The organism is Nocardia vermiculata NBRC 100427 (assembly GCF_001613265.1).
GTDB lineage: Bacteria > Actinomycetota > Actinomycetes > Mycobacteriales > Mycobacteriaceae > Nocardia > Nocardia vermiculata.
In genome coordinates this window covers 57,672-115,342 of the sequence record NZ_BDCA01000003.1, presented here as the reverse complement: position 1 = coordinate 115,342, position 57,671 = coordinate 57,672, and the positions used below count along the sequence as shown (strand labels likewise).

The 57,671-nt window shown below is 66.3% G+C and carries 45 protein-coding genes and 1 pseudogene (2 of these 46 cut by a window edge); 19 read left to right on the top strand and 27 right to left on the bottom strand.

Features of this window, described 5'->3' with window-relative positions:
• Positions 1–914, top strand: partial view of an arabinosyltransferase domain-containing protein gene (locus NV2_RS06345; RefSeq protein ID WP_067870540.1) — the 3' portion only. The gene continues 2,458 nt to the left of window position 1, outside the view; 914 of the gene's 3,372 nt are visible here — the last part of the coding sequence; its start codon lies beyond the left edge, outside the window; its stop codon occupies positions 912–914.
• Between the two features lie 97 nt (positions 915–1,011).
• Here the strand turns inward: NV2_RS06345 and NV2_RS06340 are convergent, their stop codons facing one another.
• The 19 genes from NV2_RS06340 to NV2_RS06250 all read right to left on the bottom strand — a co-directional run bounded on the left by NV2_RS06340 (position 1,012) and on the right by NV2_RS06250 (position 30,069).
• Positions 1,012–1,227, bottom strand: a complete 216-nt coding sequence (locus tag NV2_RS06340; protein WP_245662477.1) for a DUF5988 family protein — start codon at positions 1,225–1,227, stop codon at positions 1,012–1,014.
• A 156-nt stretch (positions 1,228–1,383) separates the two neighbouring features.
• Positions 1,384–2,928, bottom strand: coding sequence for an acyl-CoA carboxylase subunit beta (locus NV2_RS06335; protein WP_067870536.1), 1,545 nt, complete (start codon positions 2,926–2,928; stop codon positions 1,384–1,386).
• Entirely contained in the window at positions 2,925–8,543 is a 5,619-nt protein-coding gene (gene pks13, locus NV2_RS06330; RefSeq protein ID WP_084474016.1) for a polyketide synthase Pks13, read from the bottom strand. The genes NV2_RS06335 and pks13 overlap by 4 nt, the downstream gene beginning before the upstream one ends.
• 253 nt (positions 8,544–8,796) lie before the next feature.
• Entirely contained in the window at positions 8,797–10,719 is a 1,923-nt protein-coding gene (fadD32, locus tag NV2_RS06325) for a long-chain-fatty-acid--AMP ligase FadD32 (RefSeq protein ID WP_210749029.1), read from the bottom strand.
• Between the two features lie 245 nt (positions 10,720–10,964).
• The gene (locus NV2_RS06320) at positions 10,965–11,957 is read right to left on the bottom strand and encodes an LLM class F420-dependent oxidoreductase (RefSeq protein ID WP_067870688.1); all 993 of its coding nucleotides are present in this window, start codon (positions 11,955–11,957) and stop codon (positions 10,965–10,967) included.
• A 235-nt stretch (positions 11,958–12,192) separates the two neighbouring features.
• A complete protein-coding gene (locus tag NV2_RS06315; RefSeq protein WP_067870532.1) occupies positions 12,193–13,185 on the bottom strand; it encodes a cutinase family protein in 993 nt (330 codons plus the stop codon).
• A complete protein-coding gene (locus NV2_RS06310; RefSeq protein WP_084474012.1) occupies positions 13,185–13,733 on the bottom strand; it encodes a DUF732 domain-containing protein in 549 nt (182 codons plus the stop codon). The genes NV2_RS06315 and NV2_RS06310 overlap by 1 nt, the downstream gene beginning before the upstream one ends.
• A gap of 142 nt (positions 13,734–13,875) precedes the next feature.
• Positions 13,876–15,684: an alpha/beta hydrolase-fold protein gene (locus tag NV2_RS06305; RefSeq protein WP_067870530.1), complete on the bottom strand. Its 1,809-nt coding sequence runs from the start codon at positions 15,682–15,684 to the stop codon at positions 13,876–13,878.
• A gap of 278 nt (positions 15,685–15,962) precedes the next feature.
• Positions 15,963–17,015, bottom strand: coding sequence for an alpha/beta hydrolase (locus NV2_RS06300; protein WP_084474008.1), 1,053 nt, complete (start codon positions 17,013–17,015; stop codon positions 15,963–15,965).
• A gap of 324 nt (positions 17,016–17,339) precedes the next feature.
• Positions 17,340–18,434 carry an alpha/beta hydrolase gene (locus tag NV2_RS06295; RefSeq protein ID WP_067870528.1) on the bottom strand — a complete coding sequence of 365 codons (1,095 nt, stop codon included), beginning with the start codon at positions 18,432–18,434 and terminating at the stop codon, positions 17,340–17,342.
• Positions 18,435–18,806: 372 nt separating this feature from the next.
• Entirely contained in the window at positions 18,807–19,805 is a 999-nt protein-coding gene (locus tag NV2_RS06290) for an alpha/beta hydrolase (protein WP_067870685.1), read from the bottom strand.
• A 292-nt stretch (positions 19,806–20,097) separates the two neighbouring features.
• A complete protein-coding gene (locus tag NV2_RS06285; RefSeq protein WP_245662476.1) occupies positions 20,098–22,080 on the bottom strand; it encodes an arabinofuranosyltransferase AftB family protein in 1,983 nt (660 codons plus the stop codon).
• 4 nt (positions 22,081–22,084) lie between these two features.
• Positions 22,085–23,032 carry a decaprenyl-phosphate phosphoribosyltransferase gene (locus NV2_RS06280; RefSeq protein ID WP_067870524.1) on the bottom strand — a complete coding sequence of 316 codons (948 nt, stop codon included), beginning with the start codon at positions 23,030–23,032 and terminating at the stop codon, positions 22,085–22,087.
• A gap of 1 nt (position 23,033) precedes the next feature.
• Positions 23,034–23,636, bottom strand: coding sequence for a phosphatase PAP2 family protein (locus NV2_RS06275; protein ID WP_084474004.1), 603 nt, complete (start codon positions 23,634–23,636; stop codon positions 23,034–23,036).
• A complete protein-coding gene (locus NV2_RS06270) occupies positions 23,633–25,564 on the bottom strand; it encodes a glycosyltransferase (RefSeq protein WP_067870522.1) in 1,932 nt (643 codons plus the stop codon). Before NV2_RS06270 ends, NV2_RS06275 begins: the two co-directional genes overlap by 4 nt.
• 51 nt (positions 25,565–25,615) lie before the next feature.
• A complete protein-coding gene (gene glf / locus NV2_RS06265) occupies positions 25,616–26,812 on the bottom strand; it encodes a UDP-galactopyranose mutase (protein ID WP_067870519.1) in 1,197 nt (398 codons plus the stop codon).
• 114 nt (positions 26,813–26,926) lie between these two features.
• On the bottom strand, positions 26,927–27,451 hold the full coding sequence (locus tag NV2_RS06260; protein ID WP_067870518.1) for a hypothetical protein: 525 nt from the start codon (positions 27,449–27,451) through the stop codon (positions 26,927–26,929).
• An 8-nt stretch (positions 27,452–27,459) separates the two neighbouring features.
• Positions 27,460–28,086 (bottom strand): hypothetical protein, encoded by a 627-nt coding sequence (locus tag NV2_RS06255; protein ID WP_067870516.1) that lies wholly within the window; start codon positions 28,084–28,086, stop codon positions 27,460–27,462.
• Between the two features lie 333 nt (positions 28,087–28,419).
• On the bottom strand, positions 28,420–30,069 hold the full coding sequence (locus NV2_RS06250; RefSeq protein ID WP_245662475.1) for a SpoIID/LytB domain-containing protein: 1,650 nt from the start codon (positions 30,067–30,069) through the stop codon (positions 28,420–28,422).
• A 417-nt stretch (positions 30,070–30,486) separates the two neighbouring features.
• Between NV2_RS06250 and NV2_RS32635 the strand changes: the two genes are divergently transcribed.
• On the top strand, positions 30,487–32,913 hold the full coding sequence (locus NV2_RS32635; protein ID WP_067870514.1) for an N-acetylmuramoyl-L-alanine amidase: 2,427 nt from the start codon (positions 30,487–30,489) through the stop codon (positions 32,911–32,913).
• A gap of 310 nt (positions 32,914–33,223) precedes the next feature.
• Here NV2_RS32635 and NV2_RS06240 read toward each other — a convergent pair whose 3' ends face one another.
• Positions 33,224–34,060, bottom strand: coding sequence for a Cof-type HAD-IIB family hydrolase (locus tag NV2_RS06240; RefSeq protein WP_067870512.1), 837 nt, complete (start codon positions 34,058–34,060; stop codon positions 33,224–33,226).
• A 148-nt stretch (positions 34,061–34,208) separates the two neighbouring features.
• Between NV2_RS06240 and NV2_RS06235 the strand changes: the two genes are divergently transcribed.
• The 8 genes and pseudogenes from NV2_RS06235 to NV2_RS32630 all read left to right on the top strand — a co-directional run.
• Positions 34,209–35,189 (top strand): ABC transporter permease, encoded by a 981-nt coding sequence (locus tag NV2_RS06235; protein WP_067870510.1) that lies wholly within the window; start codon positions 34,209–34,211, stop codon positions 35,187–35,189.
• 13 nt (positions 35,190–35,202) lie between these two features.
• On the top strand, positions 35,203–36,186 hold the full coding sequence (locus NV2_RS06230) for an ABC transporter permease (RefSeq protein WP_067870508.1): 984 nt from the start codon (positions 35,203–35,205) through the stop codon (positions 36,184–36,186).
• Positions 36,183–38,060 (top strand): ABC transporter ATP-binding protein, encoded by a 1,878-nt coding sequence (locus NV2_RS06225; RefSeq protein ID WP_067870506.1) that lies wholly within the window; start codon positions 36,183–36,185, stop codon positions 38,058–38,060. The genes NV2_RS06230 and NV2_RS06225 overlap by 4 nt, the downstream gene beginning before the upstream one ends.
• Positions 38,061–38,069: 9 nt before the next feature.
• On the top strand, positions 38,070–39,746 hold the full coding sequence (locus tag NV2_RS06220) for an ABC transporter family substrate-binding protein (RefSeq protein WP_067870504.1): 1,677 nt from the start codon (positions 38,070–38,072) through the stop codon (positions 39,744–39,746).
• Positions 39,747–39,779: 33 nt separating this feature from the next.
• Entirely contained in the window at positions 39,780–41,450 is a 1,671-nt protein-coding gene (locus tag NV2_RS06215) for an ABC transporter family substrate-binding protein (RefSeq protein WP_067870502.1), read from the top strand.
• The gene (locus tag NV2_RS06210; RefSeq protein WP_245662474.1) at positions 41,447–42,103 is read left to right on the top strand and encodes a hypothetical protein; all 657 of its coding nucleotides are present in this window, start codon (positions 41,447–41,449) and stop codon (positions 42,101–42,103) included. Before NV2_RS06215 ends, NV2_RS06210 begins: the two co-directional genes overlap by 4 nt.
• A gap of 92 nt (positions 42,104–42,195) precedes the next feature.
• Positions 42,196–42,753: a dihydrofolate reductase family protein gene (locus NV2_RS06205; RefSeq protein WP_067870500.1), complete on the top strand. Its 558-nt coding sequence runs from the start codon at positions 42,196–42,198 to the stop codon at positions 42,751–42,753.
• A pseudogene (locus NV2_RS32630) lies at positions 42,750–42,875 on the top strand (hypothetical protein); the annotation flags it as partial. The gene NV2_RS06205 and the pseudogene NV2_RS32630, both read left to right, overlap by 4 nt.
• Before the next feature lie 19 nt (positions 42,876–42,894).
• On the opposite strand, the gene NV2_RS06200 reads toward NV2_RS32630, so the two are convergent.
• A complete protein-coding gene (locus tag NV2_RS06200) occupies positions 42,895–43,347 on the bottom strand; it encodes a nuclear transport factor 2 family protein (RefSeq protein WP_245662473.1) in 453 nt (150 codons plus the stop codon).
• A 92-nt stretch (positions 43,348–43,439) separates the two neighbouring features.
• On the opposite strand from NV2_RS06200, the gene NV2_RS06195 reads away from it, so the two are divergent.
• Positions 43,440–43,919: a MarR family winged helix-turn-helix transcriptional regulator gene (locus NV2_RS06195; protein WP_067870498.1), complete on the top strand. Its 480-nt coding sequence runs from the start codon at positions 43,440–43,442 to the stop codon at positions 43,917–43,919.
• Positions 43,920–44,172: 253 nt separating this feature from the next.
• On the opposite strand, the gene NV2_RS06190 is transcribed toward NV2_RS06195, so the two are convergent.
• On the bottom strand, positions 44,173–44,931 hold the full coding sequence (locus NV2_RS06190) for a lysophospholipid acyltransferase family protein (RefSeq protein ID WP_067870681.1): 759 nt from the start codon (positions 44,929–44,931) through the stop codon (positions 44,173–44,175).
• A gap of 37 nt (positions 44,932–44,968) precedes the next feature.
• The gene (locus NV2_RS06185; RefSeq protein ID WP_067870496.1) at positions 44,969–45,766 is read right to left on the bottom strand and encodes a lysophospholipid acyltransferase family protein; all 798 of its coding nucleotides are present in this window, start codon (positions 45,764–45,766) and stop codon (positions 44,969–44,971) included.
• Between the two features lie 129 nt (positions 45,767–45,895).
• Here NV2_RS06185 and NV2_RS06180 point away from each other — a divergent pair, with 129 nt between their 5' ends.
• Both NV2_RS06180 and NV2_RS06175 read left to right on the top strand, forming a co-directional pair.
• Complete coding sequence (locus tag NV2_RS06180) at positions 45,896–46,783, top strand: hypothetical protein (RefSeq protein ID WP_067870494.1); 888 nt, start codon at positions 45,896–45,898, stop codon at positions 46,781–46,783.
• Between the two features lie 90 nt (positions 46,784–46,873).
• A complete protein-coding gene (locus NV2_RS06175) occupies positions 46,874–48,430 on the top strand; it encodes an MBL fold metallo-hydrolase (RefSeq protein WP_067870493.1) in 1,557 nt (518 codons plus the stop codon).
• A gap of 30 nt (positions 48,431–48,460) precedes the next feature.
• Here NV2_RS06175 and NV2_RS06170 read toward each other — a convergent pair whose 3' ends face one another.
• On the bottom strand, positions 48,461–49,282 hold the full coding sequence (locus NV2_RS06170) for an SDR family NAD(P)-dependent oxidoreductase (protein WP_067870491.1): 822 nt from the start codon (positions 49,280–49,282) through the stop codon (positions 48,461–48,463).
• Between the two features lie 120 nt (positions 49,283–49,402).
• On the opposite strand from NV2_RS06170, the gene NV2_RS06165 reads away from it, so the two are divergent.
• Positions 49,403–50,008, top strand: a complete 606-nt coding sequence (locus NV2_RS06165; protein WP_067870489.1) for a TetR/AcrR family transcriptional regulator — start codon at positions 49,403–49,405, stop codon at positions 50,006–50,008.
• A gap of 5 nt (positions 50,009–50,013) precedes the next feature.
• Here the strand turns inward: NV2_RS06165 and NV2_RS06160 are convergent, their stop codons facing one another.
• The 3 genes from NV2_RS06160 to serS are packed head-to-tail and all read right to left on the bottom strand — an operon-like array spanning position 50,014 to position 54,216.
• Positions 50,014–50,994 (bottom strand): DMT family transporter, encoded by a 981-nt coding sequence (locus NV2_RS06160; protein WP_245662472.1) that lies wholly within the window; start codon positions 50,992–50,994, stop codon positions 50,014–50,016.
• Positions 50,995–51,024: 30 nt separating this feature from the next.
• Positions 51,025–52,893, bottom strand: a complete 1,869-nt coding sequence (locus tag NV2_RS06155; RefSeq protein WP_245662471.1) for a putative bifunctional diguanylate cyclase/phosphodiesterase — start codon at positions 52,891–52,893, stop codon at positions 51,025–51,027.
• A gap of 60 nt (positions 52,894–52,953) precedes the next feature.
• Positions 52,954–54,216 carry a serine--tRNA ligase gene (gene serS / locus NV2_RS06150; protein ID WP_067870484.1) on the bottom strand — a complete coding sequence of 421 codons (1,263 nt, stop codon included), beginning with the start codon at positions 54,214–54,216 and terminating at the stop codon, positions 52,954–52,956.
• A 124-nt stretch (positions 54,217–54,340) separates the two neighbouring features.
• Here serS and NV2_RS06145 point away from each other — a divergent pair, with 124 nt between their 5' ends.
• The 5 genes from NV2_RS06145 to NV2_RS06125 all read left to right on the top strand — a co-directional run.
• Positions 54,341–55,588, top strand: a complete 1,248-nt coding sequence (locus tag NV2_RS06145; protein ID WP_067870483.1) for a septum formation family protein — start codon at positions 54,341–54,343, stop codon at positions 55,586–55,588.
• 3 nt (positions 55,589–55,591) lie between these two features.
• Positions 55,592–55,945 carry a metallopeptidase family protein gene (locus NV2_RS06140; protein ID WP_067870482.1) on the top strand — a complete coding sequence of 118 codons (354 nt, stop codon included), beginning with the start codon at positions 55,592–55,594 and terminating at the stop codon, positions 55,943–55,945.
• 200 nt (positions 55,946–56,145) lie between these two features.
• Complete coding sequence (locus NV2_RS06135) at positions 56,146–56,457, top strand: PE family protein (RefSeq protein ID WP_067870481.1); 312 nt, start codon at positions 56,146–56,148, stop codon at positions 56,455–56,457.
• A 40-nt stretch (positions 56,458–56,497) separates the two neighbouring features.
• Positions 56,498–57,670 carry a PPE domain-containing protein gene (locus tag NV2_RS06130; RefSeq protein ID WP_067870480.1) on the top strand — a complete coding sequence of 391 codons (1,173 nt, stop codon included), beginning with the start codon at positions 56,498–56,500 and terminating at the stop codon, positions 57,668–57,670.
• Positions 57,667–57,671 carry the beginning of an ESX secretion-associated protein EspG gene (locus NV2_RS06125; RefSeq protein ID WP_067870479.1) on the top strand. The gene runs 829 nt beyond the window's last position, so only the first 5 of its 834 coding nucleotides appear in the window; its start codon is at positions 57,667–57,669; its stop codon lies off the right edge, out of view. The genes NV2_RS06130 and NV2_RS06125 overlap by 4 nt, the downstream gene beginning before the upstream one ends.

The window sequence follows — 57,671 nt, the reverse complement described above, 5'->3', positions numbered from 1 at the left end:
CGGGCACCGGAAACACCTCCAACCAGTCGGTCGGCGCCAACTTCGCCGAGGGGCAGAACGCCGGCACCGGAGGCGGCACCAGCGATCGGGTCGGCGTCAACGGCTCGACGGTCGCACTGCCGTACAGCCTGGACCCGGCACACACCCCGATCATGGGGAGCTATCAGCAGGGGATTCAGCAGCCCGCACATCTGACGTCGAGCTGGTACGAACTGCCCGCACGCTCGGAGGATTCCCCGCTGATCGTGATCTCGGCCGCCGGGCGCATCCTGTCCTTCGACCAGACCGGTGCACTGCAGTACGGCCAAGACCTGAAGCTGGAATACGGCAAGCGGCAGCCCGACGGCTCGGTGAAGTTCCAGGGCAGCTACGTTCCGCGCGATATCGGCCCGGCACCATCGTGGCGGAACCTGCGCATCCCGCTGTCGGAGATCTCGGCGGACGCGGACGCGGTACGGATCTCGGCCAACCGCAATGTGCTCATCGGCGATCAGTGGCTGGCGTTCACCCCGCCGCGGGTGCCAAAGATGCAGACGTTGAACAACTTCCTCGGCACCGAACAGCCGGTGCTCGAGGACTGGGCGGTCGGCCTGCAGTTCCCCTGCCAGCAGCCGTTCCAGCACCGGTACGGCGTGGCCACGATGCCGAACTTCCGCATCCTGCCCGACCGGCCGCTGGCGGTGAGCTCGACCGATACCTGGCAGGCCGAGGAATTCGGCGGCCCGCTCGGGTTCACCCAGATGCTCGCCGGCTCCGCCACGGTCCCGACCTACCTGAAGGACAACTGGGCCCGCGACTGGGGGACCCTGGAACGCTACGACCGGTACTACCCGGACGCGAAACCCGCCCAGCTGGACACCGGTACCACGGACCGATCCGGTTTCTGGAGTCCGGGACGACTACGGGTGTCCTGACCGGGAACACACGGCGGGCGGCGCACATTCGGTGCGCCGCCCGCCGTCGTCGTTTCCGCTGCGTCAGGTCGTGCTGGGAACTACCGCGACACCCGGTTCAGGCGTCGACGTGTTCGATCCATTCGTAGACGGGGAGATTTCCTTCCGCGGTGTCCTGGTAGCGGGAGGTCGATTTGAATCGGTCGTAACCACCCGGGGTCTGAACTCGCAGTTCTATGCCTGGCGGAGTGATGGGGACAATGCGTTGTGGCAGGTCGGACGGACCGCCTTCGAGTACAGCCTTCGGTGAGGTACCCATACTGAAGGCTCTCATACGAGAGACCTACCCGACGCGAATCCGCAGAAGACACGCGTTGCGCGGCGGACGAGCCCGGGTGACGCAGCCGTCGATCCGGTCACCGCGCAGGCACCCGTTCCGCGGCGGAAACGCCGGCGAAACGGGTGACGAGCGGGAGATCCGGCGCTGGAACTACAGCGGCAGCAGGTGGTGCTTGCGCGGGTTGCGCTGCAGCTTCTTGTCACGGAGCAGGGTCAGGGCCTTGCGGATCTCCAGTCGGGTCGCCGCGGGCTCGATCACCCCGTCGATATAGCCGCGCTCGGCCGCCGGCCACGGGGTGGCGGCGGTGGCATTGTAGAAGTCGATCATCTGCTTGCGGATGGCCTCGCGCTGGTCGTCCGGCGCTGCCTCCAGCTGACGACGGCCGACCAGGCCGACCGCCTGCTCGGCGCCCATAACCGCGATGCGAGCGGTGGGCCAGGCGAAGTACACATCGGCACCGAGCGCCTTGGAGCCCATCACCGCCCAGCCGCCGCCGTAGGCCTTGCGGACCACGACGGTAACCTTCGGCACCGACGCCTCCACGAAGGAGAACAGGAACCGGCCACCGCGCTTGATGACGCCGGCCTTCTCCTGTTCCAGACCGGGCATGAAGCCCGGCGTATCGACGACCAGCACCAGCGGAATTTCGAACGCATCGCACATCCGCACGAAATGCGAGGCCTTGTCCGAGGCCTTGGCGTCGAGCGCACCCGCCAGATACATCGGCTGGTTGGCGACCACACCGACCGAGCGACCGTCGACCCGCGCGAATCCGGTGATGATGTTGCGGGCCATATCCGACCCGACCTCGTGGAAGCCGCCGTCGTCGAAGATCCGCAGCAACACCTCGTGCATGTCGTAGCTGGCGTTGTCGGAGTCCGGGACGAAGGTGTCTAGTTCCCGATCCGTATCGGTGACCTCGGGTTCGAGGCCCGGGTTGACGATCGGTGGCTCTTCCTGACAACTCGACGGCAGGAAGCTCAGATATTCACGCGCCCACTCGAACGCCGCCTTCTCGTCCTTGGCGACGTGGTGGATATTGCCCCAATCGGCCTGGTTGTAGGCGCCGCCCAATTCGTCGGCGGTGACATCCTCACCGGTCGCCTCACGGGTGATCTGCGGGCCGGTGACGAACATGTGCGCGGATTCGGTGGCGATGACCACATCGGTGCAGATCGGCTGGTACACCGCACCAGCGGCGCAGTTGCCCAGGATCAGCGACACCATCGGCACCGCACCCGAGAGTGCTTCCATCGCGATCGCCATCTCGCCGTACCAGCGCAGCGAGGTCACCGCCTCCTGCACCCGCGCGCCGCCGGAATCGTTGATGCCGACCAGCGGGCAACCCATCTTGGCCGCGAAGCGCATGAGCGAGGCGACCTTCTGGCCGAACATCTCGCCGACCGTGCCGCCGTAGACGGTCTGATCGTGCGAGAACACCGCCACCGGACGGCCCTCGACCAGCCCGTGGCCGGTCACCACACCGTCACCGTAGAGCGAATTCTTGTCGGCCGGATTGCGCACCAAGGCGCCGATCTCGACGAAGGTGCCGGGATCGAGCAGCATGTTGATCCGCTCACGGGGCGAAGGAATGCCCTTCTTCGCCCGTTTCGCGGCCCCCGCCTCGCCCGCCGGCTCCTGCGACAGTTCCAGCTTCTTCCGCAGGTCGGCAAGCCTCTCAGCGGTCGTACTCACTGCTCTCCCTTCCCGGGAACATTATCTGCGTCGTTATTGGTCGCCGCGCCGCCGATCGCCGCCGTGTCGATCGCGGCCAGCTTCCGCGCGAGGTCGGCACCGATCTGCGCGACGCGCGGTTCATCGATGATCTGGAGGTGGTCACCCGGGATGTGGATGACTTCCAGGTTGGGGATGTAACCATCCCAGCCGCCGTTCGGCTGCCGATCGGCGAAACGAGGCTCCAACTCGATGATGCCGTCGTGATAGCGGTCGGCGAGATAGAGCGTCACATCGCCCTCGTAATGCGAGGGTTGGGCCTGCTGCAGATCGCGACCGTCCAGCCACGAGGTGCGCTGATGTTCCAGCACGCCACCCGGAATCTTCACGTCCGCGAATTTGAGCAGACTCATGATGATCTCGTACTGCTCCTCATCGGACGCATCCGCAAGTTCTTGCAGCATGTCGTCATCCAGCTGACCTTCGATCCCGTAGGTCTTCTGTGCGAATGCCTGGAACCGCTCGATCCGCGCTCGACGGCCCTCCGGCGAGGGATCCTCGTCTTCGACCGGTATCGCCAGGTCGACGAGGCCGACAAGGCGAACGTCATCGCCTTCCGCGCGCATGATCTGCCCGACCTGCAGAGCGAAGACCGCGCCCAGTGACCACCCGTAGAGCACGTACGGCCCTCCCGGGAAAATCTTGCGGATCTCGGAGGCGTATTCGCGGGCACGGTCTGGGATCGAGCCTTCGATCCGCTCGAAGCCGTACATCGGCGTGCCCTCGGGCAACCGCTTCAACAACGGTTCGTATACCAGCGTATTACCGCCGGACGGGTGGAAGACGAACACCGGAACCGCACGCGAACCTTCGGCGAGCGGCCGGAGCGGACGGATGAAACCGTCCACCTCGGTCGCCGAATCCTGGTGCTTGCGAACAATATCCGACAACTGCTCGATGGTCTCGCAGTCGAGCACATCCTCGACGTCGACCTCCGCACCCACGCGGTCCGACAGGCGGGCCGCGAGCTTCTGCGCGGTGTCCTCGTCGAGAATCGGCAGGGTATTGAAAATGCCGCCGGCGGACTTCCCGGTCACCATCGCCCAGGCAGCGAAGGTCAGCCGCTCGGCCGCATCCCGCGGCGGCACATCGGCTTCGGGCTCCTTGGTCGCGGCTCCCTGCGCGCCACCGACAGCGGCCGCAGCCTGCGCCGGAGTTGCCGCGGTCTGCTGTTCTCCGGTGCCGGATGCCTTGTCTGCAGTGCCCTCCGATTCGGCAGTCGAGGCCGATTCGGTAGCGGTACCGGCATTTCCGGCGCCTGCCACAGCTGCCGAAGCCGATGTATCAGCCGCGTCGGCGTCGGTGGCAGTATCCGCTGCTGCCAGCGTGGCAGCCGGCGCGTCTGCGGCAGTGGTGGACGCTGCCGCTGTGGGCGCAGCACCTGCCGCGTCAGCAGCCGGCGCCGCATTCTCGGCCGGGGCTCCCTGCGCATCCGCCTGCTGCTTGACCGCCGCGGCCGGATCCTCGCCGGCCTCCATCGCGGCCCGTGCGGCAGCGACGAAGTTGTCGTCCACGTTCAGCGAGCCGCCGTCGGCGGCCTGCTGCTCGGCCATGGCCGCCACCTCGTCGCGGTGCTCGATGGCGTAGTGCAGCACCTTGCCGACCTCGTTGAGGCTGGCATCGCGAACCGCCGAGACCTGCAGCGACGGGATATCGAATTCGTACTCGACGCGGTTCTTGATCCGCATCGCCATCAGCGAGTCCAGCCCCAGCTCCATGAGCGGGATCTCCATCGGCAGATCCTCCACGGCGTACCCCATGGATTCTGCGGCGATGGTGGCCAGGCGCTCCTCGATGGTCTGGGAGCTACTCGGGTCCCAGCGTTCGCCGAAGGTTTCGGCAACCGCGAGATCGGCGGCACCCCCGTCGGTTTCGGCGGCGGGTGCGGCCTGGGCCACCGGTGCGGCGGCGGCCGGCAGCGGCGCGCCGGAGGTGACGACCGCGTCGAACAGCAGCCGGAACGCGTTGCCTTCCCGGGCATGCACCTGAATCGAGGCACCGCCCGGATGCGGGGTCAGTGTGGTGGTCAAGGTGCCGGCGGTCGGCACGGCGGCATGGGCGATCGTGGCGCCCGGCGTCACATCCGAAAGCACCTGTGCTGCTGCGGTATGCACCAGTGCCGCCAGGTCGGTGACCGCGGTGGCGGCCACCTCCCAGGCATGGCGGCCGTCGGGCAGCGCGACATGCGCACCGGGTGCGCGGCCGCTGCCGGAACCGGTCGAGATGCTGACCTTGGGCCAGTATTCCTTGCGCAGGAAGGCGGTTCGCGGAATGTCGGCGTAGGCACCGGCGGGCAGCAGCGAGGGCAGATCCACCGAGTGGCCCTGCACGTAGAGCTGCGCCAGCGCGGAGATGACGCCCCCGGCCTCGTCTTCCTTGCGCTTGAGGGTCGGGATGAGCGCCGCATTGTGCACACCCGCGGCGAAGGTCGTGCCCATCACCTGCATCAGCGCGACCGAGTTCGGTGCCAGTTCCAGATAGGTGGTGATACCGGCGTTGACCGCCTGGCCGATCGCATTGGTGAAATACACCGAGTGCCGCATATTGGTCACCCAGTAGTCCTCGTCGTGCACCGGGTCGTGACCCGCGCGGTATACCCCGCCCTTGTGCACGGTGGAGTACAGGTCCGCGGTCAACCTGGTGGGTTCGAGTCCGGCCAGTTCGGCGGCCAGCTCACCGAGCAGCGGATCCATCTGCGAAGTGTGCCCGGCGCCGCGGGTCTGCAGCACGCGGGCGAATTTGCCCTCGGCCTCGGCCCGCGCCACGATCGCGTGCACCTGGTCCGGCGGACCGCCGATGACGGTGTTGGTCGGGGCGGCGTACACCGCGACCTCGAGATCCGGGTAGTCGACGAGGACCTTTTCGATATCTTCGGCGCTGTATTCGACGAGAGCCATATTGCGCACCTCGTCGTCGCTGATCATCTGCTCGCCCTCGCCCATCAGACGCGAGCGTGCGCAGATCACCCGTACGGCATCCTCGAGCGGCAGACCGCCGGAGATGTAGGCACCGACCGCCTCGCCCTGCGAATGACCCACGACCGCCTGCGGATTCGCGCCGTGCGCCCGCAGCACAGCCGCCAGGCCGAGCTGAATGGTGAACACCCCCACCTGCGAGGTGCCCACATCCCAGTCCTGGGCGTCGTCGAGGATCATCTCCTTGACCGAGTAGCCGGCCTCGTCGACGACCAGTTCATCGATCTCGTCCACGGTCCGGGCGAAGATCGAATTCTCCAGGTACAGCTGCTTTCCCATTTTGCGGTGATGGGATCCGAACCCGGCCAGCACCCACATCGGGCCCTGCGCGGCGGGAGCATCGGCGGTGAAAACTCCCGGCCCCGGCTTACCGGCAGCGATAGCGCGCAGCCCGGCGATCGCCTCCTCATGGGTCTGCGCGACGACCACACCGCGGGAACGCCCGTGATTGCGCTTGGCCAGCGCGCGTGCGACATCGGCGAGCGGAGTCGCCTGTCCCGCTTCCGATTCCAGCCAGTCGGCGAGATCGGTGGCGGCGCGGCGCCGGCGCGAGGGCAGATAGGCCGAGACCGGAATGACGAGCGGCACCGGCTCGGTGCGCGCCTCGGTCCACTCGGGCACCTCGACGTTTGCGGCGGGCTCGGCATCGGCAGTGCCCTCGGCCTCGATGATCGCCTCCGCGCCGGTGAGCGCATCGGTGGACTCCGCGTCCGGGTCGTCCTCGGCAAGGCCTGCTTCGGTATCGTCCGTCGATCCGTTCGAGTTCTGGTTTGCGGCACCAGCTTTCGCAAGCTCCGCGGGTACGTACTCCTGGACGACCAGGTGCGCATTGGTGCCACCGAAGCCGAAGCCGGAGATACCGATGGTGGCCTTACCGCTGTACCGCGGGAACTCGGTAGGTTCGTCGACCACCTTCAGATGGGCCTGCTCGAACGGGATGTACGGGCTGGGGCCGGCGTAGCCGATGTTCGGTGGAATAACGTTGTGCTGCAAGGCCATCACAGCCTTGGCGAGGCTCGCGGCACCCGCCCCCGACTCCAGGTGCCCGAAGTTGGTCTTGACCGAACCGAGCAGTGCGGGCCGGTCGGCGTCACGGCCGCGACCCACCACCTGGCCGAGTGCATCGGCCTCGATGGGATCACCGATCGGGGTACCGGTGCCGTGGGCTTCGATGAAGTCGACCGTCGAGGGCACGATGCCGGCATCGCGATAGGCACGGCGGAGCACGTCGGCCTGGGCATCCGGGTTCGGCGCCAGCAGGCCGTTGGAGCGGCCGTCGGAATTGACCGCGCTGCCCTTGACGACCGCCAGGACCCGGTCACCGTCCCGCTCCGCGTCGGACAACCGCTTGAGCACGAACAGGCCGGCGCCCTCACTGCGGACCATACCGTCGGCATCGGATGAAAAGGCCTTGATGTGACCGTCTTCGGAGACGGCGCCGACCGAGTCGAACCCGAGCGTGATCATCGGGGCCAGCAGCATGTTCACACCACCGGCCAAGGCCACGTCGGCATCGCCGTTGCGCAGTGCCCGCACCGCGTCGTGCACGGCGACCATCGTCGACGAGCAGGCGGTGTCGACGGCGATCGAGGGGCCGCGGAAGTCGTAGAAGTAGGAGATCCGGTTGGCGATGATCGCGGACGAACCACCGGTCAGTCCATAGGCGTCCGCCGAGGCCGGTGCATCGGCATCGGTCTTACCGAGACCGAGTGCCGACACCATCGCGAAGTCGTTGGTGGATGTCCCCACGAACACACCGACCGCTTCGCCCTTGAGCTCATTGGCCGGAATCCGCGCGTGCTCCAACGCTTCCCAGGTCAGTTCCATCATCAGCCGCTGCTGTGGGTCGACCCGTTCCACCTCGACCGGCGACATCGCGAAGAATTCGGCGTCGAACCCCTTGACCACGTCCTGATCGAGGTAGCCACCCAGGGTGTTGCCCTGCTCGATCGCCGCGGCCACCGCGGGATCGGAGGTGAATTCGGACCACCGGCCCTCGGGCAGCTCCCGAATGCCGTCACCGCGGTTGATCAGGAAATCCCAGGTCGACTCCGGGGTGTCACCAGCGCCGGGCAGCCGCGTCGACAGGCCCACGATCGCGATATCGTGCGCCTCCCCCGGCTGATATCCGGCCGTGTAGAAGGAGTCGTCGGCCAGTTCCTCCGGCTCGTCCGGTTCGCCGTTGATGATGCGCTCGGCCAGCGACGCAATGGTCGGATGCTTGTAGACGATGGTCGCGCTCAGCAGGACACCGGTGAGTTCTTCGATATCCCCGCCCAGGGCGATGGCATCACGCGAGGCCAGGCCGAATTCCTCCATCGGCCGGTCCACGGTGATCTGCTCGACCGGCTGGCCGGTGGCCTCGGCCACCCAGCGCTGCAGCCATTCCCGCAGTTCCGCTACCGACATCTCGGTGGTAGCGGCGCCGTCCTGCCCGGCAGCACGCGGTTCGGACGCATCGCCCGACTCGATCGCGGTGCCGGACTCGGTGGCGCCACCGCTCGGCGCAGCACCGGTGCGGCCCGCGCCCACGTCGGCCACATCAGCCGTGCCGGCCGTGTGATTCGTCTCGGTCGTCTGGGTGCCCTCGTTGTCAGCCATCAATTCCTCAAGCTACTGGGTACGAATGTTGCGCGGGCAGGGATCGACAGCCGATTCGCCGTCGTGTGGATAAGTTTCGGGTTGTGCACAACCCGCGATCGATCGGCGGTCCCGGTGACCGGACCACCCGCGCCGACCAGCGGCGCAGCCGTGCCGGAGCCGACCGAGCCGGCCCTGACACACAGGCCGGCGAACCGTCCGGGACGGCGAGGCGTCCGGGATCGGCGCAGCGGTTCGGCCACCGGGTGCACGACTACTCTTCGTCCGGCGCGTCGGGGAAGGCCTGCTGCTGATGTCCGCCGCGCAGCGTTCCCTCGAGATAGGCGGCACGGCATGCCCGCCGTGCCAGCTTGCCGCTCGAGGTTCGCGGAATCGAGCCCGCGGGCACCAGCAGGACATCGCGCACCGTCACGCCGTGCCGCTGCGACAGCGCACCGCGCACCGCGTCGGCGATCGGCTGCGGATCGGCCTTGTGACCGCCCGGGCCACGCTCGGCGACGACCACCAACTGCTCGGAGGCGTCGTCGGCGTCGTATTTGATGCCCGCACGGCTGTCGGCGGTGAACACCTCGGCCGGTAGCTGATTGGCCGGCACCGAGAAGGCCGCGACGAAGCCGGGGCGCAGCAGCTTGCTGGCCTCCTGCGCGGAGAACTCCAGATCCTGCGGGTAGTGATTTCGTCCGTCGACGATCACCAGATCCTTCACCCGGCCGGTGATATACAGCTCACCGTCGACGTAGACACCGAAGTCACCGGTACGCAGCCAGATCGCATCATCGGGGGTGCCCGCCGCATGCGACCCCTCGGCCTGCCTGTTGGCCAGCAGATTCTTGAAGGTCTTGCGGGTTTCCTCGTCGCGGCCCCAGTAACCGATGCCGATGTTGTTGCCGTGCAGCCAGATCTCGCCGACCTGTCCCTCGGGCAGCTCCTGCGCGCCCTCGGCGCTGTCGATGGTCTCCGGATCCACGATCGCGGCCCACTGCGACAGCGCGACGTAGCCGCAGCTCACCTGCGCGATCGCATTCGACTCGGCCTGGTCGACCTTCACCACGCGCCCGGCGTTGAGTTCGTGCCGGTCGACGTAGATGACCTTCGCCTCGTCCTCGGCGCGGGTGGCGGAAACGAACAGGGTCGCCTCGGCCATGCCGTAGCAGGGCTTGATCGCGGTCTTCGGCAGTCCGTACGGCGCGAACGCCTCGTTGAACTTCTTCATCGACGAGGTGGTCACCGGCTCACTGCCGTTGATCAGGCCGATCACATTCGACAGATCCAGGGTTTCGCCGTTCTTCGGCAGACCACGCGCGGCGGCGTGCTCGAACGCGAAGTTCGGCGCCGCGGCGAAGGTGCCGGCACCGTCGGAAACCGCGGCCAGCTCGGAGATCCAGCGCCCCGGGCGGCGCACGAAGGCACTCGGCGACATGATGGTGATGTACTTGCCGCCGATCGCCGGCAGGATCACGCACAGCAGGCCCATGTCGTGGTACAGCGGCAGCCAGGTCACACCGCGTGAATTCCAGTCCAGGTTGATGGCGTTGACCATCTGCAACAGGTTGGTGCCCACCGCGCGGTGGGTGATCTCCACACCGGCCGGGGTGCGGGTGGACCCCGAGGTGTACTGCAGGTAGGCGATATCGTCGACGGCGATTTCCGGACGCACCCAGGATTCGCCCAGGGTGTCGGGCACCGCGTCGACCGCGATGATGCGGGGACGCTGTGCGGCCGGAAGCGGCCGGAAGAACTGGCGCACGCCGGCGGCCGAGGAGCTGGCGGTGAGAATCGCGGACGGCTTGCAGTCACCCAGCACCGCGTGCAGGCGATCGGTATGGCCGGGCTCGTCCGGGTCGAACAGCGGCACCGCGATGGTGCCGGCGTAGATCGCGGCGAAGAACGAGATCACATAGTCCAGGCCCTGCGGGGCCAGAATGGCCACCCGGTCACCGGGCTTGGTGACCTGTTGCAGGCGAGCGGCCACCGCGCGCAGCCGAATGCCGAATTCCTTCCAGGTCAGATCCTGGTAGTCCCCGTCGCGCTCACGGGAGTAGTCGATGTACCGATACGCGAGGTCGTTCGCGTCGTTGCGGGTGTGCTTCTCGACGTAGTCGACCAGCGTGCGTCCCTCGGGAATCGAGATGTTCCCGGTTTCGTCCACGTAGTCGTCGAATGTCTCGTCCGTCATTCCTTCTCCTCCGAGGCACACGCAGCACGGCGACATGGCCGCTGTTACCTGTGAGGCCCCGACTCTCTTTCACCCGCGGGCGCTCTGTCGTGCGAGAGCGTGCCTGCAGCTTTTTCCAGTGGTCTGCGCGGTGACCACCTATGGGCTAGATGTACTCGAGCCAGGGACATGTTACAGAGCTGGCACCGAAGCAGTCTTCGGAGCGAGTCGAACATCCTCCCGGCCGATACGCATGGCGATACCTGCTACGACTCCTCTCGCAGCAACGGGATCACCGGTGCGAAAGCATCCATCTGGGTCGGAAACACTCCGACATATGACATCGATGTCAATCGCCGCACGTTACGGATCTGCTCGGCGATCTCGTCGAATGTGCCGATAGCCACATAGGGCGAATTCAGGATGTCTTCCACCGACAACTGCACATCGACCTCGAGGTCGGGGTGCAGACCCTTGTCAAGGGCCGCCAACGCCATCTCCGCGGTGCGCTCGCGATCGTCGGTGATCACGACCGCGGTGATGGTCCAGTTCAACTCGATATCGGCGAACCGGTCTCCGGCCGCCTCCCTGATCAGGTTCACCTTCTCGATGGTCTTGTCGAGGGTGATACCCGACAGCAGGCCCTTTCCCGTCTTGGTGGTACGCGGCACCACCGAGACGATGTCGGCATGCTTGGCCGCCAGCCGCAGCATCTTCGGCCCGCCACCACCGGTGACCAGCGGCGGGCGCGGGCCCTGCCGTGGCCGTGGCGTGCCTTTGATCCCGCGGACCTGATAGTGCTCGCCCTCGAAGTGGCATTCCTGCCCGCGCAGCAGCACGTCGAGAATCGTCAGCGCCTCGTCGAGCTTGTCCAGCCGCACACCCGGCGTTTCGTAGGGCAGGCCCGCGGCCTCGAATTCGCTTTTGATCCAGCCCGCGCCGACCCCGAGCTCGAGCCGGCCCCGGGAGAGCACGTCGATGGTCGCGGCCTCCTTGGCCAGCACCACCGGATGTCGGAAGCCATTGGCCAGCACCGAGGTTCCGATGCGGATGCGATCGGTGGCGACGGCCAGCGCGCCGAGTGCCGCGATCGGACCGACCTGGGGTCCGAGATGATCGGGAATCGCGAAGGAGTCGTAGCCGTATTCTTCGGCCCGCTGCGCGAGTGCGACGAATTTCCGCGCACCGCCCTCCTCCGGATTTCCCTCACCGGCAGCAGCGAAGCGGAACGCACGCGCCGGAACACCGAGCGCTGTCATTTCGGCACCGCTGGTCACGCTGACGGCGGCTTCTGTCATGAACCTTTGCTCCTGGCTGTGCGGGAAGTCCTGCGTCAGATACGCCTGGAACGCCAGGTTCCGGACGAATATGGCGCGATCATCGCTGCACTTTACAGCCTTCACCAAAAACTGAGTGACCCTCGGGTTTACTTTTCCGCCGAGAGCTCGGACACGCCGTCGGCACCGGCTACGACGGCCGTGTCCGAGCTGTGTTTCAGCTGTGCGGTGGGTGCGGGGCGTCGGTGATCAGACCCTCCGCCCAGTTCACGGTCCACTCGGTGGCGGTGGTGCCGTTCTCGTCCACCGTGAAGGAGTTGTACAGGCTGTGCACCGGATTGCCCATGGCCTGGACCAGCGTCATCAGGCTCGGAATGATGTTCAGCGGATTCAGTGCCTGCGGCGGCGCATCGCAGATCAGGTCTCCGGGCGCACAGATGGTGTGCGACCGGTCGGCCAAGCTGCCGAATCCCGCGCGGGGACCGGTCATCGTGATCCCCGGAACGGTCAGCCCCTTCAACGCGACTTCCGCACCCACACCCGGCGGGGACTCCCCGATTTCGGTGGGCTGGCCCGGCCCCAGGGTCCGGCGTCCGTCGGCGATCACGGTGACACCGAGCACCTTGTCGGCCTCGATCGGGCCGTCCCCGGCGCCGATCCGGGCCGCGATATCACCCGCGACGACCGCGCCCTGGGAAAAGCCCGCGATCACATAGCTGGTGAGCGGACATTCGCTCGACATCCGGGACAACTCGTCGGTGGCGCGCTGCGTCGCCTCGGACCGGCTGTTGTTGTAGGACTGCTGGCCGTCCGGCGGAATCGCGACCGGGTTGGAGAACTGTGCGACGTAGGGGACGGTGTACACGTCGACCCGGGACTCCGGGAACTGCTGCCGCACCGGATCGGTGATGTGCAGCATCAACGACGCGGGGTTGGCCGTCGGGTTGTGCGGATCGTCGTCGCTGCTCGACTCCCAGGTGCCCGGAACCGCCAGGAACTGTACATCCGGGCAGGAGGCGGGCTGGCTGGTCGGCTTACCGGGCTTCGGCGGCTGCACCGGCCCCGGCACGTTGAGCCGGCCCGCCAGCACGAACCACAGCACCAGCGCCACGATCACCGCCAGGATGACCAGCAGCAGGATCAGCAGACAACCCGGCCGCCGCCGACGGCGATTGCCGCCGGCGTATCCGGTGCGTCGTCGGGCGTTCACTAGCCGCAGTAGGTCTGGGTCGCGACGTCGATGTAGATCTGCCCCGCCTGCTCAACGGGCATCTTCGCCGGATCGAAGCCGGGGTCGGTGCCGGCCATCGCGTTCACGAACGTCGTGACCTCCTGATCCGAGGCACCGTTGGCCTTGCTCTGGCAGATGTAGTTGGCGGCGGTGATCGCGATATCCGGGCTGGACGGAGTCACGCCGCGCTTGTTCAACTCGGCGATGTAGGCCTTGTCCTTATCGGACAGCTCCCGCTGCGCGGGGGTCGGCTGGACCGGGGCGGGCTCCTCCACGGCGGGCGGCTGCGGCGCCTGTTCCTGCTCGGTGGGTTCGGGAGCCTGCTCCTCGGTACTCGGCGCGGCACTCGCGCTCGACTCGGCCGCCGCAGTCGTGCTGGACGGTTTCAGAGAGGGCGTGCTCGAGGCGGTGGAATCGTTACCGCCGCATGCGGCCAGTAAGCCTGTGGCGGCCAGCACCACCGCGATGCCGGCGACCTTGGTGCCACCGACGATGTACCGTTCTCCGACCGGACGGGTCCGAAGCATGAATCGTGTCCTCGATCTAGTTCGCTGAGGGCTAGAACTTCTACACAAGGCCTAGCGGGTCGCGCTCCAGGTTAACGGCAAGCGGAGCAGCCGTGGGTTCCGCGGCGAGAACCCTCATCGAGCTCTCGAGGAGCGCTTATTTCTATACCCCGTGTACCTCGGGGGGTTTACCGTCGCGGAGCACGATGAAGCCGGTCTGGAAGTTCTGCTGGATACCGCCGGGCACCGGGAACTCGTCACTGATCGGATAGCCGAGCCTGCCGTTCTCGAAGCCCTGCTGCCCCCAGGCATCCATGATCGGGCCGTTGCGGACCGCCCAGGCGCCCGACAGCGGGCTCCAGTAGATATTGCCGCCCTCGAAGGCGCTGAACCGGCCCAGATCCTTGGTCGGCTGTTCCTCGGCGGCGGGGAACCCGAGCGGACTGTTCTCGAAACCCAGCTCGGCGTACTTGCCGAGAATCATGCCCTGCACCCGATGCGCGCCGGTCTTGTCGCTGAAGTACATCGGGCCGCCCTGGAAGCCCTGCACCATCCCGTCGCGCTCCGGGGTCTTGTTCTCCGGGCCGGTCGGATAACCGGCGGGTCCGCCCTCGAAGCCCTGCCGGCCCCATTCGGCCAGGATGGCGCCGCGTACCACCTGGGCTCCGGTCTCCGGGCTCCAATAGATCGACCCGTTCTGGAAGCTCTGGTAACGCCCCTTGCCGTCCGGCAGCGGCTGTTCGGCGGCGGTCGGCAAGCCGAGCGGCCCGGCCGGACCGGCCGTCGCCTGGTAAGTGCCACCGATCTGCCCGGCCACCGCGTGCGCGCCGGTGCCGCTCGACCACAGCACTCGCCCGCCCTTGAAATCCTGTGCGCTGCCGTTGGTCACCGGATATTCGCCGGTGAGGCAGTCGCCGAGCCAGGTGGCGATCTGGGTGGCCGCGGCGATGGCACCGCCGGAGGAGCACGCCGGCTTACCGGCCTCGACCCCGAGCGCTGCCGCGGCCTGCGGCCAGGACTGGCGCATTTCGAAATCCCAGTACGGCCAGGAATGCGTGCCCGAGGGGCGGTAACTGGCCTGCACCGGAATCGACAGTTCGTTCAACTTGTCGACGAAATTCTGAGTGGTCAACCGAGAGAGCATCTCCAAGCCCATACCGGCGTAATTGGTGCTGATACCGGGGATGTCGGACGGGCTGTCGTGCGCGCCGGTGGCGCCGCTACCGGCGGAGACGTAGAGGCTGACCCCCTTCAGTTTCGGCGCCAGTTCGTACGGATCGTGTGCGGCCCACTGCGGACTCGTCGGCGGCCCCCACATGTTGTTGACGTCGAATCCGCCCGCGTCGCGCATCGCGAATCCGATGGCCTGCGGCATCCCGACACTGGTGGTGGTCAGGAAACCGGAATACGAGGCCGCGTACTTCACCCAGTCCGGATTGCGGCCCGCCAGGAACATCGCGGCCGTGCCGCCCATCGAAAGTCCCTCCACACCGCGCACATTCGTGGTGCGCCACTGACTCTCCAGCAGCGGCGGCAATTCCTTGGTGAGGAAGGTTTCCCACTGATAGTTCTTCCCGTTGTCCTGCTGCAGCCAATCGGAGTAGAAACTCGACTGGCCGCCGATGGGCAGCACCACGGTGACGTTCTTGTCGGCGTAGAAATCGACCGCGCCGGCATCCTTGGTCCAACCGCTCTCCTGGTCCTGCGCGCGCAGGCCGTCGAGCATGTACAGCGCCGGGAATCGAGCATCCGGGCGCGCATTCCAGTCCCGGGCCAGCAGCAACTGCACCTGCACGGGCGAACCCATCGAGGGTGACGCGATCCACAACGCCACCCGCCGATCGCTCAGCCAGTCGACTCTCTGGACACTGGCTCCCGCGGGAGCCGGAACGGCGGCCGGTTCGGCGAACACGGGCGCCGCGGCGATACCGGGGCCGACGGGCGCTGACAGCACCGCGATGGCGGTGAACACGGCGAATCGTCGCCGGCCCCATCGACCGCGACCTCGTGTCCCCCGGTTGCCGGATGCCACACCTGCCACAGGAGTGTTGTACCGCGCCGGAGCCGCTCAGCGCGGTAGGACGCGCGGACAGCAAACCTGAGAAATAGCAGCACACAACAGAAGCCAGGGGATCTCGCTACTCTCCGGCAGCCCCTGCAGGGCGCCCGGACAGGGTCGGCGAACGCACCGGCGCCGCGCAGATCGAGTCTGCGCGGCGCCGGTGTTCTTTATGAATTTATATGCTCTGATCAGGCACCGAGGGCGGCGAGCATACCGATCCGAGCCTTACCCAGCTCGTCCTGCCAGTACGGCCAGGAGTGGGTACCGGTGGCCGGGAAATCGTAGGTCGCCGGGATACCCAGCGAATCCAGCCGCGCCTTGAACGAATGGGTACTGACCATCGCGATCAGCTCGATACCCATCGCGTTGCCGGTGTTGAACAGACCCACCGCACCGTTCGGATGGTCGTACTGACCCGGCAGACCGCTGGCGGTGGAGATGAACATCGGCAGGCCACGCAACTGCGGCGCGAAGACCATCGGGTCCTGACGCAGCCACTGCGGGCTCCACGGCGCGGCCATCGAGTCGACGTTGAACCGGCCCGCGTCGAGCATCATCACGCGGATCGCCTCGCGCATACCGGGAGCGTTCCAGTTCAGCGGGCCAGAGAAGGAGGCCGCGTACTGGAACTGATCGCGGTGGAACGCGGCCAGGCGCAGCGCAGCCGGACCACTCATCGACAGTCCCGCCACCGCGTACTTGTTACGCGAGACGCCGTAGTTGGCAAGGAAGTCGGGCAATTCCTTGGTCAGGAAGGTTTCCCACCGGTAGGTGAACTTCTGACCGTTGGTGTTGCTCGGCCCCGCCCAATCGGCGTACCAGCTGGACTGTCCGCCCACGGGCATCACCAGGGTGACGTTGTCGTTGGCGAACATCTCCTGCGCGTGGGTCTCGAACGACCAGGCGTTGCGATCCTCGCGGGCGCGTAGACCGTCGAGCAGCATCACCGCGCCATCGCCGCCGTTGCGGGCCCACTGCACCTGGACCTTCACCGGCCCCATGCTCGACGGGACCATCAACTCTTCGTAGCCACCAGCGGGGGTGCGGTGCACCGGCGCGTGAATCGGAGCGGCGACCGCAGCGGGGGCAACAGCGCCCGCGGCGATCGGAAGCGCCAATGCTGCACCCGCAGCGAGAAGTCGTGTGCGCCAACTCCGCCGAATGTCTCGCCGCCCGCCCGGGGCGGGCTCCGACGCGAGCGCCGAATGCGAAACCGGCGCGGCCGACCTGCCGAAACGCATGGATACTGCTCTCTTTCTGCTGTTTGCTGTTGTCGCCGCGCCACGACCATTCCGTCTACGACGGCAGGATCTTCATGCCCATATCGAACCCGACTTCCGACATGAGCGACGCCGCGGCTACGAACGGTCACACTTGCGCTCGCTGGACGATATTCGACCGCCCAATCATTGGCAACACGGACCCCTCCCGGTGGGCGGAAATCCGCCCGTGCGCCATTCGTAATCGTCGGCCGACTCTATCGTGTCCGCCCGGAAATGACAGGTTGGAATGACGAATCAAGTACTGCTGCGGTGAATTTCACCAGGATGTGCCGCGCTGCGTGGTCACCCGATATTTGCCGAAAGATCCGGAATCATCCGGTATGCCTCGTCCTGCCAGTTGAACCAGTCGTGCACACCGACATTCGGGAAGGAGAACACCACGTTCCGAGCACCGAGGGTCATCATCCGCACCTGGAACGATCGAGTATTGGCCAATGCCAGCGCTTCCAGCGGCGCTCCGCGCACGATGTGGTCGGCGGCCGCCGGCAGTGGCAGGCCCAGATCCTGCTGTGACGGCACACCGCTACCGGCGGCTATCCACAGCCGGGTGTTGTTCGCGATCAACTGCGGCGCGAAGACGAACGGATCCATCCGCAACCACTGCGGACCCCATGGCGGCGCCATCGAATCCACGTTGTAACCACCGGCATCGATCATCGCGGTCCGAATGGCCTCGCGCATACCGGGTGCGGAGATGTTCAGATAGCCCGAGAAGGAACCGGCGAAGCTGAACTGGTCGGGGTGATACGCCGACAGCGTCAACGCGGCACTGCCGCCCATCGACAGGCCGAACACGCCGTTGCGGTCGGCGCGGAAGCCGAGCCGGTCCCGCAGCGCGTTGCGCAACTGCACGGTCAGGAAGGTTTCCCAGTCGTAGCGGTAACTCTTGCCCGGCCCTTCCAGGAAGGCCTCGGTGGCGCCCGACCCGGTACCGGTGGCGCCGAAATTGCCCGAGGGAATGCCGAAGAACGAACTCGGCGCGTTCCAGTCCGCGTAGAAACTGGATTGGCCGCCGACCGGCATCACGACATTGATATTCCAGTCGGTCAGCACCTGAGCGACATTGGTCTCGATCTCCCAGCCGTTCAGGGTCTGCGGCGCGCGCATACCGTCCAGTGCATAGACCACGCGATTGGTGTTGCCGTCCTTGGCCCGGAAAACCCGAGACTTGACCGGCCCCATCGCCGGCGAATCCACCCAGAAGTCGAAGCCGGAGGGGTCGAAGGCCGCCGACGCGGGAGCACCGTTGCCGAGTACCGAAACTCCCATTGGGAGCAGCAACGCCATTGCGGCTCCCAGCGCGGCGCGCCGCAACCAGGAACCGGGCCTTTTACCGGAGTTGTACACGGGTACCGGCGTTCTGCGCGCAAATCGCATCGGACTCGACCTTTCACCTGATGTGACGGCCGCATCCGATCCCGCCTGCGATGCGGTCGTCGCTCATTCCCGACAACACGGACAAAGCGTTTCGGCGTCACGCACCCGCCGCTGTACTGCAGGTTCTTCGATCCGTCTCGAGTATGGTCGATGACAGGGGTGCGGAAAGTGATTCGACGCGGAAATATTTCGAAAGGTGATCTGCACCACAGCCCTGGAGAACTCGGCTTCCCGGGAAAGCACGCCATCCCATACGAGCAAATATCCAGCTCACCAGGCTCGTCACCGCCACGGTTTCCGGGGCACCGGCCCGCCGGACACGAAACAGCCCCGCGACACCGAAGCGCCGCGGGGCTGTATGCAGAACCGGAATCAGCCGATGTTGGCCGACAGATCCGGGATCATCCGGTAGACCTCGTCCTCCCAGTTGTGCCAGTTGTGCACACCGACGTTCGGGAAGTCGTAGGTGACGTTGTTCGCGCCCAGGCTCATCATGCGGACCTGGAAGGCACGAGTGTTCGCCAGTGCCAAGGCCTCCAGCGGCGAGCCCTGGATGATGTCCATCGGCGAGGTCGCATCCGCCGCGGACGGGATACCGCTACCGGCCGCCACCCACAGGCGAGTGTTGTTGGCCTTCAGGCGCGGTGCGAAGACGAACGGGTCCATCCGCAGCCATTGCGGGCCCCACGGCGGCGCCATCGCGTCGATGTTGTACCCACCGGCGCTGACCATCGCGACGCGCATCGCCTCGCGCATGCCCGGCGCCGAGATGTTCAGGTAGCCCGAGTAGGAACCGGCGAAGCTGAACTGGTCGGGGTGGTACGCCGCCAGCGTCAGGGCCGCACTGCCGCCCATCGACAGACCGAACACGCCGTTGCGATGCGAGCTGAAGCCCATCCGCCCGCTCAGCGCATTGGGCAGTTCCTGGGTGAGGAAGGTTTCCCACTTGTAGGTGTTGACCTTGCCCAGCGTCTCGTTGTAGTTCGAGGAACCGGTCATCGCCGAACCCGTCGAGGCCGAACCCGCGGAACCGGCCGAGCCGGTATCGACGCCGAAGAAGTTGCTCGGCGCGTTCCAGTCCGCGTAGAAGCTGGAGGGGCCGCCGACCGGCATCACCACATTGATGTTGGCGCCGGTGAGCGCCGGGATGACGTTGGTGTCCTTCTCCCAGCCGTTCAGATCGCCCTGGGCGCGCATACCGTCCAGCGCGTAGACCACTCGGTTGGTATTACCGTCGGCGGCACGGAAGATACGGGACTTGATCGGACCCATCGACGAGTCGACCCAGAAATCGATACCCGACGGATTGAACGCGGCGGCCGCATGTCCCGCCTCTGCCACCGACACCCCGAACGGCAGCAATGTCGCCATCGCCACGCCGACCGCAGACCGCTTGAGCCACCCGGAACGCCGAGGCACCGATGAATGCTCGTCTCGCTTCCGACGTCTGGCCTGCACCCATCGCACAGTCACGCCTCGCATACCCTGTCCGGCCTTTCCCTAGTGCGGTCAGCGCGACCGCGTCTCTCTTTGCGAATGATCACCCGTGCGCATACCTGCATGCGCCCCCGACGGACGTTCGTCACCGAGCGTATCGTGAAATCGACACCTCGGCGTTACCAAACCGAGACTAATGTACGAGTTTATTCGTCTCCGAGGCGGTCTAGTTCGGCACCGGAAGCGGTGCTGTCGGATCCACCAGATGGCAACGCTGAATCTCGTACTTGGGCACCCGGTCGATGCGGTACTGCGCGAAATGCAGCGACTGGATGATGTTGTGCTTGAACCTGTCCCAGGTCAGTGGCGCTCGATACGAGGCCAGGAGATCCTGAGTCGCCGGGCACGTCAGCGCGGTACGCGCCTGCTGTACCCACTTGTCGTCGAGGAACCACGGCATCCACGGATGCTGGTCGACCATACCCATATCGACGACCACCCAGTCGGGATACAGGTTCTTGTCGTGTCCGATCCGGCCGTCGGCCAGCCGGTCGGTATGGGCCGCCAGCGGATACGCCAAGCCCTCCTGATCGATGACACGCACTCCGAGCGGCACATTCATGCTGGTCATGCCGAGATTGAGGAAGTACACGGTGTGGTCGTAACCGCCCGGCGGAATCGGCAGCGGGGGCGGTGCGACGTACCACATCATGAACGACGGCGAATTGAGCAGCAGGCCGCCGTCCGGTGTGCCGGCGATATCGCTCAGCATCGCGCGCATGCGCGGGTAGTCGAGATAGTCGGTAGCCAGGATCGGGTGATCGTGGCCACTGTTGAGGACGTAATAGATCCGTTCGTCCACGATGCCGGAGGCGCTGATCTGACCGCCGGAGGTGTTGGCGGTGGTGTTCGCCGCATACAACGCCCAGCCGATGGTGCCCGCCCACGCGACCAGCGGGAGCGCGAACGACCAGCGCCACCAGGCGGACCGGGCGGCGCCGGCGACCGGAAGTCGCAGCGGAATCACCGACAGCGGCAACATCAGGCAGAACAACTGCGGCAGCAACATCCGGCCGTGCATGAAGTCGCCGCCGACCCGCACATTGAAGATCACCAGCAGCAGGCCGCCGCCGACCAGCACCGCGACCACCGCGGCCGGGGAGCGCAACCAGCGTTGCAGCACGGCGAATCGACCGGAAACCGTCGTCGCCGCCGTGTTTTCGGTGGTTGCGGTCCTGCCGGAGGCCGTACGCCGCCGGGCGATCAGCAATATCGCGCCCGCCACGACGAGCACCAGCAGCGGAACCCACAGGTAGTACGGGCCTACCAGATCCCAGAGGTACTTCAGGCCCTGTCCCCATTTGGCACCGCCGGCCTCCTTGGCCACCGCGGTATTCGGATAGGGCAGGCCGTAATAGCCCATCCGCCAGATCTGATAGCCGACCGAGACCACACCGCCGACCAGCACCAGCAGGGCGCGGGTCAGCGCCGGATGCATCCGGGTGTGCGGCATCGGCGCGAAGAACAGCACGAGCAGCGCGAGACCGCCGATCACGGTCATCTCCGGGCGAATCACCCAGCACAATCCGGCCCAGAAACCGGCGACCAGAAGATTTGCCAGGCGCGGCTTCTCGTCCTGGCTCCAGCGCAGCAGCAACCACCACAGCACGCCCAGCCAGAAGATGACCAGGCAGTTCTCCAGGCCGGAGGTGGCGTAGTCGCGCGCCGGCGGTACCGCGATGTAGACGATCACACCGGCCGGCAGCAGCAGGGTCGGCGCGCTCGTCGTCACCGGTCGCCACAGTCGCGCCGACCCCACCATGGCGAACACGATCGCCAGCAGTGAAAGGGTCAGCGCCACAGCCAGAGCGACGTACTCGAGCCGGGCCTGGCTGATCCAGCTGAAGAACCAGATCACGTAGGTCCACGCGGCACTGGTGTTGGTCTCCACCCGCTCACCCGCGTTGAAGACCGGGCCGTTACCGGCCAGCAGGTTGCGCACGGTACGCAACACGATCAGGCCGTCGTCCGCGATCCAGCGTCGTTGCCAGGCACCGACGCCGAACAGGACTGTGGTGAGAACTACCCCACCGACGAATACCGTGCGGGAGAGCACGGAAAAGCGGCGCGCGGCACCATCGTCGCGACGTAATGCGCGATCGGATCCCGCGTGCGCCCCCTTTTCGTTCTCGTCTTCCGCTACCAGCATCTCGTCAGGTGAGATAGACAGCGACACCTACCGCTCCGATCCAGGCGATGGCCAGGAGCTGCAAAATGCGGTCCCCCAGCGCGATCTCTTCGGGTTCTCCGGCCTCGCCGCCATCGACGTCGACCGCGTAGCGCAGGATTGCGATGGTAAACGGGATCATCGAGATGGCGAACCACTGGGTGTCCTTATGGTCGGTCTCGAAGGCCCAGAGCCCGTAGAAGATCACCAATGCCGTGGCCGACAGCGTCCAGATGAAGCGCAGGTAGGTGGGCGTGTAGTACTGCAGCGACTTGCGGATCTTCGCGCCGGTATCGAGCGCGATCTTCAGTTCCGCGTAGCGCTTACCGGCCGCCATGAACAGCGAACCGAACGCCATGATCAGCAGGAACCACTGCGAGAGCTTGATGTCGGCCGCCACACCACCGGCCATCGCGCGCAACAGGAAGCCCGAGGACACGATGCAGATATCGAGCACCGCTTGGTGTTTCAAGCCGAAGCAATAGGCCAGCTGGATGCCGATGTAGACCGCCATCACCAGGGCCAGCTGCCACGACGCCAGGAACGATCCCGCGATGGACAGGGCGAAGAGCACCACGGCCAGCGAATACGCCAGGTTGACCGGTAGCACGCCGGCGGCGATCGGCCGGAAACGTTTCGTGGGATGAGCGCGGTCCGCCTCGACATCGAGCGCATCGTTGATCAGGTAGACACCCGAAGCCGCCAGGCAGAACACCACGAACGCGATCGCGATATGACCGATCACACCCGCATTGGCGAGTACGTACTCGCCGGTGACGACATCCTTGCCCGCGGCCAGCGGCGCGGCCAGCACGAGGACATTCTTCACCCACTGCCGCGGCCGGACAGCCTTGACGATACCGCCGGCCAGCGTCTTCGGCGGACCCTTCAGAACGGCTTCGTCGAGGTCGGTGCCGGTCGGCTCTTCACTCATATCAGCGAGGGTTCTTTCCTGTGCGGTCACTGGTGAATCTCTTTTCGGCGGCTAGCACGGCTGCGGCGGATGCCGCACCCAGCGCGGACCCGGCGAGTACGTCGGAGGGATAGTGCACTCCCAGGACGACCCGGGAGAGCAGCATCGGCGGTACGAGCACCGCAGGCAAGGGTAGCCCGGTGAGCTTTCCGAGCAACACCGCCGCCGCCGTCGTGGAGGTGGCGTGCGAGGACGGGAAGCTCAATTTGCTCGGCGTCGACACGTTGACCTGCACCGACGGGTGATTCGGCCGGGGGCGCCGGACGACACGCTTGATGACCACCGAAGCCGCATGCGCACCGAAGGCTCCCACCGCGACTCCGGCCCACTGACGCCGGCGAGGCTTGTCGGCGAGCGCACCGACCGCACCGATCGCCATCCAGCCGAGTGCATGCTCACCGAAGTGGGACATGCCACGTGCGGCCTTGATCACCGGTGGCGTGCCGATCGTGCCCTGCACGGCCTCGAGGATCTTGACCTCCGCCGGTGCGGTGGTCTGCAGCGGATCCGACACCACCCGCAGGTGCGGGGAATCGGCCGGATCCGAGGAGGCGGGCGCGCTCATTTGTCCTCGCTAGCGTTGATACCGAAGGCATTCTCCCAGGCAGCGGTGCTGGTCAGATGCCCGTGCGCAGCACGGTACCGATCCCGCAGCTCCGGGAACCGGGCGGCCAGTTCCCGGCGCAGCCGCATCGCCTCGGCGAACAGCTCCCGGGCCTGACGCGGATCCCGCTTGCGATACACCACGCCACGCCCGTCGGCTGTGGTTACGGTAACGCCGTCGACTTGCGAGAGCAGGAACCAACGCGCGTCCAGGGTGGGAACGTTCAACTGCGGACGATCGTGATGCTGTGACTTCGCCGCGCGCAGATTGTGCAGCACACCCTTACCCAGGCGCACCATCTTCGCGATCGGATTCGACGGCTCGGCGACCGCGCCCACATCGGCGCCGCTGGCCAGCGGCAGCTCCGTGGACGACCCGACGACCACCGCGTCCGGGAATTCCTTGCGCATCGCGGCGATCTGTCCCAGTGCGCTGGGCAGCAGGTCGAACAGCTTCTCCGGTCCGGCGAGGAAATCACGAATCGCCTGGTTCTGAATGGCGACCGTCGAATACTCCAGGCACAGTAGATGCTTGAGCGTGGCCTTGATCGTGTTGACGATCATCGGGCGGCCGTCGTTGCCGAGATACATGGCCGCGACCACCAGGCGGTTACGCAGGTGGAAATAGGCCTGCCAATCGATGGCGTCGTCCTTGTCGCTCCACGCCATATGCCATACCGCGGCACCGGGCAGGGTGACGGTGGAATATCCGGCGGCGCGGGCGCGCAGACCGTATTCCGTATCGTCCCACTTCAGGAACAGCGGCAGCGGCTGGCCGAGCTCCTCGGCCACCACGCGCGGGATGACGCAGGTCCACCAGCCGTTGAAATCCACATCGATACGACGGTGCAGCAGCTTGGAATTCTCGCGATCACGCAGCGGATACTTGGAGAAATCGTGGTCGTATTCGACGTTCGGCGCCGCGGTCCACATCCAGATATTGCGGTCGACGACCTCACCCATGGTGTGCAGGTGCGAACGTTCCTGCAGATTCAACATCTGCCCGCCGACCAGGGTGGGGGTGCGGGAGAAACGCGCGAAGGCCAGTGCACGCAGAATGCAGTCCGGCTCGATCTCGATATCGTCGTCCATGTAGACGATGTATTCCGCGTCGGTGGTCTTCAGCGCCTCGTACATGACCCGGCTGTATCCACCGGAGCCACCGAGATTCGGCTGGTTGTGAATCGACAGCCGATCGCCGAGAACCGCTGCGGCCTCGGCGAATCCGGGCTCGTCGACAGCTTTGCGGTTGCCCTGATCCGGAATGATCACGGCCTGGAGCTTTTCCAGCACCAGCGGGTCCGAGCCCAGTGCCGCAAGGGTGTTCACACAGTCGGTGGGGCGGTTGAAGGTGGGCATACCCACCGCGATGCTGCCCACTCCGGGTGCCTCGATCGGCGCATACCAACCGCCGCTGCGCAATTCGACCGCGGTATCGGTGGTGATGTCGAACCAGATCCAGCCGCCGTCCTCGAACGGGCCCAGATCCACGTCGAATTCCACGGTGGTGGTGTCGGCCGGAGCCGAGGTCGCGAATTCGTTGCCCTGGACATGAATCCGGGAGCCGTCGGCCTTCGACCGGTACACATCCACCCGGCCGTGTCCGGACAAGTCCAGCCGCAGCACCACCGAATCCAGAATCGACCAGCGTCGCCAGTAACTCGCCGGCACCGCATTGAAGTAGGTGCAGAACGACACTTCCGATTCAGCGCCGATCGACAGCGAGGTACGGGACGGCGCGTGTGCGCGCCGGGCGTTGGTCTCCGACTCCTCCAGATACAGCGTCCGCACATCCAGCGGTTCGCCGGGGCGCGGCAGAATGATGCGTTGCAGTAGGGATTTCGCGCGGGTCTCGGTGCTCATATCCTCGAGGGTCACTTGTGCGGTCATGTCACTTCCTGCGTCCGCGGGCGGGCTGAGGGCGCCGGTGTTGCACTCCGGTCACTCCGAATCCACGAGCGGAGCGCCGGATTCCAGGTGCGGACGAAGCACATTGTCGAAGGCGCTCAGCGCACTGCCGATGGCCATATGCATGTCGAGATACTGGTATGTACCCAGTCGGCCACCGAAAACAACCTTGGCCGTAGCGGTTTCATTCTTCGCGCGCTCCCGGTAGGCCAGCAACTTGGCGCGGTCCTCGGGAGTGTTGATCGGGTAGTACGGTTCGTCGCCGGTCTGGGCGGAACGGGAGTACTCCCGCATGATCACCGTCTTGTCCTCCGGATACGAGTCACGCTCCGGATGGAAATGGCGAGGTTCGATGATTCGGGTGAAAGGCACGTCCGCGTCGTTGTAATTCATCACCGAAGTGCCCTGGTAATCACCGGTTTCCAGCACCTCGGTCTCGAAATCGATCGTGCGCCAGCCGAGTTCGCCCTCGCTGTAATCGAAGTAGCGGTCCAGTGGGCCGGTGTAGACCACGGGTGCATCGGGGTTCTGCGCGCGGATTTCGTCGCGCACCTCGAACCAATCGGTATTCAACCGGACCTCGATCAGATCCGATTCCGCCATCTTCTCCAGCCACGCGGTGTAGCCCTTGGTCGGCAGTCCCTCGTAGGTGTCGTTGAAATACCGGTTGTCGAACGTGTAGCGCACTGGCAGCCGAGTGATATTTCCGGCGGGCAGCTCCGTGGGGTCGGTCTGCCACTGCTTGGCGGTGTAATCACGCATGAACGCCTCGTAGAGCGGGCGACCGATCAACGAGATCGCCTTCTCCTCGAAATTGGCGGCGTTCTTGCTGTCGATCTCCGCGGACTGCTCCGCGATCAGGGCACGCGCCTCCTCCGGCGTGAAATAGCGGCCGAAGAACTGTGAGATCAGGCCCAGCCCCATCGGGAACTGGTAGGCCTGGCCCTTGTGCAGCGCGAAAACCCGGTGCTGATATCCGGTGAAGTCGGTGAATTGGTTGACGTAGTCCCACACTCTCTTGTTCGAGGTGTGGAAGAGGTGGGCACCGTATTTGTGGATTTCGATTCCGGTTTCCGGTTCCGGCTCCGAATACGCGTTACCGCCCAGGTGGTAGCGGCGCTCGATCACGAGCACCCGCTTACCCAGCAGGTTGGCGGTGCGTTCGGCAACGGTCAGCCCGAAGAATCCGGAGCCGACGACGATCAGATCGAAGGGAGCTGCGACGGTCACGGGAGCCCAGCGTAGCCGTAGCCGGTCGCCGCGTCTGCACGCCGTGGGTGTCGGCAGTGGGGATCGGCCCACTGTCCGGTGGGTATTACGGTGCTGTCCTGCCGGTAGTGCGGCTCAGTAGTACGGGTTATAGGTCGGCTGGGGGTAGCTTGCCGGTGGCGCCGAGCTCGGCTGGGTGCGCACGGCGATCCAGCGGCCGGTGGAGCTCATGGCCGTGCAGACGAGCATCGGTAGCTCGATGAGGACCACCACGGACAGCATGATGCTGAAGGCGACCACATCGGAATCGGACAGGTCGTCGGTGACCGCCGTCATGACCAGGATGAAGGCCACGGCCACCATGGTCAGCGAAGCCCACACCATCAGGATGTAGCGTCCCGCCTTCCGGCGGCAGAACAGCAGGATCGCGGCCACCAGCAGCAGCGAACCGACCGCCGAGAAGACCCCCACCGCCACCAATGACGAGGTCTCCTCGTATCCCTCCGCCCGTTCCTGGCGCGTCATTACCGCCCCGAACACCGCGAAACCGGTCACCGCCAGGCCCTGCAGCAACCCCAGCATCGCCGCAGTGATCGCCGCTCCCCCGCCTGGCCTGGTGGGAATCGCCGCGTAGTCGGGTTGCGGATACGGATACGCCATCACAGACCTCAGTACGGATACGGCGGCTGACCGTAATACGCGGCGGGCGGATAAGCGGGCGCACCCGCGCCGCACCAGCGCTTGGCCGAACCGGACAGGGTGAGACAGAGCATCAGGACCGCGAGCAGCAGGCCGACGATGCCGACGATCGAGCTCGCGGGGATGCCGGCGCCGAACGCCGCGACGAGACCCACGAGCCCACCCACCAAGCCCAGCGAGGACAGGATCACGAGCAGAATCCGGCCCGCATTCTTATGGCACATCAGCATGATCGCGCCGGTGGCCCACAACACCGCGATCACGCCGTCGACGATGGCCGCGATGAACAGCGGGTCTCCGTCGCCACTGCTGTAGCCGGAGTCGTTCAGATTCGTCCCCGCGGCAATGAGCCCGACCACGCCCGCACCGGCCAGCAGGGCGAGAATCAGCGCGAATATCCCGGCGGTAATCGCGGCACCGCCGCTCGGCGCGGGCTCCTGATAGCCGTAACCGTAGGGTGCGTAGCCCGCCGGCGGATACCCGGCGGGCGGGTAGCCCGGATACCCGCCCGGTGGCGGATAACCCGGTGGCGGATAGCCCCCACCGGCCGGCGGATACCCGCCGGGGTACTCGGCCTGACCATACGGGTAGCTCATCTGCCTCCCCCCTTCTGTCGAGCTGGCACTCTACCGCCTGCCGCCGACACCGGTGCGATTCACAGAACAGGCCGGTACCGCCGCCTTCGATCAACCGCGCCCCGCGTCGAGCCACCGCGCGGTCGAGTGCGGCGAAGATGAAGACCCCGGCAGCGAATATCGTTGCGACACAGAAGGCGGCGAACGAGCCACCGTACGGGGGCCAACGCCGGCAGCCAAGTGATAGGCACACTCGAACAACTCGGCGTCTGTCCCCTGTATCGAGCTGAAGGCCGGCGCGCGGCAGCGACACCGGCGCACTGTGAATTGCCGGGATGGTTCCGCTGTGCTCGATCAGTTCCGGGGCGCGCCGGACTGTGGGGTGCTATCGCTGGGCTGCGCCAGCACACTCGGCTCCGGCTGATTCGGGGCTGCCTGACCCGGTCGGTCCGAGGTGGCCGCACCGGGCTGCGCCGGGGAGCTCTGGTCGGCTGGGCCGGGTGTCGGCGTGTCTGGTGTCGGTTCCGGCGCGCCGGGGGTGGATTGCGCTGCGGGGGCGGGGTTTTGTGGTCCTTCCGCGCTCTGTGCGGCTTCGGGGGCCACCTGCAGGAGGCGGGCGAAGTCGACTATCTCGGCGCCGAGGGTGGGGGTGGAAATGATGACTCCGCCGGAGTAGAGGCGGAAGGTGCCCACCCGGCCGGGGAGCAGGGATTCCGGGCCGATCGGATCGCCCAGTGGGCCGGCGGCGCCGCCGCTTTGGGCGTACTTGGTTTCGATCGCGGTATCTCCCCGAACCTGCTGTTCGGGAGCCGCGGGGGCAGGCGGAGCGGGAGCGGCCGGGGCGGCGGGAGCGGATTCGAGCTCGGCGGGAGTGGGTCCGACCTCGAGAGTGTCGACGTCGATCGGCTGTCCGCCACCCGGTGCGGCCGAATACTCACTGCGCAGCAGGCGGCCGTCGCGCAGCAGCACCTGGCCGGCGGTCGAACTCACCGCGGCTGCGGCCCGCGGATCTTCCTTCTCGGTGCCCGGGTAGACCTGACAGTCGGTGGTATCGCAGGTCTGTGCATAGGGGTAGCGCTGTTCGGCCAGGGCATAGGACCGGGCCGTGATCGCCTGCGCGCGCAATGCTTCCGCGCCGCCCTTGTCGGCCCAATTGGCCTGCATCTCCGCGGGCACCACTCCCAGCAGATAGTCCTCGACATCGAGCTGGTTCACCGTGACGGGCTGTCCGCCGTCCTGGGTAACTCCCAGCGCCCCACGGAACGTGGAGCCGTCGCAGACCTTCAGATGTTCGGCCGGTGGGCGGTTCGAGCCGGCAGCGGCCGGGTACGCCCACGGGTCGTCGGTGGCGCCCTGCCACAGCACGTCGCCGTCACATCCGCTGGTGACCACGACGTTGGCACCACCGTTCGCGGTCGGTGTCAGATGTGCGGCCTGCCCGGCGACGACGCGGCGGCCGCCGACCATCAGACCGGAATCGGAGTACACGTCGAGGGTTTGGTTGTCGTAGACGGACAGTCGCACCCGAATGGTGGTAGGGCCGATGGTCGTGAGCTGCGCGCCGGGGTAGTAGTGCGCGAGGATCGCGTCGGCGGTGGCTCCGCCCGTCGCCTGATCGAACGCGCCGACCTGGCTCATTCCGCGGCCGTGGCCGGGGCCCGCGGCGGCCTCGTGGGCGGCATTGTGCGGCGCCGATCCGTGCAGGATCGGCAGCGCCACGGCGAGCACCGTGGCCCCGGCGACCGGGATCGTGACCAATCCGATCAGCGCGCCGCGCCGAATCCGCCGACGACGCAACTGTCCACCCCGGTGGCGCCGGAATCGATTGGCGCCGCCGCCCTGCGATCCGGTCGGAGGTGCGACGATGCTCCGGCACGAAACAGCGGCAGCGGCGGGCGTGTCGGGCCGCGGCGGCGTCGGCGCGTCCGAGACTTCCGGACCAATGCCCCCGGAGCCGGTCACCGCTGCCACAGCACCGGTGGTCGAGGCTGCGGTGCTGTTCACCGGCACTGTAGGCCCGACCTCGTACTCCGCGCCGCGGGTCATAGTCGACCTCCGGGTAGTGCCGAAGCGACGCGACCGGCCGCGCGCGACGAGATCGTTGTCCCCACCGGGGCCCAGGCCGCCGCCACTCTCCCGCCGTGCTCGGCGCCTGCTGCTACACGAAGGCCGGTCGCGCGATCCTGACTCATCCTGTCTCCCAACGGGTTCGACGAGCGGTCCGGTGCTCCGTCGAACGCACCGTCCGCCCGGCATGTCCTGATCTCGTCTAGCTATCGAGAAGTTACCGTGGAGCTATCATAGATCTAACCCTCAATCAGAGGTTTAGATTTGTGGCATTTGGGGCTACTGTGACCATGGATCCGTCAGGAATCACTCCACGTTCCGCGCTGACGGTCACCGGTTCTACCTGAATGGGAGATGCTCGTGCCGTACCGCCGTCCGAAACGTTCCGTCCTACTCCCAGTGGTGGCAACCCTCGCGGTCGCCGCTCCACTCGTGACGCTGACCGTGCGCGAATCTCCCAGCTACCAACCAGCGGGTGACAGCGATCTTGCAGCAGTACCGGCGGAGCTCGCCGAGGTCGCACTGTCGTCGGCCCCCGATGTGGTACTGCCGCTGAGCACCCTCACCGGCCTGAATCTGCCCGATCTACACCTGTCGGACCTGCGGACACTGCCGCTGCCCGAATCGATTCCGGTACCGCCCGGACTGCCGGCCCCGCCCGGTGTGCAGTTACCCAGCGAGATTCCACTACCCAAGCTCGGCGATCGGCCGAGCGCCACCAGCACACCGACACCCACTCCCACGCCGTACTCCGGACCGGTCACCCCGCAAGCCCCTGCACCAGCGGCCCCCGCCACCTCGACGCCGGCGGCCCCCGCGACATCGGCACCGGCCCCCGGCACTGCCGCCCCGGAGGCTCCCGCATCGCCGGCACCGGCCGAGTCCGGCACCGCCGCGCCCACGACCTCGTCTCCGGCGGCCCCCGCCCAGGCAGCGCCCGCGAGTACGCCCCGGTCCGGCCCGCAATTCGTCGCCGCTCGCCTCGATCCCGCCCAGATTCCGGGCGCCGATCCGTCCGCGCCCGCGCTGCAGGCCCTCCCGCCCGATATGGCCGACGACGTGGGCGCCGACGTCAAGGAACTCACCCGCGACACCCCGTTCAGCATGGTTGCGCTCACCGCGAAGGAGATGGTGGACTCCACCTCCTTGATCCGCGCCCAACAGGGCGACGGCAACTGGGGTCCGTGGTTCCCGGCGCAGAAGGTCGACACCGGCCGCGACGACCACACCGCGGCCCCGGATCGGGTCGGCACCGAACCGATCTACGTCGGCGAGACCAAAGCCGTGCAGATTCTCACCACCCACAAACCGGGACCGACACCGGCCGCGGCACCGGCCCAGGGCGATCCGGCACAGGACGCCGCGGACAAGCTGGCGGCGGTACTGATCAATCCCGGACGCGGCGCGATCGACGAAAAGCTCAACTCCATCGCCACCCCGGTGGCCGCCGGCGGGCCCAAGGTGGTCAGCCGGGCGCAGTGGGGCGCCGACGAATCGCTGCGCTGCGAGGAGCCGACCTACGACGACGGGCTCGGCGGTATCACCGTGCACCACACGGCCGGTCGCAACGACTACAGCCGGGCCGAGTCGGCGGGCATCGTCCGCGCGATCTACGCCTATCACGCGAAAACACTGGGCTGGTGCGATATCGGCTACAACGCGCTGGTCGACAAGTACGGCCAGATCTTCGAAGGCCGCTACGGAGGCCTGGACAAACCGGTACAGGGCGCGCACGCCGGTGGATTCAACGAGAACACCTCCGGTGTGGCGATGATGGGTGATTTCGAAACGGAGCCGCCCACCGACGCCCAGCTGGAGGCGACCGGCAAGTTCATCGGATGGCGGGCCAAGACTGCCGGGCTGGATCCCGAGGGCCACACCAGGATGTATTCGGAGGGCACCGATTTCACTTCGCACCCGAAGGGTGAAGCGGTAGATCTGCCGGTCGTGTTCGCCCACCGCGACGTCGGCAACACCACCTGCCCCGGTGACGCCGCGTACGCGTTGATGGACAAGATCCGCGGCATCGCCGCGGGTGTGGCGGGCAGTCCCGCACCGGAGAAACGTCCGCAGACCGACCTCGCGGCACTGGCCACGCTCACCAAGAAGGTGCTGAGCATGGTCGACAAGAACATCATCGCGAAATACTGGGCAGCACAGGGCGGTCCGGACGGACGCCTCGGTGCCGCGGCGACCGAGCCGACCCCGACCGCGAACGGCGGACAGTACGCGAAGTTCGTCAACGGGTACGTCTACGCCGACCAGAACGGTTCCGTCGTGGAACTGGCCGGACAACTTCTCGACCGTTTCGCTCAGCTCGGCGGCGCCACCGGCGCACTGGGCGCGCCGCTGCGCAATCCGTATCCGGTGCCTGGCGGGGAACGCGCCGACTTCGCGCTCGGCTCACTGGTACTCAACACGGCCACCGGCATTGTCACGACGATGTTGAAACACGGTGATCCCCAGCAAGGTCCGGCGGGTGACCCGATTCCGGAGGCACTGCCGGCACCCGAAGGTGGCCCGCAGCCCGCGGGACCCGATGCCACACCGCAGCCGGGAGCCGCTGTAGCACCTGCTCCGGAAGGGCAGGCAGCACCGACGGCGGGCACACCGGCTCCAGCGGAAGCCGCGCCGACGGAACCGGGACGGACACCGGTCGAAGCCACACCACCGGCGCCGGCACCGGCCGCACCGGCCGATCCGGCAGATCCCTCACCCGCAGCACCGGCACCGGGAGAGCCGGCCCCCGCACCGGCAGCACCGGCACCTGCAGGTCCATAGGAACCCAGAACGAGGCACCCCGCCCGAAGTGGCGGGGTGCCTCGCGCATCAGCTCCCGGGCCCGTCCGCCGACAGTGTGATGAGTGCATCGGGAGAGCAACCAGTGCACCTGGCAGCGCGATCAGTGCACCGAGACAGGTAGTCAATGCACCGGGCCGGCGTGAACGCGGCGCCGAGCCATACGTCACCGACGATCAGGGGTGGAGCCTCCAGGGCCTGTCCGGCGCGTCGAGCCACACGTGCTCGCAGCGATGTTCGACTCGGTCGCGTACCGTCTCGCACCGGCCCGGCTCGGCCGGGTGCGCTCGGCTCAGCTGTCCCACCAGCGTTCGAGCACCCGCGCCACGCCGTCGTCGGAGTTGGTGGCGGTGATCTCGTCGGCGGCCGCCTTGGCCTCGGCGTGCCCGTTGCCCATCGCAACGCCGTGCCCGGCCAACTGCAGCATCGGCACGTCGTTGGGCATATCACCGAAGGCCACCATCGTGGTGGGATCCACTCCCAGGCGCTGCGCGACCACTTCGAGTCCGGCGGCCTTGGTGACCCCGGGCGCCGAGATCTCGATCAGGCCGTTGTTGGTCGAGTAGGTGATATCGGCGCGGCCGACGAGGTGGGGGGCGAGGGCGGCCCGCATATCGGCGCTGTCGGTGCCGCGCAGCCGCACCAGGATCTTGATGGCCGGGGCGGAGATCACCTCGTGCCGGGAGACCTGAGTGTCGTCCGGATTCAGCCAGGCGTGCTCGTACTCGGGGGAACTGACGAACTGCGGTGTGGCGGCGTCGTGCGCACTGCGGCCGACCCGTTCCGCGGCCAGGCCACAGCCCGGCAGGATCCGTTCGGCGAGCTCGGCGATCCATTCCAGACTCGCCACGTCGAGGGTGGTGCTGTGCAGGATGCGGTCGGCGGCGCTGTCGTAGATCACCGCGCCGTTGCCACAGACACACAGTGGCGGGAAGCCGAGCCCGTCGATGACCGGGTCGATCCAGCGCGGTGGCCGGCCGGTGGCCAGGACGAACGGCACACCGTCGGAGAGCAGCGCGCCCACCGCCACGCGGGTACGCGGGGTCACCCGTTCCCATTCGTCGAGCAGGGTGCCATCGACATCGGTGGCCACCATTTTCGGCTTCGGCAGACGCGTCACCCATTCCATCCTGCCCGAAACACCGGCGGGTCCGTAATCGTTTGCTCGCGCCCCGACTGCGGGTAGGCCCGAAGTGGTGCACGATGTCGGATGATGTCTCGGCAGCACCGGGACCATTCCCTATGATCAGGGGCTAGCAACCGACCCGAGGGGACCGATGACCGGCTTTTTGCTACGACGTGCGCTCAACTATGTCGTGCTGCTGGCGCTGGCGTCCTTCCTGGCGTTCAGTCTCGCTTCGCTGACATTTCGCCCACTGGACAGCCTCGAGCAGCGAAATCCACGGCCGCCGCAGTCGGTGATCGACGCCAAGGCCGCCGAGCTGCACCTCGACGAGCCGATCCCGCAGCGCTACGCCACCTGGGTGACCGGAGTGGTGACGCACGGAGATTTCGGCACCACATTGTCCGGGCAGCCGGTCAGCAATGAACTGCCGCGGCGGATCGGGGTCAGTCTGCGGTTGCTGATCATCGGCTCGGTGGTCGGCACGGTCCTCGGGGTGCTGATCGGTGCGGCCGGCGCGATTCGCCAATACAGATTCAGCGACTACTTCACGACGATTGTTTCGCTCCTGGTCCTCAGTATTCCGGTATTCCTGCTGGCCACTTTGCTGAAATATGGTGCGCTGTCGATAAATACGGCGACCGGACAACAAATATTCCTCTATACCGGGGAAACATCGGCCACGGCCGTGCACGGGCTGTGGAATCAGTTCGTGGACCGGCTGCAACATATGGTCGTCCCGACGCTGGGCCTGGCCCTGGGCGCGATGGCCGGCTACTCCCGCTATCAGCGCAACGCGATGCTGGATGTGCTGCAGAGCGATTTCATCCGCACGGCCCGCGCGAAGGGTCTGACGAGGCGGCGCGCCCTGTACAAGCACGGCCTGCGCACCGCGCTGATCCCGATGGCGACGCTGTTCGCCTACAGCCTGGGCGGCCTGATCACCGGTGCCACCTTCACCGAGAAGATCTTCGGCTGGCACGGCGTGGGTGAGTGGCTGGTCGATGCGATCAACGCTCAGGACCTCTACATCGTGGTGACGGTCACCGTGTTCGCCGGGCTGGTGGTACTCATCTCGGGCCTGCTGTCCGACATCGTCTACGCCATACTCGATCCGCGAGTGCGGGTCGGATGATCGGGGCTCATTCATGACCGAAACCGAGATCATCAACCAGGGTGCGCCCGAACCGGCCGCCGCGGGCCGGCGAAAGCTGGTGTGGCGCCGCTTCCTGCGCAACAAACCCGCACTCGTCGGCGGCACCGTGCTGATCCTCATGTTGATCTGCGCGTTCGCCGTCCCGCCGTTCCTGTCCTACGACTATCGGCAGCGCGATTCCTACGCATTGCTGCAGCCGCCGACACCGAAACATCCCTTCGGCACCAACGAGATCGGCCAGGACATGCTGGCCATGACACTGCACGGTTTGCAGAAGTCGCTGATCATCGGCATCTGCGTGGCCGTGCTGACCACGCTGATCGCGGTAACGGCAGGCTCGATCGCGGGTCTGCTCGGTGGCTGGGCCGACCGCACCATCATGTGGGTCGTCGACCTGCTGCTGGTGGTGCCCAGCTTCATCGTCATCGCGATCTTCGCGCCACGCACCAAGGGCAGCAGCTCGATTCTGCTACTGATCGTGCTGCTCGCGGCCTTCAGCTGGATGATCAGTGCCCGGATCGTGCGCGGTCTGACACTGAGCCTGCGGGAACGCGAATTCGTCCGCGCGGCACGCTATATGGGTGCGTCCACTCGTTCGGTGATCGTCACCCATATCGTCCCGAACATCGCCTCGATCCTGATCATCGACACCACGCTGGCCGTAGGCGCGGCGATCATGGCCGAAACCGGTTTGAGCTTCCTCGGTTTCGGTGTGCAGCCGCCGGATGTGTCGCTGGGCTCGCTGATCGCCTTCGGCACCAAATCCGCGCTGACATTCCCGTGGTTGTTCCTGTTCCCGGGTGGTTTCCTGATCGCGATCGTGCTGTGCGCCAACCTGGTCGGTGACGGCCTGCGCGATGCGTTCGATCCGAGCGCCAAACGGGCCCGGGCGGGCCGCAAGGCCGACAAGAAGGCCGGCGCGCGCGGCAAGCAGGCACCGGCGGACCAGCCGGAGAAGGTGACCGAGGCGGCATGACGAAACCCACTACCGAATCCGCCACGGGCGGGGCGACCGGTACCGCACCGCTGCTGGAGGTGTCGGAGCTGCACGTGTCCTTCCCGGGTGAGGAAGGCCGTATCGATGCCGTACGCGGGGTCGACTACTCCGTGTCCGACGGCGAGGTGCTCGCCATCGTCGGTGAGTCCGGCTCCGGGAAGTCGGTGTCGTCGCTGGCGGTGATGGGGCTGCTGCCGGATCAGGCACGGGTGCGGGGCTCGATCCGGCTGCGGGGCAAGCAGTTGCTCGGCATGGACGACAAGCAGCTGTCCCGGTTGCGGGGCTCGAGGATCAGCATGGTGTTCCAGGACCCGCTGTCCGCGCTCACGCCGGTGTACCGGGTCGGCGAGCAGATCGCCGAAGCGCTGCGCGCACACAAGAAGCTGAGTAAATCCGAGGCGGCGCAGCGAGCGGTGGAATTGCTGGAACTGGTCGGCATTCCGGAACCGGCTATGCGCGCCAAGGCATTCCCGCACGAGTTCTCCGGCGGCATGCGTCAGCGCGTGGTGATCGCCATGGCGATCGCCAACGATCCCGAACTGATCATCTGCGACGAACCCACCACCGCGCTCGATGTGACGGTGCAGGCGCAGATCCTCGACCTGCTCCGCAAGGCACGCGACATCACCGGCGCCGGGGTCATCATGATCACCCACGATATGGGTATCGCGGCCACCCTGGCCGACCGCATCGCGGTGATGTATGCGGGCCGGATCGTGGAGACCGCCCCGGCCGCGGAGGTTTTCAACGCCCCCCGGATGCCGTACACGGTGGGACTGCTCGGCTCGATTCCGCGGATGGACGGGCCGCCGCGAGCGCCACTCGTTCCGATCGTCGGCGCGCCGCCGGCCATGCATGCACTACCGCCGGGCTGCCCGTTCGCGCCGCGCTGCCCGGTGTCGACCGGCTCCTGCCTCGCCGCAGTGCCCGCGCTGCGGGAAACCGCACCGAACCATCGGGCGGCCTGTATTCGCACCGATGCGGTCGGTACCGCGGACTTGTTCGCCGCATTCCGACAGGAAACCGGCCGTGCGGAGCCGAAACCCACGACCGATACCGATGTGGTGCTCCGTGTTTCGGAGTTGACCAAGACTTTTCCGGTGACCTCGGGGGTGGTTTTCAAACGCCGGACCGGCGAGGTGCGCGCGGTGGACGGAATCGATTTCGAGGTGCGGGCCGGCCGTACGCTCGCCCTGGTCGGTGAATCCGGGTCCGGCAAGTCGACCACGCTGACCCAGGTCATGGATCTCGCGAAGCCCGAGGCCGGGACGATCGAAATCTTCGGCAAGGACGTCACCAGCCTCACCAAGCCGGACATCCGGGCGATCCGCCGCAAGTTGCAGATCGTCTTCCAGGATCCGTCCTCGTCCCTGGACCCGCGGCTGCCGATCTTCGACGCCTTGGCCGAACCCTTGCGCATCGACGGGCGTTCCCGTGACGAGATCCGGGAGCGGGTGCCGGAACTGCTGAAACAGGTGGGCCTGCGCGCCGAACATGCCGACCGCTACCCGGCCGACTTCTCCGGCGGACAGAAGCAGCGCATCAATATCGCCCGAGCGATGGCGCTGGATCCGGAACTGCTGGTCCTCGACGAACCGGTGTCGTCACTGGACGTATCCATCCAGGCCGGCGTGCTGAATTTGCTGCGCGACCTGCAGGCCGAGCGCGGGCTGTCGTATCTGTTCGTCTCGCACGATCTTTCGGTGGTCCGCAACCTCGCGCACGACATCGCGGTCATGTACCAGGGCCGGATCGTCGAATCGGGGCCGGCGGAGCGAATATTCGCGGCACCGGAGCACGAGTACACCCGCGCACTGATCGATGCGGTGCCCCTTCCGGTCGTCTCACGCTAGGAGTTCATCGTGCGGATAGGTTCGAAGCCGTTCCGGCTGGCCGCAGTGGCGGTCGCGATCGGAACGGGTATTGCGCTCGCCGGATGTTCCTCGGTGGATACCACCGGCGGTCCGGCTGCGCTGGGCACCGCCGACGACATCAATCCACAACCGCGCGAGGCGGTCCGGGACGGCGGCAACCTGCGGCTCGCGGTCAGCTCGTTCCCGGCGAATTGGAATGCACTCACCGTCGACGGTAACAATCTCGAGATCGCCGAGATCGTCTGGCCGTTGATGCCGCGCTCCTACATCACCGACGCCGCAGGCAATCTGACGATCGACAAGAACTATTTCACCGATATCCAGCTCACCGGCACCGATCCGCAACAGGTCACCTACACCATCAATCCGAAAGCGGTGTGGAGTGACGGATCGCCGATCACCTGGGAGGACATCGCTTCTCAGGCGCACGCACTCAGTAGTGCCGACACGCGCTATCAGATCGCGATCAACAGTGGGTTCGACCGGGTGGAGAAGGTGGAGCGCGGGGTCGACGACCGCCAGGCCGTCATCACCTTCAAAGAGCACTACGCCGACTGGCGCGGCCAGTTCGCGGGTAACTCGATGCTGTATCCGAAATCGGTGACCGCCGATCCGGAGGCATTCAACCATGCCCTGCTGAACGGGATTTCGCTGACCGCGGGGCCGTTCGTCGTGCAATCCACCGACCGCACCCAGGGCCGGGTAGTGCTGGCCCGCAACCCGAAGTGGTGGGGTGAACGACCGAAGCTGGACACCATCACCTACAGCGTGCTGGACCGGTCCGCCTACGCGGCGGCACTGCAGAACAACGAATTGGACGGTGCACGACTGTCTTCCATCGAGGATGTCGCCACCGTTCGCAGTACACCCGATCTGGTGGTGCGGCACACGCCCGGAAATCTGTGGCGACACCTGACCTTCAACGGCGCTCCGGGGTCCATCCTCGCCGATCCGGCATTGCGCGTGGCGATTTCGAAGGCGATCGACCGGCAGGGCATCGCGAACGCGACCCAGAACGGTCTGGTCGCGGACCCGAAGACGCTGAACAACCACATCTTCATTCAGGGCCAGCAGGGATATCAGGACAACAGCCTGCCCTTCGATCCGCAGGCCGCCGCTCGCGAACTCGACGCCCTGGGCTGGAAACTGCAGGGCGATGTGCGGGTCAAGGACGGGCGACCGCTCGAGATCCGCGATGTGATGTACAACGATCCGACGTGGGTGCGGATCGCACAGATCATTCAAGGGGATCTGGCGAAGGTCGGGGTGAAACTCACCATCGACACCCGCCCCGGGCAGGGATTCTTCACCGACGTGATGATTCCGGGTGATTTCGACGTCGCCCAGTTCCAATTCTCCGGTGACGCCTTCCCTTTGGGCAGCATTCCGCAGATCTACGCGTATCACCCCGACGACCTGCAGACCAATTTCGGGCGCATCGGGTCCGAGGAATTGAACGCGCTGATCGATGAAACACTCAGCGAACTGGATCCCGCCAAGGCGATCGCGCTGGCCAACCAGGTGGACCGCAAGGTCTTCGAAGAGGGCTTCTCCCTGCCACTCACCCAGGATCCAGGCAATTTCGGCGTGCGCACGAATGTCGCCAACTTCGGTGCACCCGGCCTCGCCTCCTACGACTACACCAAGATCGGCTTCGTGAAGTAGGCCGGCACGTCCCGACGAAAGGAGAGCGAGCCCATGCGGATTCGTTCGACATTGACCCGGCTCGCGGTTCCCGCGGCCGCGATCGGATTACTGTTGTCGGGCTGTAGTGCCGACACGGGAGTGACGGCGAGCACGGTGGATCTCGCGGGGAAGAGTGATATCAACCCGATGGATCCGAGTGCGTTGCAGGACGGGGGGAATTTGCGGATGCCGCTGAGTTCCTTCCCGGCGAACTTCAACTACCTGCATATCGACGGCGGCGACGAGTCCAGCTCTTCGGTGGTCACCCCGACGTTGCCGCAAACCTTCTCGAGCGATGCCAAGGGCGATCTGACGATCGACCACAACTACTTCACCGATATCAAGCTCACCAATACCAGTCCGCAGCAGGTCACCTACACCATCAACCCGAAGGCCGTGTGGACCGACGGCACCCCGATCACCTGGGAGGACATGCGTTCACAGGCGCAGGCCATGGCCGGCGCCGATCGGGGTTACCAGGTGGCCGCGGTCAGCGGCTTCGATCGGGTGGAGAAGGTGGAACGTGGTGTCGACGACCGGCAGGCCGTCGTCACCTTCAACAAGCCCTATTCCGAGTGGAAGGGCCAGTTCAACCCGCTGTACCCGAAGTCGGTGACCGAAAGCCCCGAGGCGTTCGCCGAGTCCGCACGCAATACGCTGCCCGTGAGCGCGGGACCGTTCATGGTCGGGCCGATCGACCGGACCCAGAACCGGATCACGCTGGTCCGGAACCCGAAGTGGTGGGGTCCGGCTCCCAAGCTCGACACCATCACCTTCAGCGTGCTCGACCACAGTGCGTGGCTTGCCGCGATTCAGAACAACGAGATCGACTACGCCTATATGTCGGGCCTGGAAATGGTGACCGGCGCCCAGGGCACGCCGGGTGTCGTGGTGCGGCGCGCCTCGGAGCCGAAGTTCTCGCACATCACCTTCAACGGCGCACCCGGTGCGTTGCTTTCGGATCCGAAGCTGCGCATCGCGATTTCCAAGGCGATCGACCGGCAAGCCATCGTCAACGCCAGCCAGCACGGCATCGTGACCGACCCCGAGCCGCTCAACAATCACATCTACATGATGGGACAGAAGGGATACCAGGATAATTCGGCGCCCGTGGCGTTCGATCCGCAGGCAGCGGCCGCGGAACTCGATGCGCTCGGCTGGAAGCTGAACGGCGACGTGCGGGAGAAGGACGGCCGCCCGCTGGTACTGCGCGATGTGATGTATCAGCAGGATGCCTGGGTCGATACCGCCAAGATCGTGCAGGAGGGGCTGGCGAAGGTCGGGGTGAAGCTGGAAATTCAGACCGTTCCCGGTACCGGCTTGTTCACCGATGTCATCGATCCGGGCAACTTCGATCTGGCCCAGTTCAGCTGGAACGGTAGCGTGCTTCCGCTCGGGGCACTGCCCCAGATCTACGCCTACGACCCGAACAATCTCCAGGGCAACAAGGCTCGTATCGGCTCGCCGGAATTGAACGCCAAGATCGAGGAAACGATTTCCGAACTCGATCCGCAGAAGGCCATCGAACTGGCCAACGAATGCGACAAGATGATCTGGGAGGAAGGGTATTCCCTGCCACTCAACCAGGCGTCGGGCACCTACGCCACGCGTGACAATCTCGCGAATATCGGCGCCTTCGGCATGGCCACGCCCGACTGGACGAAAGTTGGCTTCCTGAAGTGATTTCCGGTACCGGCCACCCGCTGGCGTACCCGGTACTCACCACGATCGGCGCCCTGGTGATCTGCTTCGCCTGGGCGCCGTTCGCCGATCTGGAGCAGTTGGCCATGCTCGCGGCGGTGGGCGTGGTCATCGTGGTCTACAGCGGGTTCCGGCTCGCCGTCGCCTTCGCCGTGGTGCCGTGGCGGACGATTCCCGCCGGTGATTTCCACGTGCGACGAGTGCGCCAGCAGTACCAGCTGCTCAGCCGCTCCTGGTTGGAGTGCACCGATGCCGGCGCCACTCGCTGGGTCCCGGTGTATTTCGATCCGGCACTGGTCACACTCATCGACGCGGAAGGGTCGTTCGACGCCACGGTCGAGGTGAACGGCCACCGTCTATTCGTCTCGGGCGCGGCCCGCGACACCGAACCCAAGGGCCGCCTGATCGACAACCCCAGCCGATCCGATCCGGACAGCAGCGGCCATGCGGCCCGGTCCGTACGCCTCGGGCGCCGCCTCCTGCTCGACGCCCAATTCGCGGTGGCAGCGCCCTTCGCAGGCCTGTTCTGGATCTACGTCGCCGGCGGTGGACTACCCGCTTTCGTCGGCGCCACCGTGGTCGCCGCCGGGGCCGCCACCTGGTTCGCCGCCATCCGCGGTTCCGACCCGAGCTGATCATTCCCGGTCGTCCACCACCGATGAATCCAGTGTCCTTCTTCGGTCTACACAGGGAGTGCACACCTGCGACGGCGAAGGGAGGTTCCTCGATGCGAACGCTCGCGATCACCCAGAACATCACCCTCGACGGTTCGATCGAGATGCTCGGAGACTGGTTCGATCCCCAGGGCCAGGGCGGCGACAGCTCGGATCTGCTCGACGAGATGCATCGCCAAGACGAGCGAGCCGACGGGTTCCTCGTCGGCCGGCGGACCTTCGAGGACCTGCGCGGCTACTGGCCCGAGCAGACCGACGACACCACCGGAATCACCGACTATCTCAACCAGGTTCGCAAGTATGTCGTCTCCTCGACCATGACCGATCCCCGGTGGCAGAACTCGGTGGTTCTGTCCGGTGACCCCATCGCCGAGATCCGCGAGGTGAAGCAGCAGCCGGGCCACGACATCGTGGTCACCGGAAGTATCACGCTCTGCCACGCACTGATCACAGCGGGCTTGGTTGACCAGTACCGGCTGTTCGTCTACCCCGTGGTGCAGGGCCGCGGCCGCAGGCTCTTCCCGGAAGGCTTCGAGCTGCCGCAGCTGAATTTGCTGGACACGAAGGCGTTCGACTCCGGCATCACCTACTCCTGCTACGCCCCGGCGTGACCTCGCCGCGCCGTATCGCTGGACGAGTCGTTTCGAGGGCCGGTCCGAGAAGGGCTGAACCGGGCGAGGTGTCACTGCGGTGGATCCATGTGCACATGATCGAGGACACTGCCCGGTACGCCGGTCACGCCGACGGGGCAATTACAGGTTGCGGCCGATCGCCTCGGTCAAGGCGAACGGCACGACCTTCAAACGATCGAAGCGCCACCCTTTCTCGGTGCGCCGTGCACCGTAGTGATGCTGTGCTGCTGCGATCGCCTCGGTGTCGTCGTCCAGCACGTAGACCCCGATGTCGTGGGCGCGCACATCCGCGGTGTCGCCGTCCAGTTCGACGACGATATTGCTCTTACTGTGCAGGGTTCGGAGATAACGGTCGTGACCATGGCCGACGACGCGGTGGAGTTCGTCGATCCCGACGGCTCGCCCACGCATCGACTCCACGACCACATCCGCGGTGAAGAGCTGCTCGGTCTCGTCGAAGCGTCGCTCATCGACCCAGACGCTGTGCCGGGCAACCAACTCGGTGAGTTCGGCCCGGTCGGCCAGGTCGCGGATCAAGGTTTCGGTGCTGTTCATCGTTTCGGTGCTGTCCATCACAGCCTCCATATTCGTTTACGTTTCTAACGTTTATCCCACTAACGAATGTAGACCGTTAGGAGGACTAACGCAAGAGGTAGTCTTATCGCATGGAGAACGACGACGACCTGCGGTTCGACATCGGCCCGGGAACGCCCGACCGGCTCAAAGGTCAGTTGTCCCGCCTACTCGGCATGACCGCTACACAGACCGCCCGCGTCGCCGGCAACGCACTGCGCGCGGCCGGCGCCCACAAGGACCATTTCATCGTCCTCGCCGCGCTCGACGAACAGGGACCCGCCAGCCAGGCAACCCTGTCCGACCGCACCCGCGTCTACAAGAGCGACCTCGTCGCGGTCCTCAACACGCTCGAAAGCCACGGCTGGGTCCACCGCACCCCCGACCCGAAAGACAAGCGCCGCAACATCATCGACATCACCGAATCGGGCGGATCCCGCCTGAAGGAACTGGGCCGAATCCTCGACAGCGTCAACGCCCACATCATGGCGCCACTCGACCCCACCGAACGCGCTCGACTATTCGACTACCTCGGCCGCATCAACACCCACCTGGTCGATCCGCCGGAGTAAGCACACTACTCGGAATGCTGCCCGCAACTATCGGACCGGGCTACCGGTCGCGCCGGATCAATGATGAACGAACACCGCCTCGCCTACGCGATAACCGGGACCAGCATCCTCATCGCACAGGCGCGCTATCACTACTGATACCGGTCCTGGACGATTCGAAGCCCACGTTTTCGACACGCCTGGGCTCTGTACCGAGGCACTGGGGAATCAGCCGGCTTTCCAGCCGGAGCCGTCGGCTCCGGGTGGCGCGGATCTATCTCCCCTTGCTACGTTCGGCCTTCTTCGCGGCCCGTCGTTGCTTTTCCTGTTCCTCCAGCGCCGCCGCCTGCTCCATGGTCGGCGCTCCGCCGCCCAACCGCGCCGGTACCCAGAGCGCGCCCTGCGGCATCTCGTATCCGCGCTGCGCGAGGTCCAGCAACTTATCCATCTCGCAACGCAATTCGTCGGTCAGTTCGTCGACGGTTCCGCGCGGGGCGATGGGTTCGCCGATTCGGATATTGATCGGGAAATTATTGCGGCCCAATCGTTTCGGGATATCCTTTGTCCACACTCGCTGGGCGCCCCAGATCGTCATGGGAATGATCGGTACCTCGGCCTCGGTCGCCATGCGGGCCGCGCCGGATTTGAATTCCTTCAGCTCGAAGCTGCGGCTGATGGTGGCCTCCGGGTAGACCACGACGATTTCGCCGTCGCGCAGGGCGGTGACGGCGCGGGAGTAGGACTCGGCGCCGGCGGTGCGGTCGACGCCGATCGCCTTGCAGTGCTTCATCAGGAAGCCGACGATGCCGTGTTCGAGTTCGGCCTTCATCATGTAGCGGACGTTGCGACCGGATTTGCGGCCGACCAGGCCGACCTCCATGAAATCGAGATAGGCCGTGTGGTTGACGGCGAGCACTGCACCACCGGTGCGCGGAATATGCTCACCACCGGCGATATCGATCTGCAGGCCCTGCGCGCGGAACAGCGTGCGGACCAGTCCGGTGAGGACGTCGAAAACAGGTTCTCGCGTCAACGGTGACACTCCTCGCAACCGGCCGATCCCGCTCCGGTCAGGAGTCGGCGTTTCCCGCCTCGGCCGCACGACGGGCACGTGCCTCGGCTCTTGCCTTCGCTTTTGCTTCCGCCTCGGCCGCATCCATGGCGTCGGCTTCCTCCAGTGTCGGTGCGCCGCCGCCCAGCCGGGCCGGAACCCAGTATGCGCCCGGTTCGTGGGTATATCCCTGCTGCAGCCCCAGCAGCAACTCCTGCATGGCCGTGTGCACCGTTTCGGTGAGTTCGGCGACCGACTTCTCGTTCTCCTCGGCAGGCGGAAGAATCGGCTTGCCGACGGCGATGGAGATCGGGGTATTGGTGCGTCCCAGGCGCTTCGGGAATCCCTTGGTCCATACCCGCTGCGCGCCCCAGATCGTCATCGGGACGATCGGCACGCCGGCCTCGATGGCCATCCGCGCGGCACCGGATTTGAATTCCTTGATCTCGAAACTGCGGCTGATGGTCGCCTCGGGATACACACCGACCAGCTCACCGCGGCGCAGGTATTCGACCGCGGCCTGGTAGGAATCCGCACCGGCGCTCCGATCGACCGGGATGTGCCGCAGTGCCCGCATGATCGGCCCGGAGATCGAATTGTCGAAGACTTCCTTCTTCGCCATGAAGCGGATGTAGCGCTTCGGCGTGCGCGCGGGCAGGCCGGCGTAGGTGAAGTCCATGTAGCCGGTGTGGTTGATCGTGATGACGGCACCACCTTCGGCGGGGACGTTCTCCGCGCCGGTGACGTCGAATTTCAGGCCCTGTACGAAGAAGACGGTCCGAGCCAGGCCGATGATCGTCCGATATACGGGTTCCACAAGTCAGCTAGCGTAGTCGCTGTCACAATTTCGCTACCGACCGCCGCACACGAAACGAGGTTGAGCGCAGTGGAAAGCCCCAGTCCAGCAGCACCTACGGGCGGCCTGAAACAACGAAAAGGTTTGCGCGTGGTGAAGTCCGGGAAACTCGCGGCATTGCGCACGGGCGGGCTCGCGGTACTGGCGGTGGGCATACTCGCGGGATGCGACTCCGCGGTCGGCATCGAGGGAACCGACTATCACCGCACGGATTCCGCACCGGAAACCTCGCAATCGTCCACTCCCCGGCAGGCGGCGCCGGCCACCCCCGCAGCCCCGCCGGAGCCCGCGGTCACGGTCGCGTTGGCGACAGCCGATCCGGACACCACGGCAGCGCTGTCCCGATGGGCCGCGGATCTGCAGCGGCTCACACCCGCCGAGTTGGAGGCGAAGTGCTGGGCCATCGCTCCGCAGAATGTGGACACCATGTACGCCGACAAGGCGGCCATCGTCGCAGCACTGGCCGAACCGGGCACCGACAACGGCCGTGCGGTGACGTGGAAATCGCCTGTCGCCGCGGATACGGCGATCACCGTCGTCGCCCAACGGGCCGATATCGAGTCCGGCTACGCCTGCCCTCGGGTCTACCCGGCCGGCACCGAGACCGGTTTCGGCACCTACGGGGCTGCACATACCGCCGATGCCCGCCACGTCGTCCGGCGCTACCTGGCTCGCCTGACCGGTTCCCCGGTGAACCCGGCCGACGAGGAGAGCACGCATCCGCTGATCTGCGCCGCCGGCGATGCCTGGGATCCGAACGGCACCGGCGCCGCCACCCAGGCCCCGGCCGCGGCAAATCCGAACCAGCTCCCCACACCGACCGCCTTCGCGGATCAATCGATCAGTTCCACCGCCTTGAACAGCACATATCTGTCGATCTCGGCGAATGTGACGGCGGGCGGCACCCAACAGCAACGGACATACACCGTGCAGGCGACCGACAACGGCTACTGCATCGGGGACATACAGGCCGGATAGCGGGCCACCCCGCCGGGGACCCGCGCGCACCGCTGCCACCGCAGGGCTACCCTGGATGGCTGGCAACCCCGGTTCAGGAGGGACTTCTTCGTGCAGATCACCAGCGTCGGACATGCCGGATTCCATATCCGCACCGCGGCCGGGACGATCCTCTGTGATCCCTGGGTGAATCCGGCCTACTTCGCGTCCTGGGTGCCGTTCCCGGACAACACCGGGCTGGACTGGGACGAGCTGGGTAACTGCGATTACCTCTATGTCTCCCACCTGCACCGGGACCATTTCGACGCACAGCATCTGCTCGACCACGTGAACAAGGACGCCACCGTCCTGCTGCCGGACTACCCGGTGCCGGATCTGCAGCGTGAGCTGGAGAAACTGGGTTTCCACACCTTCTACGAGACCCAGAACTCGGTGAAGCACACCCTTACCGGTCGCGACGGGCACGAGCTCGACATCATGATCATCGCGCTGCGCGCCCCGGCGGACGGCCCGATCGGCGACTCGGGCCTGGTGGTCTCCGACGGTGAGACCGTCTGCTTCAACATGAACGATGCGCGGCCGGTCGATATGGATGTGCTGCACGAACAGTTCGGCCATATCGATGTGCATCTGCTGCAGTACTCGGGCGCGATCTGGTACCCGATGGTGTACGACATTCCCAGCAAGACCAAGGCGAACTTCGGTAAGCAGAAGCGACAGCGCGGCATGGATCGCGCCCGCAGCTATATCGAGCAGGTCGGTGCCACCTGGGTGGTGCCCTCGGCCGGTCCGCCCGTCTTCCTCGACGACGAGCTGCGCTACCTCAACGATGACCGTGAGAACCGCTACTCCACCGACAACGGCAACATCTTCCCGGATCAGATGGTGTTCCTGGAGCAGATGCGCATCCACGGCAACGAGGGTGGGGTGCTGATGATTTCGGGTTCCGTCGCGGACGTCCACGGTAAGGAACTGGACCTGACCCACCCGTTCGATCCGGCCGAGATCTACGACGACAAGGCCGGCTACATCGAGCGGATGGCGCAACGGATGGCGCCGGTCCTCGAGCGTGAGAAGGCTTCGTGGGCAAGCGCGGACGGCGATCCGCTGCTGCCGGGCCTGAAGGAGCTGTTCGAGCCGATCATGGCGCAGAGCGATCTGATCTGCGACGGAATCGGCTATCCGGTCGGTCTCGTCATGGGCGACGAGACGGTAGTGCTGGATTTCCCGAAGCGGGTGGTGCGCGCGCCGATCGAGGGAGAAGGCAAGTACCGCTACGGTTTCCGGATCGCCCCGCAGCTGGTACGTACCGTGCTGCGCGACAACGAACCCGACTGGGTGAACACCATCTTCCTGTCGACCCGCTTCACCACCTGGCGAATCGGCGGCTACAACGAATTCCTCTACACCTTCTTCAAATGCCTCACCGACGAGCGCATCGCCTACGCGGACGGCTGGTTCAACGAGGCACACGACGATACGGCCTCCTGCGAGCTCGACGGCTGGGAGATCCAGCGCCGATGCCCGCACCTGAAAGCCGATCTTTCGAAATTCGGTGTGGTGGAAGGAAATACCCTCACCTGCAATCTGCACGGCTGGCAGTGGGACCTGGAGTCCGGACGCTGCAAGACCTCCAAGGGTCACGAACTGCGGTCGCGCAAGCTGTAGGCACGGCGTTCACGCACCCGTGCACGACGCTCAGCCGGGCGCCATCCGGCTGAGCTCCTCCCATTCCCGGTAGTTCTCGGCGCGAGCCGCGTACAACTCGAGCACCTGATCGAACGAGGTGCTGCCGATGATCAGCCGGCGTGGTGGTTCCGAAACCTCGGCGAGCTGCGTGATCACCGGCGCTGCGGTGCTCGGCGCGGGGCCCGCCTCGTCGCCCCACATCTCCGCCAGCCGGGCGCGGAGCGGCTCGTACTGCGGCGCCGGCTCGGTGGCAGTGGTACCGGTGGCGAACAGATCGGTGTCGTAACCGCCCATTTCGAGGTTGGTGACCTTGATCCCGAAAGGGTCGACCTCCATCGCCAATGCCTCGGTGAGCGAGGCGAGTGCCGCCTTGCCCGCGCCGTAGAAGCCGACCGCGGCCATTCCGCCCGCGGTACCCATCGAGGTGACCTGCAGGATACGACCGTGGCCCTGTGCGCGGAGCTGCGGCAGTACGGCCTGAACCACCCACACGGCGCCGAAGAAGTTCACGTCGAGATGGGCGCGAGCCTGCTCCTCGGTGGCCTCCTCCACCATGCCGTACAACATGCCGCCGGCATTGTTGATCACGATGTCGAGCGTGCCGAAGGCGGCGACCGCCTGCTCGACCACATCGAACACCGCACGGCGGTCCGCGACGTCCAGCGCGAGCGGCACCAGCTGTTCCGGATAGGCGCTCACCAGTTCGGCCAGCGGCTCGGTATTGCGGGCTGCCGCGACTACACGGTCACCGGATTTCAGGGCGGCTTCGGTGAAAGCACGACCCAGGCCGCGCGAAGCTCCGGTGATGAACCACACCTTGGCAGTGGTCATATGCGCCACATCCTTTCGGTAACGAGACGAACCGTCTCGTGTTGTCTCGAACAGAGTGACAGTGAACCGGCAACCTGTCAAGACGGACCGTCTCGTCTTGCCTACTGTTACGCTCAGCACATGGCAGTCCCCTCGAAAGCCGCCGAATCCACCAGCTCCCGTCGCAGTGAACGCGCTCGGCAGGCGATCCTGGAGGCGGCCCGCGCGCTGGTCGTGGAGGTCGAGTACCGCAAGGTCTCCATCGAGGCCATCGCGGCCCGCGCCGGGGTCGGCAAGCAGACGATCTACCGCTGGTGGCCCTCGAAAGGGGCGGTGATCTTCGATGCGTTCCTCGACCTCAGCACCGACGACGAACAGGGCATGGCGCTGCCCAATACCGGCGATATCGACGCGGATCTGAAAACCGTGCTGCGCGCAACGGTCTCGGAGTTCGCCGATCCCGCGTTCGACGCCCCGGTCCGCGCGCTCAACAGCGAGATCATCAGCGATCCGGAACTGGCGCAACAGTACGATCAGCGGCTGCGCGCCCCGGTGGACGAGGCCAAGAAGGTGCGGCTCCGCAGTGCACAGCAGGCCGGGCAACTCGCCCCGGACGCCGACCTCGAGCTGCTGCTCGAATTGCTCTACGCACCGATCTACCAGCGCTGGTTACTGCGCACCGGACCGCTCACCCCCGAATACGCCGACGCACTCGTCGAACACACATTGCGCGCCTTCCGCCCCTGATCGGCTCAGGCCCGCGCCCGCCCCTGGGCGAGCACCGCGACCGCGGCGGCGACCAGCGTCAGCCCGCAGCCGATGAACACCGCCGCCGACAACCCGGCTCCCGAGGGCACGACTACATCGATGACCACCGACCCGACGAGCTGTCCGGACACCGAGGTCAGACCGAACAGCAGCACTCCGATCCACCGCACCACCAGCGCCGCGACCGCGATGAAGAACACGCCGATCAGGCCGCCGAGATACAGCCACGGTTCGGTGGGAAACTCCTCGGGCCATCCGATGCGGGTCAGCTGTACGAGCTGAACCAGCACCAGGCCGAAGGTTCCGGTGGCGAAGTTGATCGTGGTGGCCGGCAACGGACCACCGACCGCCGCGACCCGGCCGTTGACCGCCTGCTGCCAGGCCAGGCCGATACCGGCGAGCGCGGGCAGCGCGATCAGCAAATACACCGCACCCCCACCGGTGTCCGAACCACCGGAGCGCCCCAGCGCCGCCAGGCATACCGCACCGATGGCCAGCGCCGCCGCGCCGAGCCGGACCGGCGTGACCGGGGTGACGCCGGCGGGGCCCAGCCCCCACCGGTCCACGACCAGACCACTGCTCAATTGACCCGCGACCACCGCGATGGTGAGAGCGGTGACACCGATGGTGGCGACCGTCAGTCCTTGACAGGCAACGAAGAACGCACCGCAGAAGCCACCCAGCAGTTGCCACCAGTGCAACGGTCCGGTCCGCACGGCACGGCGAATCTGCGCCAGCCCCGACCGCATCCGTGCACTGAAGCAGACCGCGAGCAGCAGCAGAATCAATCCGGAACCGAAGCTGATCAGCGCGGCCGCGATGCCGTCGTGCAGCCGATCGCCGAGATCACCGTTGATGCGCGCCTGGACCGACACCCCCACGCCGCAGCTCAGTCCGAGCAGCACACCGGCACGGCGGCGCACTTCGGACCGTTCCCGGATTCGCACCGGCTGCTCGACGTTCACTGCTGCCACAGTAGTGCGGCATGCATCCGGTCAGATCCGGCTGCCCAGGCCGTCGGGATCGAAACCGTTGTCGTCCACCGGAACCCAGCCCTTGGCCGCGAATTCTCGTTCCGCGGCGGCGCCGACCAGGCCGGGCCGGTCGTTCAGACCGCTGATCAGCTCGGATACCGGATGTGAATCGCTGTAGTGGTAGCCCTGCGCGAGCGCGAAACCCAGTTCGGTGAGTACCGCCGCCTGATGCTCGGTTTCCACGCCCTCGGCGATGACCTGCAGATCCAGCGATTTACTCAATGCCGCGATCACGCCGAGCAGCGGCGGGGCCGGTGAGTCGGAGCGGATCGCGGCGACGAAGGACTGATCGACCTTGAGAATATCGCTGGGAATGGTGGCCAGCCGGCTCAGCGACGAGTAGCCGGTGCCGAAATCGTCGATCGCGATCCGCACGCCACGATCGCGCAGGGTATGCAGATTGGCGATGGCGGTCTCGGATTCGGCGGCCATCTCGGTCTCGGTGACCTCGAGGACGAGTTGTTCGGCGGGCCAGCCGGTATCGGCGAGAATATTCGTCACGCGCTGCGCGTAATCGCCCTCCGCCAGCTCCAGTCCGCTGACGTTCACGTTCAGGGTCAGATCGAGCTGCGAGAAGGTTTGTTCCAGCCGGGCCGCGTCCGCGCAGGCGCGACGCAGCACCAATTCGTCCAGATCGGAGATGAGGTCGTTCTCCTCGGCGATCCGGATCAAGCCCTCGGTCGAGATATCCGGCTGTGCCGTCGAGGACCAGCGCAGCAGGGCCTCCACCCCGACCGCCTGGGCACCATCCGCACCGAGGCTCACAATGGGCTGGTAGTGCACATCGAGCGCACCGGTATCGATGGCCTCACGCAACTCCACGGCCAGCGGCAGCTGCCGCGAGGACTCCAGCACCGTGCGGTTACGGCCACCCTGTTTGGCGCGATACAAACCCACGTCCGCCCGGCTGACCAGCAGCGATCCGGATTCACCCGGCTGCCATGAGGTGACACCCGCCGAACATCCCGTGGTGATCGCTGCCCGCAGTTGCTCGGTGAGCAGAATCGCGGCCTGCTCGGTGGTATTGGGCAAAAGCAGCACGAAGGCGTCACCGCCCCAGCGGGCCAGCACCTGCTCGGGCGCGAGCATCTTGGACCAGGTATCGCCGGTGCGCTGCAGCAACGCATCGCCGGCTCGATGACCGAGATGGTCGTTCAGTTTCTGGAACCGGTCGAGATCGACGAGCACCACGGCCAGGCTCTGACCGGTACGGCCGGCGTGCGCGATCGCCGCGTTCAGCGCCCGGTCGAAGCCGCGGCGGTTCATCAGGCCGGTGAGCGTATCGATATCGGCGTGGGAGGCCATCCGGGTCAGAATGCCCACCACGATCCCGATCCCCACCGTGATCCCGGCCGGGATGATGCCCGACCACCAGGGCAGCCCGCGTGAGGGCACGACCAGCAGGCACAGCACGGCCGCGAAGGTGACGTGCACCGCCGCCAGCCGCCAGGCGAAGAAGATCGCCGCGTCGGCAGCCACGAAGACGTAGAAGGCGGCGAGCGTGATCGCACCGACGGTATTGGGGAACCAGTGCACCGCAATGGTGACCAGGACCGTCGCGAGGGCCACATACCCGTGGTGCACCCAGTGCGGTAGTCGCGGTCCGAGGATGAGCAGGCTCACCCCGAGCAGGAGCGCGATCACGGCGGCCGTGCCCACCACGGCGCGGTTACCTTCCGATCCCGGAGCTACCACGGTGACGAGCAGGCCCAGGACACCACCCATGACGTAGAAGGCCCCGGTGGTCCGAGCCATGACCATTGCCGTCGCCAGCGCCGATGCCGCCCGAACCTGCGTGCGGGTGTCGCCGCGAGACCCGAATCCTCGCACGGGGTTCAGCCTAGACAACACGATGCAGGTCAGTGGTCGTATCAGCGGTATTCACCAGGCTCACCTCGGTAACTCGAGCACCTCGCGGCCGACGAACGGCACCAGGGCGGCGGGCACCCGCACCGAACCGTCGGCCTGCTGATGGTTCTCCAGCAGCGCGACGATCCAGCGGGTGGTCGCGAGGGTTCCGTTGAGGGTCGCGGCGATCTGCGGTTTTCCGTTCTCGTCGCGGTAGCGCACCGACAGCCGGCGGGCCTGGAAGGTGGTGCAGTTCGAGGTGGAGGTGAGCTCACGGTAGGTCTGCTGGGTGGGAACCCAGGCCTCACAGTCGAATTTACGGGCGGCCGAGCTGCCCAGGTCGCCACCGGCCACATCGATCACCCGATACGGGACCTCGATCGCGGCCAGCATCTCCTTCTCCCAGGCGAGCAGGCGCTCATGTTCGGCGGCGGCGTCCTCGGGGCGGCAATAGACGAACATTTCGACCTTGTCGAACTGGTGCACGCGGATGATGCCGCGAGTGTCCTTGCCGTAGCTGCCGGCCTCGCGCCGGAAACACGACGACCAGCCCGCGTAGCGCTTGGGACCGGCACTCAGATCCAGGATCTCGCCCGAGTGGTAGCCCGCGAGCGGGACCTCCGAGGTGCCGACCAGGTACAGATCGTCGTCGTCGAGATGATAGACCTCGGCCGAATGCTGACCGAGGAAACCCGTCCCGGCCATGATCTCCGGACGCACCAGGACCGGCGGAATCATCATGGTGAAACCGTTGGCGGTCGCGCGCTGGGCGGCCAGCTGCAGCAATCCCAGCTGCAGCAGCGCACCGTAACCGGTGAGGAAGTAGAACCGGGCGCCGGAAACCTTGGCGCCGCGTTCCATATCGAACAGGCCCAGTGCCTCACCCAGGTCGACGTGGTCGCGTGGCGTGAAATCGAACTCGGTGGGGGTGCCGACCGTTTCCAGCAGGACGAAATCGTCCTCACCACCGGCGGGCGCACCCTCCTGTACGACATTGGAGATCGCGCGGTGGGCGACGTCGAGCGCGGCCGCGGCCTCGTTCTCGGCGGCCTCGGCCTCCTTCACCTTCGCCGACAACTCCTTGCCCTGGGCCAGCAGGACGGGGCGCTCGTCCGGGGACGCCTTGCCGACCTTCTTACCGAGCGCTTTCTGCTCGGCGCGCAGACTGTCCGCCGTCGCGACCGCGGCTCGCCGGGAGGCGTCCGCCTCGAGCAGAGCATCGACCAGCGTCGGGTCCTCACCACGGACACGCTGCGACGCACGGACCGCATCAGGGTTATCGCGCAGGAATCGGAGGTCGATCATGGGTAATCAGCCTAATGGGAGCAGTCCAGCGAAATTCCCGCGGATCATCGGTTCCGCTGCGGATCCGAGGAAAACCCGACCGATCGTGGCAGGGTTCGCGCACGGCCTGCCATGATGGACGGCGATGTCCTCCGACGATGGGGCGCTCGAGGCGCCGGAACCGGAAACCGAAGAGTCCGACACGCCCGGTCGCGGGCGTGCCGGGGCGAAACGCCGCCGTCCGTTCTCCCGTGCGCGCGGTCGCTCCGGACACGGTCCGCGCGACGGTCGTGACGAGGCGCGCTCCGATACCGAGGGCCCGGCTACCGAGAACCCCGCGGACACTCCCGAGGGGGCCGCGGGTAAGCAGAAGGCCCTGCATCCGCATCGGCTGCGGTGGGGGCTGCTCGCGATCGCGATCGGTGCGGTGGTGGCGGCGCTGGTGACACTGTCGATCTCCGGGTTCCGCAGTTCGCACGGTCTGGAGGCACGCAATCCGGGCGCCAAGCCCGCCGGCCGGGCCGATGTCGCCTTCGGTTCCGCCAAATCCGGTGACTGCCTGACCTGGACCGATTCCAAGACGCTGGATCTGAACAAGGTCAACTGTTCGGACAAGCACCTGTTCGAGGTCACCGCCGACATCGATCTGAGCCGCTACCCGGGCCGCGAATTCGGCCCCGGTTCCGCCTTCCCCGATTCGCTGCGGTTCGGCGAACTGCGCGACGAGCACTGTGTCTCGGCCGCCGAGGCCTATCTGGGCGGCCGGCTCGATCCACGCGGGAAATTCGTGGTCGGCATGGTCAACCCCGGGGAGCCGGGCTGGCGTAACGGCGACCGGACCATCCGCTGTGGGCTGCAATTGGTCAGCGCGACCGGGAACGCCACCCAGCAGGCGGTGGGACGGGTCAGCGACAACGATCAGTCCCGCGTCTTCGATACCGGCACCTGCATCGGCATCAATCAGAATCTGCCCACCAACGAACCGGTCCCCTGTGGCGCACCGCACGCCTACGAGGTGATGTCGACGGTCGATCTCGGGGCGCACTTCAACGGCGGCCCACCGAGCAACGCCGACCAGGACAAGTTCATGCAGGACGAATGTGCCGGTGCCGCCCAGGAATACATGGGTGGCCAGGACGCGCTGATCAACAAGACGCTCACCATCTTCTGGGACAACCTCGACGCGCGCAGCTGGCTGGCCGGTAGTCGCAAGCTGAATTGCCTGGTGGGCAAGGGCTCTCAGGACGGCTTCGCGACGGTCACCGGCTCGGCCAAGGGTGACATCCTGATCGACGGCCAGGCGCCGGTCGCGCCGCCCAGTTCGGGACGCTCCACCCCGGCGCCGCTGCCGGGTGCGGCACCCGCCCCGATCCCACCCGACGCACCGCGCTGACTCATGCCGGTCACCATGTCGGAGAGCCGGTTCGAGGAACTGGTGGGCGATGCGCTGGATTCGATCCCGGCAGAGCTGACCCGCGCCATCGAGAACGTGGTGGTGCTGATCGAACCGCGGGACCGCGACGATCCACACCTGCTCGGGCTGTATCACGGCATCGCACTGACCGACCGGATGGACAGCCAGTACGGCGGTGCACTGCCCGACACCGTGACCATCTATCGCGAGGCGATACTGGAAATGTGCAGCGATGAGCAGGAGGTCGTGGACGAGGTGGCCATCACCGTGGTCCATGAGATAGCTCACTACTTCGGGATCGACGAACAGCGGCTGCATCAACTGGGTTGGGGCTAGTCTTTTACCCGCACAAGGTAAAGTCGAAACGATTCGCGACACGAGGGAACCGCAGCGGGGGCCGTCGCGTCCAATCATCTCGTAGGGGGAATTCTCGTGGTTCCACCGAAGGGTCGGTCGAGGGAGCCGGGCGCCACCGCGGTACTCGTCCCGCAATCGTCCCGACACTTGCATAGCCGCCACTAGAAGGAGTTCGAGACATGGTCGGTTTGGTCAGTGTGCAGCCGGAAGTCGTTCTCGCGGCCTCCGCGGAGCTCGATCTGCTCGCCGAACGGCTCGCCGCCGCAGCGGCTTTGGGCGGTCCCGCCACCCACGTCATCCCGTCGGGCGCCGAAGAAGTGTCCCTACTCGCCGCCAATCATTTCAACCAGGGCGCGATCAGTCACGACCACTCGGTGGCCCAGGGCATCCTCGAATTGCACCACGCCGCAGCCATTCTGCGACAACAACTGGCGTCCTATATCGCACAGGACGGCGTCAGCGCGGCCACCACCGCCCTCATCCAGTTCTAGACCGGATCCTTCACCACACCGTTCATTCAGGGGAGAGACAATGACCGCAGGGATCACCGGGGTGTTCTGGCTGCCGCGCCTGGCGGAGGCCAACTCGATTTCGCTCAACGCCGGCGCGCACGCCGTCCCGATTTCCGCGGCGGCGACCGCCTGGGGCGGGCTGACCGCCGCGTGGGTCGACGCCACCGCCACCGCCGCGCGGGTGATGGCCGAACTCGGCGTCGGGATGGTGGGCCTCAACGGCGTCGCCCTGCTGGCCCGGCTCACTGGCTTCACCGCCTGGGCCGAACAGCAGAGCGTGATGGCCGCGGCGATGGGGGCCAAGGCCGCAGCCAATGCCACCGCGTACACCGTCGCATCGCTGGCCATGCCCAGCCTGCCCGAGATCGCGGCCGTCGACGCGGCCCGCGTCGCCGCGCACGCACACGGCGGCGACCTCGACGGCAGCGCCGAAGTCGCCGAGGCCGCGAAGGTCGCACTCGATATCCGCGCCGCGCTGGTAATGGAAACCTACGAGGCCGCGACCTCGGCCATGGTCGCCACCCCGGCCGAGTTCTTGACGCCGCCGCCGATCGCCAACGGCGCCGGGCTGGCCGACGGCGGCCAGAACATCGAAACCGCCTTCCAGAACGCCGAGGGCAATCCGGTCCAGGCCGCGGTCGGGGTCGCCCAGGCCCTGGCGAGCAATCCCGGGGTCATGAGCGCCGCGACCCAGGCGGCCCAGGTCGCCGGCTCGGTGGCCTCCACGGGCGTGTCCACCGTCGGCAATGTGGCCGGTACCGCGATCGCGGCGGCAACCAGCAGCGCCCCCTCGGCCGGAATGGCTCCGATGCTGGGCGGCATCGGTGGTGTCGCTGCCGCCGGTGGTGCCGCGGCCGCAACCCGTGCGGTGTCGATGGGCAGTGCGGTCGGTATCGGTAGCGGAGCGGGCACACTGCAACTGCCCGAGGGCTGGGGTGCGGGTAACGCACTCGGCGGTCCGGCCGCCGCGACACCGGTCGCGGAAGCTGCCGCGGTCACGCAGCCCGGTGGCCCGGCTCCGGCGCGACCGGCGGGCAACGGTAACCCGCTGATGGGCCGCCAGGTGAACCGCGACGACGACGAGTCCGAGCACAACAGCAACGAGTACCTGAACGGCGAGCACTTCGCCGACGGACGAGTGATCGCGCCCGGTGTGATCGGAGGCGACTTGGCCCCGGAGAACACCAAGTGAC

Coding starts and splice junctions, on each gene's coding strand:
- NV2_RS06340 (WP_245662477.1), bottom strand. CDS start 1,227: ATGAGAGCCTTCAGTATGGGTACCTCACCGAAGGCTGTACTCGAAGGC.
- pks13 (WP_084474016.1), bottom strand. CDS start 8,543: ATGGCTGACAACGAGGGCACCCAGACGACCGAGACGAATCACACGGCC.
- fadD32 (WP_210749029.1), bottom strand. CDS start 10,719: ATGACGGACGAGACATTCGACGACTACGTGGACGAAACCGGGAACATC.
- NV2_RS06320 (WP_067870688.1), bottom strand. CDS start 11,957: ATGACAGCGCTCGGTGTTCCGGCGCGTGCGTTCCGCTTCGCTGCTGCC.
- NV2_RS06310 (WP_084474012.1), bottom strand. CDS start 13,733: ATGCTTCGGACCCGTCCGGTCGGAGAACGGTACATCGTCGGTGGCACC.
- NV2_RS06300 (WP_084474008.1), bottom strand. CDS start 17,015: ATGCGTTTCGGCAGGTCGGCCGCGCCGGTTTCGCATTCGGCGCTCGCG.
- NV2_RS06295 (WP_067870528.1), bottom strand. CDS start 18,434: ATGCGATTTGCGCGCAGAACGCCGGTACCCGTGTACAACTCCGGTAAA.
- NV2_RS06290 (WP_067870685.1), bottom strand. CDS start 19,805: ATGGCGACATTGCTGCCGTTCGGGGTGTCGGTGGCAGAGGCGGGACAT.
- NV2_RS06285 (WP_245662476.1), bottom strand. CDS start 22,080: ATGCTGGTAGCGGAAGACGAGAACGAAAAGGGGGCGCACGCGGGATCC.
- NV2_RS06280 (WP_067870524.1), bottom strand. CDS start 23,032: ATGAGTGAAGAGCCGACCGGCACCGACCTCGACGAAGCCGTTCTGAAG.
- NV2_RS06275 (WP_084474004.1), bottom strand. CDS start 23,636: ATGAGCGCGCCCGCCTCCTCGGATCCGGCCGATTCCCCGCACCTGCGG.
- NV2_RS06270 (WP_067870522.1), bottom strand. CDS start 25,564: ATGACCGCACAAGTGACCCTCGAGGATATGAGCACCGAGACCCGCGCG.
- NV2_RS06260 (WP_067870518.1), bottom strand. CDS start 27,451: ATGGCGTATCCGTATCCGCAACCCGACTACGCGGCGATTCCCACCAGG.
- NV2_RS06255 (WP_067870516.1), bottom strand. CDS start 28,086: ATGAGCTACCCGTATGGTCAGGCCGAGTACCCCGGCGGGTATCCGCCG.
- NV2_RS32635 (WP_067870514.1), top strand. CDS start 30,487: ATGCTCGTGCCGTACCGCCGTCCGAAACGTTCCGTCCTACTCCCAGTG.
- NV2_RS06240 (WP_067870512.1), bottom strand. CDS start 34,060: ATGGAATGGGTGACGCGTCTGCCGAAGCCGAAAATGGTGGCCACCGAT.
- NV2_RS06235 (WP_067870510.1), top strand. CDS start 34,209: ATGACCGGCTTTTTGCTACGACGTGCGCTCAACTATGTCGTGCTGCTG.
- NV2_RS06230 (WP_067870508.1), top strand. CDS start 35,203: ATGACCGAAACCGAGATCATCAACCAGGGTGCGCCCGAACCGGCCGCC.
- NV2_RS06225 (WP_067870506.1), top strand. CDS start 36,183: ATGACGAAACCCACTACCGAATCCGCCACGGGCGGGGCGACCGGTACC.
- NV2_RS06215 (WP_067870502.1), top strand. CDS start 39,780: ATGCGGATTCGTTCGACATTGACCCGGCTCGCGGTTCCCGCGGCCGCG.
- NV2_RS06205 (WP_067870500.1), top strand. CDS start 42,196: ATGCGAACGCTCGCGATCACCCAGAACATCACCCTCGACGGTTCGATC.
- NV2_RS06200 (WP_245662473.1), bottom strand. CDS start 43,347: ATGGACAGCACCGAAACGATGAACAGCACCGAAACCTTGATCCGCGAC.
- NV2_RS06195 (WP_067870498.1), top strand. CDS start 43,440: ATGGAGAACGACGACGACCTGCGGTTCGACATCGGCCCGGGAACGCCC.
- NV2_RS06170 (WP_067870491.1), bottom strand. CDS start 49,282: ATGACCACTGCCAAGGTGTGGTTCATCACCGGAGCTTCGCGCGGCCTG.
- NV2_RS06165 (WP_067870489.1), top strand. CDS start 49,403: ATGGCAGTCCCCTCGAAAGCCGCCGAATCCACCAGCTCCCGTCGCAGT.
- serS (WP_067870484.1), bottom strand. CDS start 54,216: ATGATCGACCTCCGATTCCTGCGCGATAACCCTGATGCGGTCCGTGCG.
- NV2_RS06145 (WP_067870483.1), top strand. CDS start 54,341: ATGTCCTCCGACGATGGGGCGCTCGAGGCGCCGGAACCGGAAACCGAA.
- NV2_RS06140 (WP_067870482.1), top strand. CDS start 55,592: ATGCCGGTCACCATGTCGGAGAGCCGGTTCGAGGAACTGGTGGGCGAT.
- NV2_RS06135 (WP_067870481.1), top strand. CDS start 56,146: ATGGTCGGTTTGGTCAGTGTGCAGCCGGAAGTCGTTCTCGCGGCCTCC.
- NV2_RS06130 (WP_067870480.1), top strand. CDS start 56,498: ATGACCGCAGGGATCACCGGGGTGTTCTGGCTGCCGCGCCTGGCGGAG.